Raw genomic sequence first — 57,671 nt, 5'->3', positions numbered from 1 at the left:
GGTTTCGTGTAGGAAGTGATGAGGCGCCTTTTGATTTGGATATGCTAAATGGGAAGAGATTTGCAATTGATTTTTTATCCGAAGATGAGCAGAAGAACTTAGATTTAGAGTTAACTGCATTTGACATTTATTTACTTGGACATGATGCGTCAGTCTTTCATAATATTAAGTTTACTAGATTAGAAGGGCAGACGTATCAAATTGAATGGAAAGGGAAATTGGCACTTGCGTATATTGGTGATTATGAATTTAAATATGATTTTCATACACTAATTTCCTCAACATCATTTAGTGGAATTAATATTCCTAATGAAATAACTGATCATGAGGCATACGTTTTGTTAAAAAGATTTGTTAGTAATCCAGTATTGTTTGAATTGCAACATGATAATGGGGATAGACGATTTGTATTTAAATAAAAATATATTGTTGTCGTTGCCTTTACAAAACTATAATGTTTTCAATTTATTTGATTGATTTTTAAGAGGAAGAGTAAGTGATATAAAAACCATACTTTTTAGGTGAGGGACGATATAGTCTGGCGATAAATAGGAGGGGGCTTTTCCACCGTATATGAGGTTTTGAACATGAGTAAAGGTCATACGGTGTTCGGCATAGTTAATAATTTCGGTGTCGAAAAATTTAAATGAAATGATAAATATTATGTTATTTATATTCAATTCTAAGTAGAAAAGAATTTTAACAATTATATGGAGAAGTGATTATGTTGATTAAAACAGTTCATTTTTTATTTGGAAAACCATGTAAAAAAGGTGATTCGTTCCAAACTAAATTTCCACGTTTTATTTATTGGAGTGCAGTTGTATTTTATTTTTTTGGAATGATATTCTTTGGGATTTTTTCTTTTATTGATACTGTATTTATTGGATCGTTGATATCCGGAGGTTTGTTTTTTCCTTTAATATTTAGATTCGTTTATTTTATGAACTTGAAAATGAGTGGTCTAGAAAAAGAAGTATAGACAGAAAAAAATATAAATAACAGGGTTATTAAGAAGAAGCGAAAGTGAACATTAATAAAATGAAAAAAGGAAGCAAAGAAATAAAATCTAGCTTCCTTTTTAAATTGGAACGATTATGGGATTAATAAAATCTTCCCAGTACTTTTTCGGCTCTCTAATAATTCATGAGCGCGGGCACCGTCTTGTAAAGAGAATGTAGTAGGACTTGCGATGTTTAATTTTCCGGTCGTAATCCATTCAAATAATTGAGAGGAACGTTTTTTTCGCTCTTCGTAAGATGTAAGTACATTCCAAAGGTCTCCACCAGTTAAAGTTTTTGAAGTATCCATAAGCATACGTGGATCAACTAGCGCAGGATTACCTCCAGCCATTCCGTAAAATACGACAGTACCACCAGTTTTAGTAGCCTTAAAGCTGTCTTCTAATGTAGAACCTACTGATTCATACACAACATTTACCCCGGCACCATTAGTCACTTCAAGTACATTCGTATGCCATGCCTCTGTATATAAAAATACGTGATCGGCACCAGCTAACGTTGCTATCTTTGCTTTTTCTTTTGATGACGTTAGACCGATCACTTTTCCACCTTGTAGTTTAATCATTTGAACGAGAAGTTGACCAACACCACCAGCTGCAGCGTGTACTAAAGCTGTATCACCTTGTTTTATTTGATAGCTATCTTTCGTTAAATAATGTGCAGTTAATCCTTGTAATAGTACAGAAGCGGCTGTTTCAAAAGAAATAGAATCTGGAAGTGGAATTGCTTTTTCTGAAGGAACGGCAACTAATTCTGCGTTTGCAAATGGGACATCAGCAAATGCAATGCGGTCTCCAGGATTGATTGTAGTAACGCCGGCTCCTACTTTTTCAACAATACCAGCCCCTTCATAACCTAATATATAAGGCGGGTTGCCAGCGAGATGATAATCGCCACGGCGTCTATAAATATCAGCGAAATTTAAGCCAATTGCTTTCGTACGAACAAGGATTTCATTTGGATTTATGATTGGATCAGGTATTTCTTTATATTGTAGTACATTAGCGTCTCCGAATGTTTCGAAACAAAGTGCTTTCATATGGAATACCTCCATTTATATTGTTTGTATATATTTTTTATCATACAATACAAATATCAATAGACAAAGAGGATTATTTCGATGGAATCAATCGGGAATTTCGATTGAAAAGAGGGATGATAAATGGAGATAAAACAATTAATTACATTTAAAGTAGCTGCAGAAAGCTTGAATTTTACCCAAACTGCGAAGAAATTAAACTTTGCCCAATCGAGCGTAACAGCACAAATTAAAACGTTAGAGACTGAGCTCGGTACGCCATTGTTTGAGAGATTAGGAAAACGTCTTTTCTTAACTGAAGCGGGGAGGAAGTTTCAATTATATGCGGATAAGATGATTGCGCTCAGTAACGAAGCGAAAATGGCTGTGAAAGATGATGAGGAAATAGCAGGTACGTTAATAATTGGTGCGCAAGAAAGTCAATGTACATACAGGCTTCCTTCCATATTAAAAAGGTTTAAAGCACAATTCCCTCAAATAAAGCTTATATTTAAACCTGCTCATTCCAATAAAGATGCGAAGGAACAACTGATGGAGGGGAAAGTAGATCTTGTATTTATTTTGGACGAATGTAAAACAGAAGATGTTTTACATGTGGAGCCACTTATGAAAGAAGAATTAAAAGTAGTAGCTGCTCCGGGGCATCGTTTACTTGAACAACCTTCCGTTTCTACAAAAGATTTAGAGAGTGAAACACTTTTATTAACAGAACTAGGTTGCTCGTATCGAACTTTATTTGAAGATCTATTTCGTGCTGAAGATGTATACCCAGCAAATAAGATTGAGTTTGTTAGTGTCGAGGCAATTAAACAATGTGTCATTGCCGATTTAGGTATAGCCGTTTTACCGGCAATAGTAGTAGAAAAGGATATACGAGAGGGGACGATAAAGGAGTTAGTTTTAAAGGATTCAATCTCTCCAATCTATACACAAATCGCTTGGCATAAAGATAAATGGATGACAGCTCCTTTACAACAATTTATTGATGTAACGAGGGAGTTTTTTACAACGAATTAAGTGGAGAAATATTTGTTTTATATGAAAGAAAAAATGGCACTTTTGTATAGAGAGAACCGATGCTTGAATGAAACAAGTATCGGTTCTTTTATGTTTTAAATAAAGAATGCTATAAAATGTGTATTTCTCAACTTTTTTTCTTACAAGGATAAGTAAAATTTTTCGTATATTCCAATAACCATAAGGGAATTTACAACGTTTATTCGTTTCTGTAAGATGCCTCTAGGAAGATTGAAAGGAGGGCTTACATAGCAGTATAGATTGTCTTTATGATACGTACTTATTTCGAGGGAGGAGATTTAAAATGATTAAAAAGCTAATGAAAGTATGCGTGTTAAGTGCAGCAAGTGTAGGTGTATTATTTAGTTTCCAAGGGAGTACATTTGCAGCTACTGATTTAAGTAGTTATTATGATGGGAAAAATCCAGCTACAACGAAAGTATACGGGGGAAGTACAACATGTGATGCAGATGGATTTAATGCAAAATCTACAGCGGTATATGAGGGTGGTAAAAAAGTAGGGACCGTTTATTTACGTTACAGTAATAACTGTCATGCAGCATGGTCTAAGCTTGTTTTAGATCAACCAGCACCTTCAGTTTCTGGAGGGATATATGCTTACGCTGTTATTAATAAATATAAAAACGGTGTATTTCAAAAATCAGTAGACTCTAATAGTGGTAATGGAGCAATTAAAACAGGCCAAACAAGCACTTATACAGGAATGGTGTTTGATTTAACTGCTGATTTTGGTTATACGGCTGATGCTGAAGCAGTTACAATTAATAACGGTTACGGGAAAACTGGACGTTATTAATAAAGGAGTGGAATTCTATGGGTCTTTATAATGCTACCGTTTCCGAAATTCGGAACTGTGCTGTGCAATTTTTCTAATGGGATTTCTTCTAAAAACGTAAATAGAGTTTCTCTTGTAGAACTAATAAGATTATATTGTTGTTTTAAAACATCTAGCATGCAATTACACTCCTCTTTTGTTTACTGAAATATTTGTGCAGTAAGTAATTCTATATTTACGAGGAGTGGACCTTTTTTATCGTATTGCCTTGGTGCGTTAAGCATATTAGGTGTATTTCTTAATTGTTTCTGGTAGATTTATAAATAAATTGTATATAAAAAAGGGGAATGATAGAGTGAATAGAATAGTTGGTTTAAAACAATTTGAAATAACTCGCGGGGCATTACTTAAATTTATGGAAACTTTAGATGATAAAACTGCGGATACGCAGCCGGAGGGTTTTAATAATACAATTCGTTGGCATATTGGTCACGTGTTATCTGCAGCAGAGTTGTTTATGTTTGGAAGAGAGTTTAAACATTTGCCAAGTGAATATCCAGGTTTGTTTGGATATGGAACAAGACCATCTAAATGGGAAACAGAAGGCCCTTCATTAGAAGTGTTAAAGTCTCAGTTACAAGAGCAAGCAAAGCGCATTAATGCAATTCCAGCAGAAGCGTTTGAAAATAAACTTCCAGAGCGATTTTTAGGATTGGAAACAGTAGGGGAGCTTTACGGTATGATGCTTTATCATGAAGCGGATCATATTGGTCAAATGAAAGCGATGGAACGAATTATTAAAGCTCTATAGATTTGAAGAAGTTAAAAAAACGAAATCCTAGATGGATTTCGTTTTTTTATTGAGTAAGTAGAGAAGCTTAGAAGTTTCTAATATGTATTTACATTATCCTCTTGATTCCTTCAAATGCTTGAGCTGCGTAACAATCATAATACTAATGACAACGAGTAAAAACCATGAGCTAATTTTACTAAGGTGAACGAGATTCCATGCCTCCCGTTGATTTGGATATTGCCACGCCCCGAAAAATGTTGCGATGTTTTCTGCAATCCAAATAAAGAATCCAATAAGGAAAAATGAGAGTACGAGCGGCATTTTATATGTAACTCCTTGTAACGAAAATTCTACAAATGTCCGAAAGAATACAATGAATAAAAGTAAGGTTAATACCCATCTAAAGTCATATAGAAAATGATGTGTGAAAAAATTGAAATAAATCATAGCTCCTAACGGTATTGCAAAAATAGCCCTCGGCCAATTATACATTTGTAAATGCAACCTTCTCCACGCTTGACATATATAACTTGCGACACTTGCATACATAAAACCACTGTAAAGCGGAACACCTAAAACTTTTGAATATGCCTCTTCAGGATAACTCCATGATCCAAAGTGCACTTTATATATTTCTAGTAAAAGTCCAATCAAATGAAAAACAGTAATTACTTTCAGCTCATCTTTCGTTTCAAGTCCGGTTTTATACATTATATATTGCATAAGAAGACATACGATGAGTATGAAATCATAACGATATAGCCCTGGGATAGAAATGAGTTTTGAAAGGGCGAGTGTTAAAAAAATAACGACAGGGAACAAACAGGATAATGCTTGTTCGTAAGTAAAGTGTAGTAGTTGTTTTACATAAAACATTTTTTCACCTTCGATATACGTATTTGGAAAATTGAAACAATAACTTAGTATACTATAAATTTGAAAATATAACACCGCGCTATTTTGCATGTATTTGTAAGTTTTAGAAGGGAATTGTAATAAGTATTTTAATATTTTAACAAAGTAAAAAAATAGTTTGCTATTTAAAAAAAGTGGGGATATAATATCTAAATGAAAATGATAATTATTATCAATAATGATTATAAATAAAAAATTATTATAAAAAACAACTGAATATAAAGGATGAAATGAAACATGTTACATAAGTCTACTGTACATGCTGGCAATAATCGCTGGATACATATTAAGTTCGTATGTTTTATGAGCTTAACAATTTTATGTTTAATTGGGTCTATATTTTTAGCTATTGCATTCGGTGCAAAGGATATTCATTTACAAACGGTGTGGGCAGCGGTTTTTGATTACAATCCAAAATTAACGCAGCATCAAATTATTTATGAATTAAGGCTCCCGAGGGTAATTGGCGCGGCAGTTGTAGGAGCTGCTTTTGCAGTCGCTGGGGCTGTTATGCAAGGGGTAACACGAAACCCTTTAGCTGATGCAGGTGTATTAGGAATAAATGCTGGTGCGACGTTTGTAGTAGCACTTAGTTTTGCTTTTTTCCCGCATATGCCGTATTCCTATTTAATGATTGTCTCCTTTATGGGAGCTGTTTTAAGTACAGTACTCATTTTTATTATCGGATCGGCAACATCAGGTGGGTTAACACCGATGAGGCTAACGATTGCAGGAGCAGTTATGGCAGCGCTTTTACATTCGTTAAGTTCAGGTATCGCGATTTATTATGATCTAAGCCAAGATTTAGCGTTTTGGTACGCTGGTGGAGTTGCAGGGGTAAAGTGGGATCACTTGAAATTTTTAGTGCCTATTATTCTCATAACGATTGTTTTTGCGACAGTGCTAGGGCGGTCTATTTCACTTATATCAATGGGGGATGATGTTGCTACGAATTTAGGAGTAAAAACGAACCGAACGAGAATACTTGGGATGATTATAGTAGTCATTCTTGCAGGTGTATCTGTTTCAGCTGTTGGTTCCATTGGGTTTGTAGGACTTGTCATTCCGCACATCGCTAGAAAATTAGTAGGTGTTAATTATCGGCTTATTATTCCTATGTCAGCATTATTAGGTGCTATGTTAGTAGTTTTAGCTGATTTAGGGGCAAGAACAGTAAATCCTCCTAAAGAACTTGCGATAGGAATTATGGTAGCTCTTGTTGGGGTTCCGTTCTTCCTCTATATAGCACGTAAAGTTGGGAGGGAGCTATAAGTGAAAGATCTTTTTAACACGGATAAAAAGAGGGCTATTACTGTAACTACAATTTTCGGATGTATAAGTATCGTTGTAATTTTGATTAGTCTAAATACGGGGACGCTGAGTATTGCACCGCTCAAAGTGATTCAAACGCTTTTTGGTTATGGTGATTTTGAGAGTGCAACCGTGCTATACGATTATCGTATGCCAAGAATTATAATCACAATGCTAGCTGGTATTGGCCTTGGGATTTCCGGTGCGATTTTGCAAGGGCTATCCCGTAATGCACTCGCAGATCCAGGTATTCTCGGATTACATTCGGGTGCATCTTTCGGGCTTATTGTCTTCGTTACTCTCTTTCATTCTATTAATGAGAGTGCATCGATTTTAATACCGTTATTTACATTTGGCGGGGGAGTGTTAGCTGCATTTCTTATTATTATACTTGCGAGTGACCGGTCAAAAGGTTTACTTCCCATTAGACTTATTCTCGTTGGTATTGCAGTTTCAGCTGGATTTAGTGCGATTTCGTTATTTTTCTCTCTTAAGTTAAATGATGAGACGTATACATTCGCTTCTAGATGGCTAGTTGGTAACGTGTGGGGAAGAGATTGGATTCATGTCCTTGCGCTATTACCTTGGATTTTTATACTAACTCCGTACGCGTGGCTAAAATCAAAAACGTTAAATGCACTGTCACTAGGTGATAGTGTAGCAGCAGGACTTGGTGTTTCTGTTCAAAAAGAACGTTTATTACTTTTAGCTACAGCGGTTGGATTATCTTGCGCGAGTGTATCGATGGCAGGAGGGATTGGTTTTATCGGCTTAGTTGCTCCGCATATTGCAAGAAAGTTAGTAGGTACTACATATCAACACTTTCTTCCGCTAGCGGGTATTATCGGAATGATTATTTTAGTACTCGCAGATACGATAGGACGCTCTTTATTTGAGCCAAATTCTATTCCAGCTGGTGTAGTAGTAGCGGCTTTAGGAGCACCGTATTTTCTTTATTTACTTACAAAAACAAAATAAACACTTCAAAGAGGAGAACATATGAAAAAGAAACTTACTATTTTATTTAGCATTATGTGTATTTTAGTATTATCAGCATGTGGTCAAACGAAATCTAGTGAAGAGGCAACTAAAAAAACTGAAAAAAGTAATGATCCAAAAATTGCTTCTATGTCTATTCATTTAACGAATGATTTACTTGCATTAGGAATTACACCAGTAGGTTCTGTTATTGGTGGAGATTTAAAAGATTTCTTACCACACGCAAAAGAGCAGTTGAAAGATACGAAGAAACTCGGTGTTGTAACAGATCCAAATATGGAAGCATTGCTTCAATTAAAGCCATCTGAAATTTATGTTGATGAAAAATATGCTGGCAAAGATTTAGCGAAATACGAAAAGATTGCAAAAACACATGCTTTCAATTTAGATGAAGGTACGTGGAGAGATCATTTAAAAGAAGTTGGTAAGCTTGTAAACCGTGAGAAAGAAGCAGAGAAATATATTCAAGACTATGAAGAGCAATCAAAACGAGTAAAAAGTTTAATAGATAAAGAGTTAGGTAATAACGAAAAAGTAATGGCAATTCGCGTTACTGCAAAAGAATTACGTGTATTTAGTACGAAAAGACCGATGGGACCAATTTTATTCCAAGACTTAGGATTACAACCCGCAAATGGTGTAGAGAAAATTGATGGAAACCGTCCTTTCGAAGTCATTTCACAAGAAGTATTACCTGACTTCGATGCGGATGCGATTTTCGTTGTCGTAAATAGAGACGATAAAGCAAAAGCCGCATTTAAACAACTACAAGAAATACCAATTTGGAAAGACTTAAAAGCTGTTAAAGGTAAGCACGTATACATTATTAATGACCAACCATGGCTTGACTATTCGGCTTTAGGAAACAAAATGGCAATGGATGAAGCAGAGAAAATGTTTACGAAGTAATATCGTCTTGTTGTTAGGAAGGCCCTCTAAATTTGGAGGGTCTTTTTATCATTGTTATTGTTAGAATAAACAAAAAATATACAATGAAGTCGATCTTTTTTATTTTGTGAATTTTTGAGAATAAGAGATTTTCGATTAGAATATGATATTAAAATCGAAGCGAGTGTAAAAAATTACAATTATGAAAGAGGTGTTTAAAGATGGAGCAAGATGAGATTTATTTACGAGCTAAAAAAAGGGTGGAGAATTTAAAAGCATTTTACGTTCATTTAACGCTCTATATACTAGTTAATCTGATGCTTTTTTTAATAAATGTAATCTCTGATTCAAGTAAATTATGGTTTTTATATCCACTTGGAGGTTGGGGAATAGGTATTGTTATACACGGTTTGACAACTCTTCCATTAGGGGTATTCGGAAAAGAATGGGAAGAACGAAAGATTAAAGAATATATGGAGAAAGATAAGTAAATCTTTTTATTTCATATCTTTCTTGCATGGGGCGTTTCCTCCAAAAAGATTTTTTAATGTAAATAATATTATATTCTTGTTTCAAGCACGTAAAAAGGTCGCAAAATGGCAATGGATGAAGCAGAGAAAATGTTTACAAAATAATATCGTTTCGTTGCTAGGAAAGGCCCTCTAAATTTGAGGGTCTTTTTATCGTTATTATTGTTAGAATAAATAAAAAACTATACAATAAAGTTAATTCAATGTAGAGGAGATGTGCCAATGTCAGCGCTTATTGTAAGTATCCTGTTCATACAACAGTTCAAAGGACAAGGGGATAAATAGGCTAGAATAATTATCCCCGCTATTTAAAAAAAGGGGAGTTTCAAATGACAATTAATCTTTTTCAAGATAAAACAATTAAATTATCAGCTATTAGAGTAACTGATGCTGAAGTAATGGCTGTGTGGCAAGAGGATAGTGAGTATTTAAGAAATGTAGATACAGACTTAGCGTTCCCGCAATCTTTACATGAAATATCAAATGATGAGCTATTAAAGGGGCGGAGATCAAATAGTATTTCTTTCATGTTAAGAACGGTTCAAGATGATCGTCTAATTGGTTTTGTTGCAATTCATGGTATAGAGTGGAATAACAGAACAGGTTTATTAGCAATTGGAATAGGAGATGCAAATGATAGGGGAAAAGGATATGGAAGAGAAGCAATACATCTTATTTTAAGGTATGCTTTCTATGAAATGAATTTACACCGGGTCGGCCTCGACGTTATTTCTTATAATAAAGCAGCCATTGCACTGTATAAACAGATGGGTTTTCAGATGGAAGGGTGTATGAGAGAAGCAGTTCAGCGAGATGGAAAGTGCTTTGATCGTATGATTATGGGGATGATGCGGGATGAATGGATAGAGCTGCAAGATTAAAAATACATTCCATATTACATATGTAGTATGCAGGAGATATAACAATAATTGGCGAATTTTTACAGTGTACTGATTGAACTTATAAGGAGTTATGTAAAATGAACTTAGAAAAAGCAAAACCAGTAAATGAAGAGGTCGCTGAATTAAAAGAACTAATTAAAGAATTGCACGGAAGTGTACACCAACTTCAAAGTGAAGTGCAGCAACTAAGGCACGAAAGACCAGTTGTTGAAGTGAGAAAAGGTGTTCAATTATCGCCAGCAATTATCGGACAAATTGGTGGGATTATTTTAGGTGGATTAGCAATTATAGGTATATTTTGGTGATGGAAAAAGGTATGCGGCGTAGTGCTGCATACCTTTTTGTATTGTTTGAAAGTTTTTCGTCATTTGTTGGTAAGTAAATAGCATGTCCTTTACATTAAGTAACGTAAATATATGTAAACATGTGATAATAATAATGCGATGATTGTTAGTGGTAAGCCGATTTTTAAGAAGTCCATATAAGAAAATCCATGTCCTTCACGTTTTGCAATACCAGCAACGACTACGTTTGCTGATGCTCCAATTAACGTTCCGTTTCCTCCTAAGCAAGCTCCAAGAGATAACGCCCACCATAGTACTTCGATTTGCGGAGAATCGACAGATAGTCCGAGTCCTGTAGCTAAATCTTGAATAAGAGGGATCATCGTTGCGACAAATGGGATATTGTCAATTGTCGCAGATGCGATGCCAGATACCCATAAGATAAGTATAGCAGCGAAACCGATATCACCATTTGTTACGTTAAGTACTTCTTTTGCGAGTGAAGAAATGAGTCCGATATCAATTAACCCGCCAACGAGAACGAATAGTCCAGCGAAGAAGAAAATTGTCACCCATTCAACGTGAGCAAATATATCTTCTATTTCATGTTCTTTCGCGCCGATTAACATAAGAAGTGTAGCACCTGTCATCGCAATAACTGCAGCGTCTACATGAATAATAGAATGAAGTACGAAGCCTAAAATGGTTAGTCCTAAAATCGTAATGGATTTTAAAAGGAGGCTTTGATCTTTAATGTAATCCTTTTCATTTAATGCCATTAGTTTTTCGATTTGCTCAGATGTTGTTTTTAGTTTGTTACGATACATGAAGTAAATAATTCCTAATGTAACGATAGAAATAATAAGTACGATTGGAGCTAAGTTTAATAAAAAGGCATTAAAGTCTAAATGCTTATTAGCCGATCCAATCATAATGTTCGGTGGATCACCGATTAGTGTTGCTGTGCCGCCTATATTTGAAAATAGTACTTCTGAAATCAAATAAGGCACAGGATTTACTTTTAAAATACGTGTAATGGATAGTGTAACAGGCACGATTAATAATACGGTCGTTACGTTGTCCAAAAATGCAGAACCGACTGCGGTTAATAGGGATAGTAATAATAAAATGCGGATCGGTTTTCCGCCAGCTGCTTTTGCTGCTTTAATGGCTACAAATTCAAATACGCCTGATTGACTCGTAATATGTACGAGAATCATCATCCCGATTAAAAGAGTGATTGTTTCCCATTGAATATGTGATGTGAAAGCAGTATGTAAATCTACGATTCCAAAAATAATCATAATAGCAGCACCGAATAGTGCGATTACAGCACGATTCAATTTCTCAGAAATAATAAAACCGTATGTGACTAAAAATACGGCAATTGCAAAATAATATTGCCAATTTGCTACTTCATGTACTGAGTGTTCCAAGCATGTCACCTTCTTTAAATTATGTATTCAATTGTCGAAATGTATCCCTCTACATAAAATATATTGTAGCAAATTCAAAAAAGAAAGAAAACTGTTTAACAAAGTGAAAGAAAAAATGATGATTTTACATATCATATAAAAAATAAAAAAAACACAGTGCAAATTATTAGGAAAAGTGAGCGTTGTCCTCTAATATAGAGATAGCAATTTACATTATTTTTGCGTAAAATGGTTTAAAGAGGTGAATTCCGATGGAAATAGTAAAAGATAGTTCTCTTATTCAAAATGAAATTGAACGTTTTGTAAATAAAGATGTATATATTCATTTAGAAACGACGAACGGAGCGTATGCATCACACATAAATGAAAAGATGATGACAGTTGGTGCTTTCATTCGAAATGCAATTATCCGCTTTGAACGCGGGAAGATAACTGGAACAAACCCATACCGAGTTGGTCTGAAAATGGATCACGGATGGGTATATGCTGAAGGTATTACGCATTGGGAAGTAGATGATCAAGAGCGTTTATTACTAGCTGGACATGATAATTTAGGTCGCCTAGCAGTTGCGCTTGAATTAAGCTTAACACCATTTAAGTAAGAAGGAGGGAAACTTATGGAGAGACATGTACTTGTTGTATTTCCGCATCCAGATGATGAAGCATTTGCTGCGGGAGGAACAATTCGCTTATTAACAGATCAAGGAGTACCTGTAACGTATGCATGTGGTACTCTTGGACAAATGGGACGTAACATGGGTAAGAATGTATTCGCTAACCGTGAAACGATTCCAAATATCCGTGAAAAAGAATTGAAAGATGCATGTGAAGCGATGGGGATTCAAGATTTAAGAATGCTCGGTTTCCATGATAAAACGTTAGAGTTTGAAGATGTTGATTTCGTTGCAGACAAAATTGAAGCAATCATTCAAGAAGTAAATCCATCTCGAATTATTACATTTTATCCTGAGCATGGCGTACACCCAGATCATGATGCATTTGGCCGTGCTGTAGTTCGCGCTGTATCACGTATGCCAAAAGAAGAGCGTCCAGTCATTCATGCAGTTGCAATTACAAAAAATCGTGAAGCTGTACTAGGTGAACCGGATGTTGTAAATAATATTAGTGAAGTATTTGAACATAAGTTAGCTGCACTAGGCGCGCACCGTTCACAAACAGAAGCAATGCTTGAAGACACGCATGCAAAAATAAAAAATAAAGATGCAGCAACATTAAAATGGCTGCAACTTGAACAATTTTGGACTTATAAATGGGAGTAGGCTAGAAGGATACCTTTTAGTAGCTCTTACATAGAAAAAGCGCCGTCACTTGTGATGGCGCTTTTTCTTGTTGAAGTGTGGTGTGTTATGTTTGTTGATTAGTCAATCCATAATCTTTAAGGTACGAATGTATGTATATCCCTGTATCTGGTGAATTATCATGATTGGCTCAAGAATTTCAAAGCTGCTTCTGCCTGTGCTATCATTTTTCAGATTAACCATGATTTTAGCTACAAGGGTGCTGTCTCATCCGTGAACTAGCCTACTTTCCGGACAACCTCTTTTTGTGTGCTATTTTTTCGTACTAGCCAAATACATTAGCATGTGGAATTTTTCGTCTATTACATGATAATCAAAATAAGGTCCTGGATCTGTACAGTAACCGATATTTTCACTTTGCATGATTTGGAATTCGTGGCCTGATAAATTTTCTTCTAAGTATTTTGGATATAAAATATGCTCGTGGGAATTTGGATATAAGGCTGAAATATTTTTCAAGGATTTGGCCGAGCTATCATAATACGAGTATCCGCCGACAATTGTTGAGCTGCTATGTAAATAGTTTTTTAGAACGTGAATTGGGAACTTCGGATTGAGCAGTGAAAAATCAGTTACTGAAAAACTATCCACAAAAACATCGATGCTAAGCGGTTTTAATGGCAGATTTAAATCAGAATTCAAAATATAAAGGACACGTGGTTTCGGTTTCATACGCTCAATTCTGTTTCTAACCTTCTTGAGCATCGCAAGAGAATAGCCACTGAATACATAGGACGCGCTCGTTTCAAGAACATCGATATATTTGGGTAGTGACACAAAAGCGTCAACGTTTGTTTCCACGATTAATTTGTTTTTCAAATCTATATTTTGTAGAACTTTTTGAAACTGAAAATTAATTTTTTCAAATAAGTTAATCATTTTGGGATTGATCTCTTTAATCGTTTCTTTATCGTAAAAATAAGATGGATAAGGGGACGTCTCGTACAAGTTTGCGGTAATGATAATACCATCCTCGATAGCTGCCTCATATCCACAGGAACAAGTTAAACTCCCCGTGTGAATGTAAACTTTTTTAATCGTTACATCTTTCATTTCAAGTGGAATGTGGCACTTCGGACAATAGAGCAGATCTACAAAGGAAAGTGGGATCCCTGTAAGATTCTCTTCTTCAGATGAAGGCGAGCTAGTTTGAACCGCTTTTTCAATTAATTGGATGGCTTTTGATATGTCTTCTTTTTTCTTGGCCAGCTCGTTCTTTTTATCAATGAGCAAGTTGTTGTAGTAGTCGATATCCTCATGATCCGAGAAGTTTGTGACACGCCGATACGATAAAATTCGTTGGATTTCTAGCAATGAAAAATGAAATTTTTTTAGCTCAGTAATAAAAGTCATGTCGTCGAAGCACAATTGGTTCATTTGATACTGAGTGTTTTTTTTGTCTGGTATTAATAATCCAAGTTCAATGTAATAACGAACGGTATCAGTCGTAACATGAAAAAGTTTTGCAAATGTACCAATCTTCATAGATGTCCCCCCGATGAAAAAAAGTGGAGTTACTCCATTTTTTTCGCAAAATGAATTCAAAAAACTCTAAAATGGCTATTGACTTGGAGGAAGCTCCAAGTCATATTATTAATTCAATAAGTGTGAATATTTCGAATATTTTTGAGTGTATTGTAACATACATGTCACGAAAGGAGAAGGATTAGCTATGGATAAGATGGATCGAATGGATACTCTCTCATTGTGGACGGCGACTGCAAACAGCTATGACAAAGGAAAACTTCTTGAAGGAAATGAAGAGGCGGATGTTGTCATTATTGGTGCAGGTTTCACAGGTCTTTCTTCTGCATATCATTTGCAAAAATTAGGGAAGAGTGTCATTGTCCTTGAGCAAGAAACAATCGGATATGGCGCAAGCGGTCGCAACGGCGGGATGGTATTGCCAGGCTATAAGCCGACGATGCAGGAGCTTGCCAAGAAGTATGGTGCCGAAGAGGCGAGACAACTTAACGATCTTTCGCTGCTTAGTGTTGAACTAGTTAAAAACATCATCGATGAGCATCAAATCAATTGTAACTTTAGAAAGACAGGCCACATTGTGGCGGCTTACAAAGCTAAGCATTTTGAAGGATTGAAACTTGAAAGCGAATATTTAAACAAAAATTTTGGATATGAATGTAGCGTGCTTAATCGAAGTCAGTTGCATCAAGAAATAGATTCCCCGCAATATTATGGTTGCCTAGTCGACGACTCGAGTTACTCGTTCCAACCACTGAATTATGCAATTGGTTTGGGAGAAGCAGCTAAATCGATCGGTGCAAAAATCTTTGAGCATTCGAAAGCACTATCTATTGAGTACGGCCGAAATAGTGTGAAAGTTGTTACAGAAAAAGGTGCTGTTACAGCGAAAGACATTATTGTTGCTACAGATGGTTACTCCGGAAAAATCATGACTGAATTGAATAAAGGCGTACTGCCAATTTCGGCACGTATTATTGCTACTGAACAGCTTCCAGAATCATTGGTGAATAGCGTCATTCCTAAAGATCGCATGGTTTTTGATACAAGCAGTTTCCTTTACTATTTCAGACGTACACCAGATAATCGGATCGTATTTGGCGGTGGTGACATTCGTCCAAACTTAGGTGATGCTGTTTATCAAAGTGTTTACGATGCCATGGTTAAAATAATGCCAAAACTAGAAGGAAGCAAGATTGATTACAGGTGGGGTGGATTTATCGGCGTGACAATTGATACGTTCCCGGTTATTGGCAGATCTAAAGAAGGCGCATATTTCGCAACGGGTTATACGGGCCATGGTGCGTCTCTCTCAACATTGTTTGGTAAGTTATTGGCACAATGGATCACAACGGGGAGTGCAGGTGGATATCGATTTGAAAAGGAACGCCTCAAATCATTCCCGTTCTATAATCAGAAAACGATGCTGGTCAATATAGCACATATTGGTTTCAAACTAGTAGATATTATTGCATAAAGGAGAGGTGTTTATGGAAATTAACATGTTCATTGACGGGAAATGGGTAGAAGCGTTATCCGGTGATAGACGAAACATTATTAACCCTGCAACCGGAGAGGTTATTGCAACGTCTGCTCATGGATCAGCGGATGATGCGAAGATAGCAATTAAGGCAGCTCGTAAAGCATTTGACAGCGGAATATGGTCGGGTTTATCGGCGGATGAAAGAGCTGACTATTTATATAAAATTGCAGACCGTCTTGGAGAGAAGATAGTTGAAATTGCCCGTTTGGAAACGGCAAATAATGGTAAGGTTATTCGTGCCACAACCTATGTGGATATTCCTGTATCAATTCAATGCTTCCGCTATTATGCTGACTTAATTAAAGGCATGAAAAAAGAATCTTACACTCGCGAGGATGCCTCGGAAACGATTATTATTCATGAACCGATTGGTGTTTGCGGACTTATTGTACCTTGGAATTTCCCGCTTATGTTAGCTGTTTGGCAAATTGCTCCGGCACTTGCCGCAGGGAATACAATTGTAATTAAACCTGCTGATGTCACTCCTGTAAGCGTATACAAATTGTTTGAAATTATCGAAGAAGTTGGGCTTCCTGACGGAGTGGCAAACTTAGTATTGGGACCTGGCTCAAAAGTTGGGAATGAGCTTGCAGAGAGCCATGATGTTGATAAAGTTGCCTTTACCGGTGGAACAACAACAGGCCAAAGTATTATGCGCGCAGCTGCTGGCAATATGAAAAAAATCACACTTGAACTAGGTGGTAAATCTCCACTTATTGTGTTTGACGATGTGGATTTTGAAACCGCAGTTGATAATGCGATGTTTGGTATTTTCCACAATGCTGGGCAAGTTTGTTCAGCGGCATCTCGTTTGCTTGTGCAAGAGACCATTTACGATAAGTTTGTTGAAAGATTGGCCGAGCGTGCGAACAAAATTGTAGTTGGCAACGGAGAAAATGAGAACATTGAAATGGGAGCTCTCACAAACGAATCTCATATGAATGAAGTGTTACATTATATCCAGAGAGGAATCGAAGAAGGTGCAAAATTAGTTTGCGGTGGTCAGCGCTTAACAGAAAATGGGCTTGATCGAGGATTTTTCATCGCACCAACAATATTTGCTGATGTAAATGAGAATATGTGTATTGTTAAGGAAGAGATTTTTGGTCCAGTCCTTGTTGTACAGAAATTTAAAGATGAGGAAGATGCTATCCAAAAAGCGAATGATTCCATTTATGGATTAGCTGGTGCTGTATTTACGGAAGATATGGACCGAGCGAAACGTGTTATTAGTAAATTGCGTGCGGGAATTACTTGGATTAATAGTTATCATCTTGCTTATGTGGAAGGTCCTTGGGGCGGGTATAAGCAAAGTGGAATCGGCAGGGCGTTAGGTACTGTTGGGCTGGAGCATTTTATGGAAACGAAGCAAATCAATATCCACCAGCATGCTAAGCCTGTAGGTTGGTATGCAAATTAATTGAGCTTAACTTGCTATATAAATTATTTGTAAGGGGATATGCTCATGAAAATAGTGGACAACCGTCCGTCATCGAAAATAGAGAAACGAGAAGTAAAGAATAAACCGGTGGATGATTCAGTGCTTGGAACCAAAAGTATTCCGTTACTATATTTACGGTTTGCATTGGCAGGGATTATGGCTAACGTAATTCTAGGAGTTGTATCGGTTATCGATGGCTTTTTCGTCAGTGGCTTTCAGGAGCTAGAAATCGAAGGGATCGGAATTGGATTTACGGTCATGGTTATTACCCGTATGATTGGTGTTCTTTTGGGTGTAGGAGCCGGAGCGGTCATTTCACTTCGACTGGGGAAAGGGAAGATAGAAGAAGCTAGAGGTATTATGGGGCAAACTTTATGGTTTACTCTTTTCCTTTCTTCTTTGTTAGCTATACTTGGGTTGGTCTTTGAAAAGGATATTATGATTTTATTCGGAGCAAGTGATGAAGCGCTTCCGTATGCGGTGCAATATAGCCGACTGCTATGGATTTCGTTGCCATTAACGATATTAGCTGTTGTATTAAGTATTTTAACTAATATCGATGAAAAACCTATATTATCAATGAACAGTTGGTTAGTCGCAGCAGTTGTTGCTGGGATTGCAGAATGGATTATGGTAACGAAGTATGACATGGGGATGATGGGTTCTTCATGGGCTAATACGATTTCGCAATCAATTCCTGTTCTCTTAATCTTTTATTTCTGGTTTGGTAAAACAAAACTTAAGCCAAAAATGAAAGATATGATGATTAATCTCAAAAAGATTGGTGAAGTAGTTTGGACTGGATTTGCATCTTTTTCGAGTCAGTTCATGATGTTTATTGCAATTATTTTCACCAACAACTTACTGCAAAGTTACGGTGGTGGTCTACATGTTGCAGCTTTCACGATTCAAAACGGTTACATTACCAATCTACTTGCCTTAGCAGCGCTCGGCGGGATGACAGGACTCCAACCGATTATTAGTTATAATTACGGTGCAGGAAACCTTGATCGTGTGAAACAAGCAATTAAGATGGGACTCATTTTTACAGTTTCCTTCTTTGTAGTTGTGACAGCTATACTAATCATTTTTGCAGATCCAATTGTGTCATTTTTTTCTGGTGGTAATGCTGAATTGCAGAAACTGGGTATTTGGACGACAGTTGTATTTAATTGTCTGTTTACACTTAGTGCAGTCAGCTTACTTATCTCTGGTTATTTCGAATCACAAGAGAGAAACTGGTCGGCAACGTTTATTAGTGTAAGCAAAATATTGTTGTTCATGTTACCATTTCTATTTATTTTCCCGAAATACTGGGGTGTAGAAGGGGTATGGTACGCTGCTCCTGCTGCAGAAATCCCAGGTGTTCTCATTGCCATATATTTTATGAAAAAAGAGTTTAAACGTTTAAAAGATCCAAATGTTAAGCCGGTAGATTTATAGGAACGTATTCTGTCAAAATTACCAATTAGAAAGAGAGGGAATTATCATGTTTTTTGCGAAAAAACTTACAGCAGAAGAAGCTGAGCAACTAGGTGCCTACACATGGGAACCATGGGTAGGCGAACCGAATAAAGGAACGTGGCATGTAGAAGAACAGGAAGTTTTCTATGTGACAGACGGTGAAGTGTTTATAACTGTTGATGGGAAAAAATATCATATCACAAAAGATTGGGTTGTTTCCTTGGCTAAGGATCTTGTTTGTGAATGGGATTGCCCAGTATTTTTGAAAAAGAATTATAAGATGAACCACGAGATTATTCTGAAATAATGTGAACTGGGGATTGGACAAATGCTAAGCAGATGACTGCTCCTGCGTGTGAAATGGATAAGAAATTTAGATTAGTAATGTTGAAGAAATATATGTAAATAAGTTTACATACCGTCTAATGAATGCGCTTTCTTTTTTCGGGCGTAATAACATAGGATGGTTATCTGAAAATAGGAGGTTTCACCATGGTAGTAACGAAAAATGTACAAACGTTGAAAAATTATATTGGCGGACAATGGATAGAATCCACAAGTAAGCATGTTGAAGATGTACCAAATCCAGCAACAGGAGAGATTATTGCTCGTGTACCTCTTTCGACTAAAGAAGATTTAGATAGAGCTGTAGCAACTGCGAAAGAAGCATTCAAAACATGGAGAAAGATAGCTGTGCCTAGGCGTGCTCGGATTTTATTTCGCTATCAACAGCTATTGATTGAAAACTGGGAAGAGTTAGCTAAACTCGTTACCTTGGAAAATGGAAAAAGTTATCAAGAAGCATACGGTGAAGTGCAGCGGGGGATTGAATGTGTTGAATTTGCCGCAGGCGCTCCAACTTTAATGATGGGAGAGCAACTTCCTGATATTGCTACTGGTGTTGAATCAGGGATGTATCGTTACCCGATCGGAGTAATCGCAGGAATAACGCCATTTAACTTTCCGATGATGGTGCCGTGCTGGATGTTTCCACTCGCGATTGCATGTGGAAATACGTTTGTCTTAAAACCATCTGAAAGAACACCGTTGCTTGCTAATCGCATAGCTGAACTGTTTAAAGAAGCAGGTCTTCCAGATGGAGTACTAAATATTGTGCATGGTGCACATGATGTCGTTAACGGTATTCTCGACAATGAGGATGTGAAGGCTGTATCTTTCGTTGGTTCTCAACCTGTGGCGGAGTATATATATAAAACAGCGGCAGCTAACGGAAAACGTGTACAAGCTCTTGCGGGGGCAAAAAATCATTCGATTGTATTAAAAGATGCGGACCTTAGTTCTACAGTGAAAGAAATTACAAATGCTGCCTTTGGTTCGGCTGGTGAACGATGCATGGCAGCGGCAGTTGTTGTCGTGGAAGAAGACGTTGCAGATGAGCTCGTTAATAGACTGCTTCAAGAGGCTAATGCTATTACGATTGGTAATGGTCTGGAAGAAGGTGTGTTCCTTGGTCCTGTTATTCGCGAAGGACATAAAGAGCGAACACTTGGATACATTCAATCCGGTGTAGAGCAGGGAGCGACACTTATTCGTGACGGACGTGAAGATGATGCAGCAAACGACCGAGGTTATTTTGTTGGCCCAACGATCTTTGACAATGTGACACAGGAAATGAAAATCTGGAAAGATGAAATTTTCGCACCGGTTCTTTCTGTTGTACGCGTAAAAAACTTAATGGAAGCGATTCATGTTGCTAATGCATCACCATTCGCAAATGGTGCATGCCTGTACACGAATAGCGCGAAAGCTATTCGTGAATTCCGTGAAGAAATTGATGCAGGTATGCTTGGGGTTAATCTTGGAGTTCCTGCTCCAATGGCATTCTTCCCATTCTCTGGTTATAAGAAATCTTTCTATGGTGATCTCCATGCAAATGGAAAAGATGGTGTAGAATTCTATACTCGCAAGAAAATGCTTACGGCTCGTTATTAAAAAATTTATGTGAAATCATAAAAAGATAGAATGGAGTTGGTGATTGTGCAAGCGACAGAACAAACACAAAGTTTGAAACAAGCAGATGAAAAGTACCTTTGGCATGCGATGAGAGGAGCGGCCCCTAGTCCAACGAATTTAATTATCACAAAAGCAGAAGGAGCATGGGTGACGGACATTGATGGAAACCGTTATTTAGACGGTATGTCTGGTCTTTGGTGCGTGAATGTTGGGTATGGCAGAAAAGAGCTTGCAAGAGCGGCGTTTGAACAGCTCGAAGAAATGCCGTATTTCCCTTTGACACAAAGTCATGTTCCTGCCATCAAATTAGCAGAAAAATTGAATGAATGGCTTGGTGATGAATACGTTATTTTCTTTTCTAACAGTGGATCGGAAGCAAATGAAACAGCGTTTAAAATTGCTCGTCAATATCATCAACAAAAAGGTGATCATGGACGCTATAAATTTATTTCACGCTATCGTGCTTATCACGGTAACTCAATGGGAGCTCTTGCAGCAACAGGGCAAGCACAACGAAAGTATAAATATGAACCATTGGGGCAAGGATTCCTGCATGTAGCACCGCCTGATACGTATCGCAATCCAGAAGATGTTCATACACTGGCAAGTGCTGAAGAAATCGACCGTGTCATGACATGGGAGTTAAGCCAAACGGTAGCCGGTGTGATTATGGAGCCGATTATTACCGGAGGCGGCATATTAATGCCTCCTGATGGATATATGAAAAAAGTAAAAGAAATTTGCGAGAAGCACGGTGCGTTGCTCATTTGTGATGAAGTTATATGTGGATTTGGCCGAACAGGGAAGCCGTTTGGATTTATGAATTATGGCGTCAAACCAGATATCATTACAATGGCAAAAGGTATTACAAGTGCGTATCTTCCTTTGTCAGCAACAGCAGTTAGACGAGAAGTGTATGAGGCATACGTAGGTAGTGAAGATTATGATCGCTTCCGCCATGTAAATACTTTCGGAGGAAATCCTGCTGCTTGCGCCTTAGCTTTGAAGAATTTAGAAATTATGGAGAATGAGAAACTCATTGACCGTTCCAAAGAATTGGGTGAACGACTGTTATATGAATTAGAGGATGTAAAAGAGCATCCAAACGTAGGAGATGTTCGCGGAAAGGGCCTTCTTTTAGGTATTGAACTAGTGGAAGATAAGCAAACAAAAGAACCAGCTGCCATTGAAAAGATGAACAAGGTCATCAATGCTTGTAAAGAAAAAGGCTTAATTATTGGTAAAAATGGTGACACTGTTGCAGGTTACAATAATATTTTACAACTTGCACCTCCATTAAGCATTACAGAGGAAGATTTTACTTTTATCGTTAAAACAATAAAAGAATGTTTAGCTCAACTTTAATTAATCATTGGTAAACTCGATAAAAAGTAAGGTGGCATATTGAGAGATATAGCTTTAAATACTGAATGAATTACTCGAAAAGGGTAATTCCGAAAGGGTTGAGTTTATGAAAGCTGATGTTGTCTTGATAAATGGAGAAGTTATTACAGTCGACCAAAAGAATGCAGTAGTCGAAGCTGTAGCAATAAAAGATAATCGCATCGCAGTTGTTGGTTCGAATCAGGAGGTTAAGAGTTTTATAGGAGAAAAAACGGATGTAATTGACCTGCAAGGAAAAACGCTTCTTCCTGGATTCATTGATTCCCATCTTCATCTCATTTCTTATGGACTAAATCAGTTGGCTGTCAGTTGTAAAGCTGAACATATTGATTCTATCGAGGCTTTGTTAGATGATCTGAAAAAGAAGGCATCAGAGACGCCAAAAGGTGAATGGATACGTGCTTGGGGCTTTAATGAAACAGCTGTGAAGGAAAAGCGATATCCAACAATTACTGAGCTGGATGAAATTTCAGTTGAACACCCTATTATTATAACTCGTACTTGCCACCACATAAGCGTGGTGAACAGCAAAGCATTAGAAATTGCGCAAATTAACGAGAACACACCGGATCCGAGTGGGGGAGTTATTGAAAAAAATCAGGCAGGAAGGCTTACAGGAAAGTTAATTGAAGCAGCAAATATGAGAATGAGCGAGGTTGCAAGTTATACAGAAAGTGAAATGATGAAGGCTGTGAAAATCGCATCAGATCATTTCGTTGCAGCTGGCATAACAAGTATACATGACGCAGGTGGAGATGGACCTGAGAGTTTTCGTTTACTACAACGAGCTGTGAAGAGTAGGGATATTCGTGTCCGAATATATGCAATGATATGTCAAATAAATAACTCTCATGAATTTGTTAATAAAATGATCGAAGCTGGTGTGATAACTGGTACCGGAGATGAGAGATTCAAAGTTGGACCGGCTAAATTATTTACAGATGGGAGTAGTACTGGTCCTACAATTGCAACCCGTAAGTCATATTCAAGTGACCCTAACAATTACGGTATTCTTTATTATAGTGAGGAAGAAATCTATAAGGTTTTAGGTGAAGCGCATAAAAAAGGTTATCAAATCACTGTACATGCACAAGGTGATAAAGCTATTGAAATGTATTTAAATTGTGTAGAAAGGGCGCTAGAGGAATCACCAAGAAAAAATCATCGTCATCGAATCGAGCACGCGGGAATTTCTTCACCGGATTTACAAGAGAGAATGAAAAAACTAGAGATGGTTCCAATTCCAAACCCTCCATTTCCATATGAATTTGGAGAGATATATGTCCGGCATTATGGTGATCGTGTTAATCACATGTACGCTGCTCGTGATTTTATTGATCGTGGCATCATTGCAGCAGGTAGTTCGGATGCACCAGTTACTGACTATAATCCTTTATTAGGAATTCATGTTGCTGTCAATAGAAAAACCAAGTCTGGAATAGAGGTTGGTGCTAATCAATCTATAAGCGTAATGGAAGCTATTAAACTATACACATGGAATGGCGCTTATGCTAGTTTTGAAGAAGAGATAAAAGGAAGCATAGAGGTCGGAAAGTTGGCGGATTTAGTTATATTAAGTGACAGCATTTTAAGTGTCAATCCAAATCAAATTAAAGATTTAAAAGTAGAAACAACAATTATTGATGGTGAAATTATCTATCAAGAAGAACAATCAGTGAAAATTTAATATATCATAGTTTGCATACCACGTAACTCTTGTAATGTTACGTGGTGTTTTATTTAGCTATTATGCGGAAGCGTCGTTTATCTTTATTGAATACTTTCAGTTATCGCCTAGTATGTACGGATTTCTTGGAATTGTAGTTGCGTCTGCTTCTATTATTGGAGCGAAAGTTTCAAAACGGATACTGCCTATTTATAAACCGGAGAAAATCATATATAGGTTATATTGTAATGACAGGGGGAGCAGTCATTTTATCTGTTATTACTTCTGTTGGATCAAATCCAAACATACTATATATGATTGGATTTTTAGTAGCGATGTTTATATTGCTACTAGGAATTGGGGTAGCGTTACCTAACTGTCTAAGCTTAGCGTTAGTAGATTTTCAAGATGTCATTGGTACAGCCGGTGCATTGTTTAGCCTAGGCTATTATATAATAGTGACGATGACGATTTGGGGAATGAGCCAGCTTCATACAGGTTCATTAGTAGTCATGCCCCTATATTTTTTAGTTATTGTAGGAATTATGGTAGTTTTCACTCGAGTATTTATTTGGAATGATAGAGCTGAAAATTCTATTTAAATATATATAAAGTAAAGAGAGTCTCATTGAAAAATGAGACTCTCTTTTTTATAAAAGTTATCATTCGTGTTAATGATTTTTAGTACTACAGTTTTATAAAATTTATTTATTAAACAAGAGATTTCTTTAGCAACTGTTTTTTTTCATCTCCAATAAATTGTGAATATAGTCGTCATGTGGGAGTGTAATTAAATGTTTGCTGTATAAAAATAGGTCGAGTAGATTGTAAATAAAATACTAAATTCATATTTTAAAACAGATTTGTAGATGGAGGAGGTTTGAAATAAGGTTTTATCCAAAAAAACTGATAGTTGGTTTATATTTGGTTTGTATTTGGTTTATGTTTGGTTTATGTATACTTTGCGTTTGTCTTATGTTTGGTTTCATTAATTACAAAATCAGTTACAAAAGTTACAAAAACTATTTTTGTTGTCTAAATAGTCTTATATTACGGAGGAGAGCATGAAAAAAATGTCTTTAGGAGGGGACAAAAAAATTCGGTGAATAAAAATTGTGAATCATTAAAAATGTGTTATTAAACTTGGACATACTCATGTTATGAATCTAATAATGAAGGGGAAAAGTATGAGTAAACCGCTAGCTTTTTAATGAGAACATTATTAACCAGATATTTATGCTCATTTTAAGATGGCAGGTATGATGCAACATAAGATTTTGAGATTTGATAGGGATGATGAAACGGTATAACGTTTTAGATTACAACGCTATCAGTAATTGCTTAGTTTGTAAATGTTGATACCATCAGCTAAGTATTATGTTGTAAACGGTAAGCGACTTAGTAAGGATAATAGGGAAATATCGATTGTTTTTTGTTTGTACGATGATTATAAACTAGGTTTATCAGTACGATTTAGAATTAAATAGTTTATATAAAAGTAAGAGGATAATAAGTTTACTTATAGCGTGCCGTTGATTTAGAAAGAAATACAATTGATTTTTATTTAGGTGAAACAAGAAAGTATAAGGCCACGGAGCGTTTTTTAAGAAAGCTTTGCGGTCTTTTTATATTTTATTACTCTATACAAGTACGCGGTTGATCCTATGGTATTTCAGAACAAGAGCATCATTGTAATAGGTAATTGTTTATTGCTTCTAGTTGGAAAATTTATATGGGGAGTCTTAAAGATATAGTAAATATAAAGGAGATGGGTTAAATAGTGAAATACACACTTAAAGATCTTATAAATATAAATGAGTTTAAGAATATAACAGAGCAATTTTATAATTTAACTAAAGTTCCATTCTGTCTCCTTGATAATAATCAAAATGTTATATTTTCCAAAGGTGACCCTTTTTTTCATAATCAGAAAATCCAATTGCCCCAAGAAATGCATATTCCCATCATTATTGAGCAGGAGCATATAGCAACCTTTGTTATAGGAACAAGTATTAATAAAGAGGTTATTGCGGATTCTCATATAGCACATTTTAAATGCATTGCAAATCTAATTGAAGAGATGGCAACACAACAATTACACCTTAAAAAATTTCATGAAAAAGATTCACAAATAAATACGATAACAAATCATGAAGAAAATTGTTTAGGCAGTGTATTACAAAATATGCCGATTATGATTAATGCTATTGATGAAAAAGGAAATATTATTATGTGGAATCGGGAATGTGAATTAGTAACTGGATATAATGCAGATGAAATAATTAACAATCCAAAAATGATGGAATTGCTACATCCTCATAAACCTTATAGAAATCAGTTATGTAACGAGTTGTTGCATAATGGTCACGAATCTAGAGATTGGGAGGTGAATATAACATGTAAAAGTGGAGAGATAAAAACTATTATGTGGTCCAACATTTTACATAGTATTCCAAATTTAGGATGGAGTATTGGAGCAATTGGAATTGATATAACTAAGCGTAAGAGGATGGAAGAAAAACTTAAACAAACCTCGACTGAACTAGAATTAATTTTTAAAGCAATTCCTGATTTGTATTTTTTGTCGGAACTTGATGGGACCATTAAGGATTGTAAAGTTAATGCTATATCCAAATTTTATGTTCCAATTGAAGAATTTATAGGGAAGAAATTCCAAGAGATATTACCAGTTTCTATCATAAAGCAATTTGAGAAGGCTATTAATCAAATAAAAACTTCATCCGCTCCTGTATTAATAGATTATTCTCTACAACTAGATGATGAAATTTATTATTTTGAAGCAAGACTTTTACCGCTTTTTGAGGATAAAATTATGATTATTGTACGTGATATTACAGAGCGTACAATAACTACGGAATTATTAAAGAAATCAGATACCCTTAATGCAGTAGGGCAATTGGCAGCTGGGATCGCTCATAAAGTTCGTAACCCATTAACAGTAATTAAAGGGTTCATGCAATTATTGCAACAGGAAGTAGGGAAGGATAAAGAATATTTAAGCCTAATACTTTCTGAAATCAGTAGTATAGAAAAAGTTATTCAAGAATTTTTATCTATTGCAAAACCGAATGCTGCAGTATTTGAACCCAAAAACCTTTGTACTATATTAGATAATGTAGTCGACTTAATAAGTACACAAGCAATTATGAAGAATATTCGTATTGCATTAAATATGGATGTTGAAAACTTATTGGTTGAGTGTTGCGAAATTCAATTAAAACAAGTTTTCTATAGTATTTTACAAAATTCTATTGAGGCTATACAAAATGGTCAAGAAATCATCATTAGCGTGAAAAAACATAATAGTACCGAGGTTAAGATTTGTATTTTAGATAAAGGAGTAGGTATTCCTTCAGAAAGAATTAAAAGACTAGGTGAACCTTTTTATAGTACAAAAGAAAAGGGGACGGGTGTTGGGCTCATGATGAGTTACCGAATTATTGAAAGTCATGGTGGAAAAATAAGTATAAAAAGCCAAGTTGGGAAAGGAACTACTGTTACTCTGTTTTTCCCAATTTATAATGGTGACTCAGTTGGTGATGTTAGTGCAAATAGCATGTAATCATAACTAGCAAATAAATCTCTGAAAATGAAAGATCAAGCTATTATCTTGTAGAAACATAGGTGGTCTGAAGTAATTTGATCAGGCAAAGAAAAATGGATTTAATAGAGGGATAATGTAACTTGAATTTGAAGTACAACTCCTAGTTTCAGTAGACGTTATATTTTATGCATAGAAGTAAGAGGCTCCTTTCAAAATTCACTTAAAAAGTTAGATTGATAATTCATAATGTAACGGAAGGTAAAAAATTAATTTAGGGAAAAGAAGGTTGCTCTAAATACCATTTAGGTTAAGTTACATGTATATCTAAAAAGTGAAAAGTTTCTTTTTCTCAGCTATTGAAAAAGAAACTTTTTTACTTGAGTGATAATTTTTTATGATATTTGTGAAAGGGTTTTGTTATATTTTTGAAAGGAAAATGCAATGTATATAAACTAATATGAACTTACGCATATTGATTTTATATCAATCGCCATTGATGAAGGAACCGAGGAGACTTAATGTATGAAAACAAGAATTGCAATTATAGAAGATGAAGATAGTATACGAGAGATATGTAAACGGTACTTAGAAAGAGAAGGGTATGAAGTATACACTGCTGTGAACGGAACAGAAGGATGGAATGTATTTCAACAATACCAACCAGATCTAATTATTTTAGATTTGATGATGCCGGGAAAAGATGGATGGGAACTATGTGAGGAAATTCGCCAACATTCTAATGTACCTATTATTATGTTAACCGCGAGAGGAGAAGAAAGAGAGCGGATTTTAGGATTAACAATGGGAGCGGATGATTATGTAACAAAACCCTTTTCACCTCGTGAATTAGTATTAAGGGTACAAATTATATTAAGAAGAGGAAGTCAAGTAACAATTCAAGGAATAGAGTCTGCATCAGGAATGATAGAGTTTCTAGATTTGAAAATTGATCCAACAAAAAGACGTGTATTTGTTTGTCAATATGAAATAGAGCTAACGGTGAAAGAGTTTGAGGTGCTTTATCTCATGGCAAAGCATCCTAAACAGGTGTTTTCACGGTCCCAGCTTCTTGAACAAATTTGGGGATTTGAGTATGAGGGCTGCACAAATGCAGTAACTGTATTAATGAGTCGTTTACGTGAGAAGTTGGAGAAGCATACAACAAAGAACCGTTGGGTTCATACGGTTTGGGGCATCGGTTATTGTTTCGAACCAGATGGAGGAAACGATAAATGAAGTTACGATATCAACTTTTATTGATGAATCTATTAAGCACGGGTATCATGGTAATTTCTATATGGTACAGTGAAAGGCAAATGTTACTTAGACCAGAACAGACACGATTATTAATAGTAATAGTAATTGTAGCCATGATTATTTCTACGATTATTTATTGGTTAATGACACGTCCTATTATGAGATCTATTCAAAATTTAATTGCCTTAACCAAACAATTTAGTGATAGACAATTTGGAACGATGTACATAATAGGGAAAGAACCGGAAGAGTTTAAAGAATTAGCGGAAGCTTTTCAAGAAATGGCCAAAAAGTTAGACGAAAGCTTTGCTAAATTAGAAAAAGGAGAAAAAGCACGTACAGAGCTGATTGCGAATATTTCCCACGACTTACGAACACCCATGGCTAGCATACAATTGATGATAGAAGCGTTACAAGATGGATTAATTGAAGACCCTGATATGAAACAACAATATTTAAAGACAATCCTAAATGATATACAACGATTAAGTGGATTAATTAATGATTTATTTGACCTTTCTAAGTTAGAACTTGGACAAGAAGTTTTTCATCCAAGTTTAATACATGTAGATAGCATTCTATTAAAAGTAATAGATTCACATGATATCTTATTGCAAGATAAAGAGATTGATTTGCAATTGCACGTTTCTGAGACATTACCACGAATTTGGATTATGCCATGTAAAATAGCTCGAGTTATTAATAATTTGTTGCATAACGCGATTCGGCATTCTCCTATAGGTGGAGCAATCGAATTAATTGTAGAGGAAAATAAACAGAAGCAGCAAGTTCAATTCACTTTGTGTGATGAAGGAGAAGGGATTTCTCCAGATGATCAATTGCGTATATTTGACCGTTTCTTTAGAACGGATCCATCAAGAAGTTCACAATCTGGAGGCTCTGGGCTTGGTTTAGCTATTGCAAAATCGCTAGTTGAACTGCATAAAGGACAAATTGGTGTTCGAGATCGCCAAGACGGGAAACAGGGATGTGAATTTTGGTTTACTCTTCCTGTTACATCTGAGAAGAAATGAGACGGTTGAAGGTCTTTTGTAACATTTACGAAAGTGAATTGAAAGATATACATAATAAGATGACTGTATTGAAGGTAATTATATTTTAATTTCTTTATTTTTGGAGGAACAGCGGAACTGGGACAATTCTTAAGCAGAATCGTATGTGTAATTATAGGGATTTTATCTTTTATAATTAAATCGTTTATCAATAAAAGGAACACAACTTTAAAAAAAGTAGTGTTCCTTTTATTTTTGTCACCTATCAGATTTAAAAATTAGTAAATAGCAAAGTAAAACAGGGAGGAAGCATAGAAAATTTCTTCTTCCTTTTTGTTTGGTTAGGATATGATTATAAAATTCGTTTCTGCAATTTTCTCATCTTTCTATGTGTTAAGAAATTCTGCAACGGAACTCGTTATATCGATAAAGTAAAAAAAGATTTGTGAAAGACTTTTGTAACATTTGCGAAAGAGAAATGAAAGACTTGTTAGATATTATGAAATCAATCTTACTAGTAGATGTTCAAACACGTATAGGAAATATGGAGGAAAACTAAGATGAAAAAATTAAAGCCAATACTTGGTGCAGTAAGTAGTTTAACTATGGCATTGACGATAACAGCTCCTGCTTTAGCTGAAACAAAGCCTGAACAAGACGGAAAAGTAGAAACCTTTAAAGAAGATACAAATTTAAAGGAAGGACAGAATATTATCTATGGCGATTCTGGAAAAAAGGGAGTCATGATTATGGAAGAGCCTCAGGAAAATAATGATTGGGACGAAGATGGTATTCCTAATGATGTGGAAGAAAAAGGATTTAAAATTGTATTTAATGAAAAGACAGGGAAAAATGAAGCCCAGTTATATGACCTAGTGCAAGACTTTGGAAAAAAGAGATTTATAACAAATCCCAAGAGTGCAAACTCAGATGGAGACCCTTTTACAGATAGCTATGAAGTGGAGCATTATGATAGTGATTCTGATATAGATTTTAACCCTATGATCGCGAATGTACCAAATCTACAAATTGCTGTAAAACGTATTGATATTACTCCTGTTGCTAGTATTACAGATTCAAATGGTGAGTCACGTACTAAGACTTGGGAAAAAAGCTTATCTGTACAACATTCTTTTAATGTTGGCTTAGCTGGTGAAGGTGGCGCTGAAGGATCAGCAGCGGGCCCTGTACCATCGGGTAAAGGATCGATAAACGTGGGGTATGGTTATTCAAATACAAAAACGGAAACAGAAAGCATCTCTAATAGTTTTGACTGGTCGACAGCAACCACTGTTGATTCATCAAAAGCAGCAAATGTGAGGCTTCATCTAGAATATAAAAATACGGGTACTGCATCTGCTGGAGATGTTTCACCGCACTTTAACATTCGATTAGGAAATAAAATTATTAATACTGTAAAGGCAACACAAGATCGTTATAAAGCCAACTTGTTAACTACAGCAAAAGGTGGAAATAATAAAACTGAAATTCTAATGGATAGTATAGAAGGCCAAGCGGATGTGAAAATTTCCCTAACACTGGATGAATTAAAAGCGGTAGAACAAGGGGCACCACTTTCTATTGAAGTCTTGCCTACTAGTACGATGAATGTGTATACAATGAAAGACGGACAATTTGTAAATTTAGGAGATTGGTCGCATTTTGCATCAAATGTAAATGCTTCTACTACATTGGTAGAAACAAACTACGGTTCTATACCGAAATATAGAATCTATACACCAAGAACGGGCAAGGAAAAGCCTGCTAACATTAATCATAATCTTTCACTAGACGAATTCTTTGCTCATACTGGGATAGCTGATAAAGGTTGGGTAGCGAATTATATAGTAAATGGTCGCCCAAACGAAGAACGAGTTCGTTATGGTCCAAGTCGGACTCTTTTAGAACGAGGTAAGAACCTTGGTTTCTTTGATAATCGTGCACTACGACCAACTCTATCATATAGCAGTTATGATTATAGCAAGAAAAAGATTTATGCATCGGTTATACCAGGGATATTTAATTTGGGTGAAGAAATATTTGTTACGGTTCGAAATAAAAAAGGTGAGAGCCAAAAGGTAACATTAGTTCGAAATCAGAATTCAAATGTATATGAATCTAAAGAAAATGAGCCTGTAGACATAGCAGTAAACCGTGCATCTCTTGGAGAATATCAGGCAAAGTTTGAACTCATTGATGCAAAAGACAATAAAACTGAAGTCTTCACGCCTCTTGTTTCAAATAAAAGCTATCTAGAAGCTATCGATAAATTAGTAGTAGATAATTCTGGAGAACCTATAGTAGAAGGTAAAAAGTACTATTTGAAGTCATCTGCTCGCTTTTATGAAGGTGTACAGGAATCTTGGTCTGCCGGTACTTTAAATCAATCAATTAATGGGAGATATGTACACTTTTCACTTAAGGGGAATAATTGGGACGGATTGAGACTCGGTCCTATCCAACAAGCAATACATGGACCAGACATTCAAGCAACACCAGTATTGATTGAAAGAAAAGGAAAATCTAAACCTGAAGAACCATTCAAAAAAGATGAAGAAGTATTTCTTAAGTTTACGAATAGTAGCCATAGTAATTACCAGTATTTAAACTTTGGAAACGGTTATGATTATAGCTGGTTAGATACTGAACAGAATAGATCTGCTATTAAATTAGACAAAATTCCTAATCAGAAGAGCTTCTATATAAAATCTGATTCTACTTATATAACATCTAGAGAAAATCAGTGGACTAGTTCTGTTGCAGATAATGGTATTGCCCCGCTTGTAGGTGGTGGTGAGCGTGTTTTAAAATCCGAGCATACAACTTCACCGGGTAATTATCACCAATGGGAATTAGAAAGTATTAAGTAAAGAATGATGCTATATATGTACCCCCTGTCCATATGGATGGGGGGATATATATGAGGTTATAAAGATATCAAATCTTTCTGTTGGAGATGTCAATCTTCTCGTTTCGGGTTATTTGAATTTATTAGCCTGATGGATATGTAGCGAAACCTAGGACGGTAATACTTAAAATAATATAAGTAGTATTACAATTTAAAATGAATGCATAAAAAAAAGACACTCATAAGAGTGTCTTTTTTTAGCAGCTGAATCCACCGCAACCACCACCATATCCCATAATAATTCCTCCTTTACGTAAAAGGGGGAATTATTGTTTCACTCTTTTGTTTTAACGGTTTTACATTACTTTATGTTTTTATAATGAATGAGCAGGTCCTTTGAGAAATAATTAAAGAAAAACAACGTGCAGGGATAAAGTTAGCGAAGCGAAAAGGAGTTTACAGAGGAGAGATAATTAAGGTTTTGTTGAATAAAAATGCGTTACAATAGTTTATTATTTAATAGAGAGTTTTTGGAAAAAAACCTTTATTTTTCAATAATATTGAATTTATGTTTTTAGTTACTAATATAGTAATGGATTGTATTCGATTTGTATATAACAATCTACCAGAAAAAGTAATTGTATTTTTCAGATAAATGAATTATTATAAAATAAGCAATTTTACAATTGTACAAAGGGAGGAAAATGAAGAGGCTTTTACGACTTAATAAAAAGTAAAGAATAACTTTTAAGTGCGCTAAAAATGATACTCGCCTCATCATTTTCAGACCAAAGAGGAATTCGGGGTACAGCATCTTGCTTTAAAATGCGGCTATGAATCATCTAAGAGGGGGAAGTGAAGTGGCAAACAAAGAATTGAAACGAGGTTTAGAAGCACGTCATATTCAAATGATTGCGTTAGGTGGAACGATTGGTGTTGGTTTGTTTATGGGGTCAGCCAGCACGATTAAATGGACAGGTCCGTCAGTAATGCTTGCATATGCAATTGCAGGTATTTTTATATTCTTCATCATGCGTGCCATGGGAGAAATGTTGTATATGGAGCCAAGTACAGGTTCATTTGCAACGTTCGGTCATAAGTATATACACCCGTTAGCAGGTTATATGACAGCGTGGAGTAACTGGTTCCAGTGGGTTATCGTTGGGATGTCAGAGATTATCGCGGTTGGAGCGTATATGCAATATTGGTTCCCGGATTTACCAGCTTGGATACCAGGTGTTATCGCAATGGTTATTCTTGGGGCTGCTAACTTAATTTCGGTTAAGTCATTCGGTGAATTTGAATTTTGGTTTGCAATGATTAAAATTGTTACGATTTTATTAATGATTATTGCAGGATTCGGTCTCATTTTCTTCGGAATTGGGAACGGAGGAGAAGCAATCGGTATATCTAATCTATGGAAAAATGGCGGTTTCTTTACAGGTGGTTTTTCAGGGTTCTTCTTTGCATTATCACTTGTAGTTGGGGCATATCAAGGTGTGGAATTAATCGGGATCACTGCTGGTGAAGCGAAAGATCCGAAGAAGACACTTACAAGAGCTATTCAAAGTACAATTTGGCGTATTTTAATTTTCTATATTGGTGCTATTTTCGTGATTGTAACGGTGTATCCTTGGGATCAATTAAGTTCAATTGGTAGTCCATTCGTCGCAACCTTTGCGAAGGTTGGTATTACGGCAGCAGCTGGACTTATTAACTTCGTTGTTATTACAGCGGCAATGTCTGGTTGTAATAGTGGTATTTATAGTGCTGGACGTATGCTTTATACGTTAGGTGTAAATGGACAAGCACCGAAATACTTTACGAAGGTTTCTAGTAACGGTGTACCTTTATTCGGTACAGTTGGTGTGATTATCGGTTTAGCGGTTGGTGTTGTTTTAAGTTATATTGCACCAAAAAACTTATTCGTATATGTATATAGTGCAAGTGTCCTTCCTGGTATGGTACCATGGTTTGTTATTTTAATTAGTCAAATTCGTTTTAGAAAAGAAAAGGGAGCAGCGATGAAAGATCATCCATTCAAAATGCCATTTGCTCCTGTTACAAACTATTTAACGATTGCCTTTTTAATTATGGTGTTAATCGGTATGTGGTTTAACGATGATACTCGCATTTCACTAATTGTAGGTATTGTTTTCTTAGCTATCGTAACAATTAGTTTCTATGCTTTCGGAATAGGGAAGCGTGTTCCGTTAGATGTTCAAAATGATCAAGAGGTTTCAAGTAAATAGAGAGAATGAAAAAGATGCTGTCCAAAAAAAATTGGTACAGCATCTTTTTATTATAAGAATATTAAAATTGTCAGTTTTTGTCGGTAAATCGATATATACTGAAAATCACCTATATAATTTTAATTACTGTTGTACTGTTTAAAAATGTGTTACATAATTAAAATTCCTCTAATACAATTTTCCCAATTGTACGGCCACTCTCAAGCAATGCATGTGCCTTTTTAAGGTTTTCTGCATTGATCGGTGTTAGCGTAGCGTTTAAAGTTGTTTGAAGAATACCTTCATCTAATAGCTCACTTACTTTATTTAAAAGTTCGTGCTGCGTAATCATATCACCAGTTTCATACATCGCTTTTGTAAACATAAACTCCCAAACGAATGTAGCACTTTTACTTTTTAAAATCCCCATCTCAAGAGGGTGTTCATTTTCTACGATAGAGCAAATTTTTCCTTGTGGTTTAATGATATCACCGATCGCGTGCCAATGTTGATCTGTATTGTTTAAGCAGAAGATATAATCTACATCTTTTAGCCCAAATTCTAATATTTGATCTTTTAAAGGTTGGTGATGGTTAACTATATAATCGGCACCGAATTTTTCAACCCAGTGTATCGTTTCACTGCGAGATGCGGTTGTGATTACATTCAGTCCAGCCCATTTAGCTAATTGAATAGCAATTGAGCCAACACCACCAGCTCCGCCGATAATTAAAATATTTTTAAATGAATTCTCATCTTTCTTATTATAATCAATCCCTAAACGTTCAAACAAACCTTCCCACGCTGTAATAGCTGTTAAAGGAAGTGCTGCAGATTCAGCGTCAGTTAAAGTTTTTGGTTTTTTACCAACAATTCTTTCATCAACTAAATGGTATTCACTATATGTACCTTGTCTCGTAATACTTCCAGCGTAAAATACTTCATCGCCTTCTTTAAATAATGTACAATCTTCGCCAGTTTGTACGACAATACCACTAGCATCCCAGCCGAGTATTTTCGGTATGTCTTCTTTTTTATCTTTCGGTGAGCGAACTTTTGTATCAACTGGATTAACGGAAATCGCGTTAACTTTAACGAGCATATCTCTTCCTGTAGCAACAGGTTTTTCAACTTCAACATCAATCAAACTGTTTTCTTCTTCAATAGGTAAGTATTCATGTAAACCAATTGCTTTCATTTCTATTCCCTCCATTAAAGTAAGAGTCTATTCTTTTTTATTATAGTGGGTAATGTGTCGTTATGTAAAAAAGTAGACTCCATTTTGTTACAGTGGAAGATTTTTAAGGGTATCATGGTGAGATTGCGTTTTATATAGTTATTTTCATAAAGATGGTTTTAGTGTTAGTTTTATAGGAATTTTCTTATGTTACATCACAGCTGTTTTATTGTTCTCGACTATTCGGAGATTCAAGAATAGAAAGTAACAATGGAAGTTGAGAAGGAGTTTATTTCTTATAGGTGGAATTTTTTACTGTATCGTTTTATCTTAAATTATTTGTAAAGGTGGATACATAATGACAGTAAAGAAGCTTTATTTCGTCCGAGCAGGTCGTTGTATGTTGGACCATTCTTCCGTTAATAGTACACTTACACCGGGAAAATTATTAAATTTGCCTGTATGGTGTTATCTTTTGGAGACAGAAGAGGGGCCTATTTTAGTAGATACAGGTATGCCAGAAAGTGCGGTTAACAATGAAGACCTTTTTAAAGGGACATTTGTTGAAGGACAGATTTTGCCGAAAATGACGGAAGAGGATAGAATCATAAACATCTTAAAACGTGCAGGATATGTGCCAGAAGATCTTCTGTATATTATTAGTTCACATTTACATTTTGATCATGCGGGAGGAAATGGCGCTTTTACGAATACACCTATTATTGTACAGCGTGCTGAATATGAGGCGGCGCAGCATAGAGAAGAATATTTGAAAGAATGTATATTACCGAATTTAAACTACAAAATTATTGAAGGGGATTATGAAGTAGTACCAGGTGTTCAATTATTGTATACACCAGGACATTCGCCAGGGCATCAGTCACTATTACTTGAGACGGAAAAATCAGGTCCAGTGTTACTAACGATTGATGCATCATATACGAAAGAAAACTTTGAAGATGAAGTGCCGTTTGCTGGATTTGATCCGGATTTAGCTTTATCTTCAATAAAACGTTTAAAAGAAGTAGTTATGAAAGAGAATCCGATTATTTTCTTTGGACATGATATAGAGCAGGAAAAAGGCTGTAAAGTGTTCCCGGAGTATTTGTAGTATTGTATATAAAAAAGTCATGGGCTCGTTAGCTCATGACTTTTTTACATGCATTATTAAATGATTTTCTTGAATAAGTTATATACTTTTTGCGAATTGCTTTCATTTAATTGATAATAAGTAAGATTCAAGTCATCAGGAGTGTTTTGATGGGCAATCATAACTTCACTACTGTTGTTATCTACTATCCAAATTAAATATTGTTTATAAGTTCCATCCTGAAAAGTAATCCACATGTTACAATCTACTAAATCAGACCCTTCTTCATCTAGCGTTAAATCGCCTTTTTTTGCTGTATCCATACTGTTAATGAAAGTTTTTAATTCATCTGTTTTTGTAAGGAAGATAGATTTTTTCGTCTTAATTGACTCTACATGAATATCTTTTATTTCTTGTTTTCCTAAAAAAACAGGCGGCGCATTTGGGTCTCTTTGCGTTGAAATAATAGTAGCTTTCTTTTTTTGTTTGCTAGATGTATATAGATCTTGAATAGATTTTCCAGAGTTTAAAAACCATACGATTCCAAAAATAATCAATACGCTACTGAGTAGTAAAATTATTTTTTTAATAGGATTGTCTCCTCTCTATGAATTCGAACTAAATAGGCTCTATATTAATATATATGATAAGAGAATGTGTATATTCTACTAATAGTGAAGAAACTATCATGACCTAATAGGGCTATAATTGAACATGGTTATTCTTCACGGTTTTAATTGGACGATCAACAAGTAAATTGTAAGTAAGACCAAGTAATACTAAAATTCCACCAACAATTTTGCCAATTGAGAGTTCGTTTGATAGTAAGAAATCTATAACAGTCCCCATAAATAATTGTCCGATAAAGATGAGTAACGTTAAGTAAAATGCTGATATTTTTGGAGTAATATAGTTTGATAATACAATGACGATAACACCTACTAAGCCACCTAAATATACAGCGAAAGGAATGGATTGCAATGTGTGACTAGATATATACAAAGAGTCTGTACTGAAAATCAAAAATAATGCAGAGAAAAATAACCCGGTAATATAATTGAAGAAAGTGCCTTCCCAAATTCCTATTTTTGTTGCTAAATTCGCATTAATAATTCTGGCAACAACGATAGAAACCCCAACTAAAATAGCGATACAAATATATAACATTTTTTTACCCCCATTAAAAAATAGTCATGACAACAATTCCAGAAGAAATGAACAATAATCCAATCAACTTTTTCTTTTCAAACTTCGCAACCTTCATTCCTAATAGCCCATAATGATCTATAACAATAGAAGCAATGGACTGTCCGAGTAAGCTTAATGCAATCGTAATGGAAGCACCAAGGGCGGAGAAGCTTATATTACTAAAAAGAACAGTGAAAACCCCAATGGCCCCAGCGCTGTATAAATAAAGCGGAATACCTTTCTCAAAAAGAATTTTATTTTTGTTAATGATTAAAACGATAACAACTGCTACTAAGCCAACGAGGTGAATGACAACGCTTGCTGTATAATTCCCTATAGTTTCGGATAAGATTCCGTTTAAAGGAATCATAATTGCGATAAGTGCACCTATAAAGACAGAAAGAAAGTTATACAATGTGATGTCCCCTTTATATTTCATATTTGTAATGACTGTATCATGCTGAAATTGTGTATTACTATGACATATGTCATAGTGAAAGAAGAAAATTTTAATTACAATGGGGATGAGTGGTAAAGGCGGGGGATTATGAAAAAGGTATGTAATTCTAGTAAGCTAGCAGATTATATGAAACAAAATAAAATTGATTCATTTTTTAGTAACGATATGAAGCCTTACATGGAGCTATTATTTTTTAGAAAGAATGAATTCATATGTAGGGAAAATGAGGATATAGATTATTTGTATTTTTTTGTTGAGGGAAAAGCGAAAGCGTTTAACACATTAAGTAATGGGAAATCTGTATTGCTATGTTTTTATGATAGTTTGCAGTTGCTAGGGGATGTAGAATTAATTCACTCTCAAAAGATTACTTCAAACGTACAAGTAATGGCAGATTCGTATTGTGTTGGCTTGCCTTTAGGGAAAGTTAGAAACCAATTATTTCATGATGCGAAATTTTTAAGATGTATTTGTGGATCATTAGCTCACAAATTAAACAGACTTTCAAAAAATAGTACAATTAATTTACTATATCCGCTTGAAAATCGACTTGCTAGTTACATGTTAGCGGCGGGGGAAAGAGCGGTTCAGCATGGAAATAGAATTGTATTTAATGGGAATTTAACGGAAACAGCTGAATTGTTAGGAACGAGTTATCGGCATTTATTGCGCACATTAAATACCCTTTGTGATAAAGAGATTATAAAAAGAAATAATGGTTGCTTTGAAGTGATGAATGTAGAGGTTTTGAGGGAATTGGCTGCGGATGTTTATAAATAATATATTAAAGTGGGGATTTAGATGAAAATAGCTATCATTTCAGATGTTCATGGAAATAGTCACGCTTTAAAATCGGTATTAAAAGATATTGCACGTCACAAGGTCGAAATGATAATAAATTTAGGTGATAGTGTGTATGGGCCATTAGATCCGTTAGGGACAATTGAAATTTTAATGAGTAGCGAGATGATACATATTAAGGGCAATTGTGATCGTATGCTTTGGGAACCTATACAAGAGCAATCTACTACACTAACTTTTGTTCAAAATCAATTAACAAATAATCATATAAATTGGTTAAAACAACATCCTTCACAATTTATTGTAGACGATATTTTATTTTGTCATGGTACACCGACTTCAGATGAGGTGTATTTGCTAGAAGAGATGGACGAAAATGGCGCAGTATTAAAGAATGAAAAAGTTATAATGGATCAACTTCAAAATATTGAGCAAAAAATAATAGTATGTGGACATACGCATATTCCTAGAGTAGTTTATTTATCAGACGGAAAGATAATTATAAATCCAGGGAGTGTAGGACTTCCGGCATACAAAGATGAGCTACCTGTTTTGCATAAAATGGAATCGGGAACACCACATGCAAAGTATGTAATAATGGAAAAAAATGCGCAAGATTGGTTAATTGAACAAATATCTGTTTCGTATAATTGGGAAGAAGCGGCTCAACTAGCTGAAAATAGTGATCGACATGATTGGGCCATTGCGTTAAGGACTGGGAGAATAGAATGAAGGGTAGTTTACTTATTAGTAAACTGCCCTTTTTTTGTTTTGGAAAAATATTGAATTAAACAAAAATAAAATGATATGATTAGGTATAATATGAACATGTGAACAATTATTCATATATTATAAAGGAGGAAAAATGATGCTAGATGCAATTATTGTAGGAGCCGGTCAAGCTGGATTAGCAATGGGATACTATTTAAAGCAGGAACGTTATAACTTTTTGTTACTCGAGGCAGGGAACAGAATTGGTGATTCGTGGAGAAAACGCTATGAATCACTACAACTTTTTACACCAAGGGCATATAGTAGCTTGCCAGGTATGGCATTAATAGGAGAGAAAAATGGATTTCCATATAAAGATGAGGTTGCCAGTTATTTAGAAGGATATGCACAACATTTTCAATTACCAGTACAATTACAAACTGAGGTTTTAAAAATAAGGAAACAAAAAGACATCTTCGAATTACACACTCCTACAGAAATTTTACAATCGAAAAACGTCATTATTGCATCAGGTGGTTTTCAACAACCATTCATCCCCTCATTTTCACAAAATCTTTCATCACAAATTTTTCAAATACATTCATCACAATACAAGTCACCATCGCAAGTTCCAATGGGAAAGGCGCTTGTAGTAGGTGGTGGGAATTCAGGAATGCAAATAGCAGTAGAACTTGCAAAAACTCATGAAGTTACAATGGCTATAAGTCACCCTTTAACGTTTTTACCGTTACATCTATTAGGAAAAAGTATTTTTTATTGGCTAGAAAAAACTTGTTTATTGTATGCCGAAATAAATACAAAGAGAGGAAGGTGGTTTCAGAGGAAAAAGGATCCCATTTTTGGTTTTGAAGGTAAGGAACTCATTCGTAATGGTGCAATAAAACTACAGAAAAAAGTCGTAAGTGCATCAGGAAATAATATTATGTTTCAAAATGGTGGCACGTATAGTGCACAAAGTATTATATGGTCAACTGGTTTTGTCCAAGATTATAAATGGATTGAAATAGAAAAGGCAGTGAATATGAATGGATTTCCTAATCATACAAAAGGAATGAGTCCAGTAAGAGGATTATATTATATCGGGTTGCCGTGGCAATCTCAAAGGGGTTCTGCGCTTATTTGTGGTGTAGGAAAGGATGCAGTACATTTGCTTTCTGAAATCAAAAAAATAGACCAGTAGCAAATACTACTGATCATCCATATGTACATGAATTAGGAGAGGTCAATCATTTATTAGCCTTATTATAATAGATTTTCAGAGACGAAAAAACTAAAAAATCGTATTTCTATGTTGAGAAAGTTTTTTGTATCGAAATATAAAAAAATCGGGATTTTTATTGAAAGAAAATATGATATTTATATTTTAGTAAATTATGATATAGTCTATTTAGGAATAATTTCCTTAAATTAGATTTTTTGTATAGTAATTACATTTGTAGGTAGGAAGGGGAAAAGATTGTGAAGTTTGATGATCAACGTCTACTAGGAGTGCAATTAGGTTCTTTACTCGTAACAGAAGAAAATCAATATTTAGTAATTAAGAAAAAAGATCATTATGCACTATTAAACATACATAATTTAGAATGCACACATGTCGAAGTGCAGTTAGAACATATTGAAGAACTATTGCATGAAGATTTTCAAGAAAGTATAACGGAAATTATCGCACCGGAACATATTAAAATTGTGGCGAAAAATGTTATATAAAGAAAGAGGCTGGGAGAATCAGCTTCTTTCTTTGTTGTTGCTTAGTTAATCATAAGGATAATATTTTTAAAACCTCACCAATAATTCCTTCCATTTGATGAACACCTAAATCCGAGTTTGTCATAATAATAGCGCTATTCCCTCGGGGTGGATAACAAACCATCATACATTGGAATCCAACGCCCCAGCCAAGTGAATAAATTTGTAAGTCTTCATTAGAATCATCTAGAAAAACACCTAAGCCAGTCCATTTTGAGCAGCCTTGAGGAGAAATCATATCTTGTACTGTTTTTGGAGAAAGCGCTAGCTTGCTATTTCCTTGTAAGGAATGAATAAGTTCGATTACTAAAGTTGATAAGTCTGTTGGTGTTGTCCAAATGCCTGAAGCAGCGGCGAATGGATAAAATGGATACTTTTCAGCTGTTACAGCTCCATTTTTATTATGTCCGCAAGCAAAGGTATCCATTTTATTTATATCTTCAGGAGAGAATACCGTACTATTTGTAAGCTGAAGTGGCTGAAAGATATACTCTTCAAGTAAAAGATTGAATGGTTTTCCAGTTATATCTTCAAGCAGTAGCTCGATAATACAAAAGTTTGCATCAGAGTAGTGAAATTCGCTTTCTGGTTCATAAGTTACTTCAATAGGTACTGGGCAATATAATGTTTTACCGGAAAGGAGTTCATGTATTTTAGGTAGTCCTTTTTCAAGTGTATAATGTTCAAAACTATTTGGAGGGTCAATTATTCCAGATTGGTGACTTAATAAGTTGCGCAACGTGATTTTTTTCTGTGAAGTAAATAGATTGGTAGGGATGTTCCAAGATGTGAGTCTATCATTTACGTCTTCGTCTAAATTGAGAGTTCCTTTATCGGCTAACGTTAAAACGAGTATTGCGGTGATGAATTTGCTAATAGAACAAGAATTAAAGATGGAATTTGTAGTAATATTGTTAGTTGTTCCAGATTCCAGTGTTCCGTAGGTTTTCGCTTCGTCTAGTTTGCCATCACGTATAACAGCGAGACTTAAACCGGCAACGGAATGTCGTTTCATTTGCTCGTATATATTTCTACTTAATAAGTTCATAGTATCTCCCTTCTAATAAAACGGAATATTAACTTTATTATACATTAGTAAATAAAGAGAAGTATTGTGAATGGAATTAAAAGGTGAGTTTTAATAGAAGGAGAAAATAAAAGAAAATGGAAAATAGTTGCTTTAAAAAGAACTTGGTCTTGTAAGCCGAGTTCTTTTTAGAATAGTATGAGTTTAGTGTATACAAAGGAGAGATACAGATGAAAAAGAAGCTTATAATAGGAGGATTTCTTACCTTAATTAGTGTAATGGGGATAGTTGTTTACTTGATTTTTCAAGGGATATTCATTCCAAATCAATTAAAAGCGGATAAGTTTTTAATAAAAGGTGTAGATGTCGCATCTTATCAAGGAGAGATAGATTGGAGAGAGTTAGAAAAACAGAATATGAAGTTTGCGTTTATAAAGGCTACTGAAGGGAGCTCGTTTGTGGATGAGTACTTTTCGGAAAATTGGACTAATGCTGATAAGACAAATATGCGTATAGGAGCGTATCATTTTTTTAGTTTTGATAGTAAGGGTGAAACGCAAGCAGAGCAATACATAAGAACTGTTCCAAAACATGAACGAGCATTGCCACCAGTTATAGATGTTGAGTTTTACGGTGATAAAAAAGACAATCCCCCTAAGCGTGAAGATGTTACGAAAGAGTTGACGGTAATGATAAAAATGTTAGAAAAACATTATGATAAGAACGTGATATTGTATGCAACTCAAGAGGCGTATGACTTGTACATAAAAGATGCATATCCTGAATGTGATATATGGATTCGTAGTGTTCTTACAAAGCCGAGTTTATCCGATGAGAGAAAATGGACGTTTTGGCAATACACGAACCGTGGAAGATTAAGCGGTTATAATGGAAAAGAAAAATATATTGACTTGAATGTGTTTTATGGGAATGAGGAAGAGTTTGAGAATTATGGAATGAAAGATTAAGTTTTGAAGCGTACAAAATTTTGTACGCTTTTTTATTAATCGCATGAAAAATATGTAAGAAAAGATGGAACAAACATTTGAGATAAATTGTCTATTATAGGTAATAACTATTTAGTTTGAAAGAAAGGGGGGATGAAAATGAAAAAGAATACGTTATTAAAAATAGGGTTATGTGTTAGTTTACTAGGAGCAAGTCAATTTGCTACTGCAATATCTCCTGTACAAGCAGAACAAGAGGTAGAACAGAAAGTAATAAAAAATGAGAAAGGAACAATTTCAATTTCTCAGCTAAACAAGAATGTATGGGTACATACTGAGTTAGGTTATTTTAACGGAGTTGCAGTTCCTTCAAATGGTTTAGTCTTAAATACTTCTAAAGGTTTAGTACTTGTAGACTCTTCTTGGGATGATAAGTTAACGAAAGAATTAATAGAGATGGTAGAAAAGAAGTTTCAGAAGCGAGTAACTGATGTCATTATTACACATGCACATGAGGATCGAATTGGCGGAATTAAAACGTTGAAAGAAAGAGGTATTAAAGCGCATAGTACAGCATTAACTGCGGAAATAGCAAAGAAAAATGGATATGAGGAGCCGCTTGGAGACTTACAAACGATTACGAATATGAAGTATGGAAATATGAAAGTAGAAACGTTCTATCCAGGTAAAGGACATACAGAAGATAATATTGTCGTATGGCTGCCACAATATAATATTTTAGCTGGAGGCTGGTTAGTGAAATCTACGGAAGCTAAAGATTTAGGGAATGTTGCTGATGCGTACGTAAATGAATGGTCCGGATCAATTGAAAATGTGTTGAACCGATATGGAAATATGATTTCAGTAGTACCTGGTCATGGTGATGTAGGTGACAAAGAATTGCTTTTACATACACTAGATTTGTTGAAATAAGAAACGAGAAATAAAATAATGATGAAGCTTATTGTAGATTTAAGAAACTTTTGGAATACAAAAGAGAGAAGAAAAGAATTTCCTTCTCTGTTTATTCTAGCTATATTTAAATGCTGAAGCTATCGATTACGCCTGAATACGTCACTGAGATTTTAATTCTAAGTATACAAATACTAGTACCGTCATAATTGCTATAACAACGTAGGTAGCATCAAGCATTATAAGTGTTTTTAAAGTTTCAGTCATCAAAGTTCACCCCTGTTATAAAAATATAACATGATTTCTTTATCAATTAGATAAGAGATCATAAAGATAAAAATGTACATGAAATTCCTTAAGTAGTTGTTATATCAACATATCATAAAGTAATGTAAATAATGTTAAGGCAGTGTAAAAATATTGTAAATAAAGAGATTTCTCATAAAGTCTTTAAAACGTTTTTAACAAAAAAATGATTGTTCCTCAAAATGAAAAAAACGCCATTCTTCTGTTGAATGATAGAAAAGGATGGCGTTTTTCTAAGTTTATTTCTGTAACTGATGAATTACAACTATTTGCTTAAGAGATTCAAAACTCTTTATTGCCAAATATATTACGAAATCTTGGTTTTGTACAATGAACTAGTAAGTAAAAGATTTAGTTGCTTTACATATATTGATGAATCAAAATGTCGCTAGCATTTCTTTAAAATAATTATCTAGATGTTTGGAACCATCAATAGAAGTGTCCATGCTTATGTATGAATTTTAAAGTGTCAATAAAAATATTATGTCAACAATATGAACTGTCACAAACTTTTACATATTATTGTGATTGATATCACATCCCTTTTTCTCAATGGGTATTATGCTTAGTTTGTAAGGAATGATTGGGAGAGGGTGGGATGATATGTTTTGTTATCAATGTGAACAAACGCCAACAGGTGGATGTAAAGTAATAGGTGTTTGCGGAAAGAATGAAACCATTGCAAGTTTACAAGATACGATTGTGTTTGGGTTAAAAGGAATTGCAGCTTATCGTACCCATGCTGCTCAGCTAGGGTATACAGATGCATTTGTAGATGCTACAACGCAAGAAGCGTTATATATGACATTAACAAATTCTAACTTTAATGAACAAGAACATATTGATATGGCTATGAAAGTAGGGAAATCAGCTTTACGAGTGATGGAGTTATTAGATGAGGCACATACGAATCACTTTGGTGTTCCAGAGCCTGTTCAAATTACACAAAATCATGTAGAAGGTAAGGCAATTGTAGTTACTGGTCATAATTTATTTGCATTAGAGGAATTATTAAAGCAAACAGAAGGAAAAGAAATTAATATTTATACGCATTCTGAAATGCTGCCAGCACACGGATATCCAAGGCTGAAAAAATATAAACATTTAAAAGGAAACATTGGTAAGGCATGGTATGATCAGCGACGTCTTTTTGAAAAATTTACGGGTGCAATATTGGCTACAACGAACTGTGTTATGCCAATTAAAGGATCATACTCTGATCGATTCTTTTCATATGATATTGCAGGCTTAGAGGGTGTACAAAAAATTGAAAATGATGATTTTACACCATTGATTCAAAAAGCGCTAGAGCTTCCAGAAGTACATATGGAGTCGGATGAACAGTTAGTAACAGGTTTTCATCATAATACAGTATTATCATTAGCTCCAGAAATCATTGAGGCAGTAAAAGAAGGGAAAATTAAGCGTTTCTTTGTTATCGCAGGTTGTGATGCCCCAGGAAAAGGTGGAGAATATTATCGTGAATTAGCAACGTCACTTCCACCAGCAACGGTTATTTTAACAACTTCTTGCGGGAAATTCCGTTTTAATGATGTGAATTACGGTGTTGTACCTGGTACGGAGATCCCGCGTTACATTGACTTAGGACAATGTAATAATTCAATTTCTACAGTGAAAATAGCGGCCGCTTTAGCAGATGCTTTTCAATGTGAAGTAAATGAATTACCAGTGAGTATTGTCCTATCATGGTTTGAACAAAAAGCGGTTGCCATCTTACTAGGGCTATTTAGTCTTGGGATTCAAGATATTCGTATCGGTCCAAAGGCTCCTGAATTTATTTCGTCTGGTGTGCTTGATGTATTACAAGAAACATTTGGTTTAAAACTAATTACAACTGCAGCAGAAGATATGGATATGATGTTATCGTAACAAAAAAATGATCCGTCTTATTAATAAGAAGAGTTAGCCATATTCATTAACTTCTGTATAGTATAGCGCCCCAACACAAAAAGGTAGAATTTTTGTGTTGGGGTATTTTCTTTTCTTAGTAGGATAAGTATGTGGCGAAATTTTTTCAAAAAGAAAATCGGCTGTATCTAATAGGTAATAGTTGATTTTAGAAAAAATATAAAAATCGAGTTGACATCTATCGCTACTTAGTCATACAATGTACTTGTAATAAGCGATACTGAATAGTGTTGTTTCTCAAAATATATTCAGTAAACAATAGGTAATAGCGGATTTTAGAAAAAATTTGAAAATCAGTTGACATCTATCGCTACTTAGTCATACAATGTACTTGAAATAAGTAATACTGAATAGTGCGGTTTCTCAAAAGCTATTCGGTAAAAAATTCGCCTTAGTACTCTGTGATACTGAATATAAGTCAGACAGAATAGGGGGTAGAGGAGGATCATAACATGGAAAATTTAACTGAAATGCTGAAAGGTTCACTGGAAGGGTGTGTACTGGAAATCATCAGTCGCCGTGAAACGTATGGCTATGAGATTACCCGTCACCTGAATGATCTTGGGTTTACCGAAGTCGTGGAAGGAACGGTATATACCATTCTTGTACGATTAGAGAAGAAAAAGCTTGTGAATATTGAAAAGAAACCGTCAGATATGGGGCCACCTCGTAAGTTTTATTCACTAAATGAAGCTGGCCGTAAGGAGCTTGAATTATTTTGGAGAAAATGGGATTTTGTATCGTCAAAAATTAACGTCTTGAAGTCAAACTAGCTTCATAAGATAAGTTATTGCGTCTAATGTTTTTGGAGTTTCTTGTTCTGTTTTATAAAAAAGGAGGAAAATAAGATGTTGGAAATGTTCAAAAAATTAATTGGTGATAAAAAAGAGTACAAAATGATGATGGCAAGAGTTGAGGCTCTGCCAGAGGACTACCAGTTTGTGTTTAAGAAAATTCAAAACTACATGTGGAATTTCTCAGCAGGCAACGGGATGGATATGCTACACATACAGTATGAATTAATCGATTTGTTCGAAGCCGGTGCGGCGGAAGGGAGACAAGTGCTTGAAATCACTGGGGAAGACGTGGCGTCCTTTGCTGACGAACTAGTAGCAAATGCTAAAACCTATGTCTCCAAGTATCGTGAAGATTTGAATCAGAGTATCATGAATCGATTGAGAAAAAAATAAATGCAATAGATAATACCGACTGATTAGCTGGTTACAAATGTGAATTGCCACCATCGCTATTCACATTTGTAACCCGGTACTAAGTAATACAGATTATCAGTAACACTAAATAGAGGAGTGTAGGCAGTCTAGCTTTGCAAAACATTTTTTATAAGGAGGAAAAAAGTATGAGCAATGCAGCGATTTCTGTAAAAGGGTTAAAAAAATCTTTTAAAGACAAGGAGGTCTTAAAGGGGGTGGATTTTGAGGTGCAGCGTGGCGAAATTTTCGCACTGCTGGGCTCAAATGGAGCGGGCAAGACGACGACGGTCAACATCCTCTCGACGCTGATGAAGCCCGATGGCGGCGAAGTAGGTATTTGCGGCTTTGACGTCCAGCGTCAACCGGATTATGTTCGTCAAAGCATCAGTCTGACAGGGCAGTTCGCAGCTTTAGACGGCATGCTCACGGGGAGAGAAAACCTGATAATGATCGCCAAGTTGCGTGGAGTTTCCAATCCCGCTCAAGTCGCCGACAATCTGCTTACAAGATTTAGCCTGACCGATGCGGCCAACCGCCGGGCAGACCAATATTCAGGCGGGATGAAGCGCCGGCTTGACATCGCCATGAGCCTGATCGGGACGCCAGCAGTCATTTTTCTCGACGAACCGACGACAGGGCTTGACCCCGAAGCGCGGATTGAAGTCTGGGATACCGTCAAGGAGCTTGCCGGTGGCGGCACAACCATCTTGCTGACGACCCAGTACCTGGAGGAAGCCGAACAACTGGCGGACCGTATCGCCATCCTGCATGGCGGAAAAATCATCACGACCGGTACTCTTACTGAACTTAAAGAGATGTTCCCACCAGCGAAAGTGGAGTACATCGAGAAGCAGCCGACATTGGAGGAAATTTTCCTCGCGATCATCGGTAAAAAGGAGGAGATGTAAATGAAAAGCAAAACAGGGGTGTTATTAGGACGGTTAATACGAAACATCATGCGCAGTCCAGATACGATTATTACGGTAGCAATTACACCAATTATGATGATGCTGTTGTTTGTTTACGTATTTGGTGGTGCCATAGAGACAGGAACAGATAACTACGTCAATTATTTATTACCGGGAATCTTGTTGATGGCTATCGCATCCGGTGTCGCTTACACTTCCGTGCGGTTGTTTACGGATGTAAAGAGCGGGCTGATGGCGCGTTTCATTACTATGCCCATCAAGCGTTCGTCTGTATTGTGGGCTCACGTATTAACTTCACTTGTTGCTAATGTGCTTACTATCGTGGTGGTTATCCTCGTTGCACTCTTAATGGGCTTCCGTTCCAGCGCTAATATTCTAGATTGGCTCGCGGTAGCTGGGATACTCGGGATGTTTACGCTGGCGCTGACATGGCTCGCTGTCATTCCCGGATTGACAGCGAAGTCTATGGAAGGGGCGACAGCCTACTCGTACCCGCTAATTTTCCTGCCGTTTATTAGTTCGGCCTTTGTTCCTACCGAAACTATGCCTAAAATTGTTCGTGCGTTCGCTGAGAACCAGCCCGTGACTTCAATCGTGAATGCGATTCGTGCCCTCTTGTATGAAGGGTCTGTTAGCAACGATATCTGGATCGCGCTTGCTTGGTGCGTCGGCATCATGGTCATCGCTTACTTCTTCGCCAATAAAGCATTTAAACGTCAGTTAGGGTAAGTACACTATCGGTTCGGTGTCTCGTGACAACTAAATTTTCCGAAATAAAATATATATTTGAAAAAGTGGATTAAAATCACATTAATCTTAGTTATTGCTATAGTTGTTGGTATTTTTACTGGTTACACAGTTGGTACGTATGTAGGTTCAGACGTTGAAAAAAAGCAGACTGAGAGAGTTGAAGGGGAAGAAATAATATTTTGAACTCAATTCTAATCGTCATATAATTAATGCAATTTTTATATGTGAAAAGCCCACCTATTTCCGTAGGTGGGCTTTATCTTTATTACACAATACAAAAGTATACTCTCTTTTTTTCATAAACTTTATGTAATTATGCATATTTAGATAAAACTACACTTAATAAATATTACATATTGTAAAAGATATCCTGTGGAGTTATTCTTTTAAAAGGCGTAACATGTCAATCATTATAGAAGTTGTGGTGGCTCCTTTGGGGGAGAAGTTCCTTTTTTCTGAAAAATGAATATAAATTCATTATATATAATAAATATTCGTAAAAATATTTTTATGTTTTCTTAATTTATTTCTTTACATCTGCATTGATCATTTAGTATAACAGTTTTCACGTCTAAAATAAGGTGCTTCAACAAAGGAGAATATAAGTATCTTTATAACGAGTTCCTAATATAATCAATGTGTTAACAAAAAGAAATCTGTATTATTTTTGCTTTTCTACCGACTAATACAGCTTCAAACGATGGACACAATTGCTACATACCACTTGGAATTAATTATCTATTCATAATTCTGATTATTCAATCTTTCTAAAAATAAAAAAACATTAGACTCGTAAATATTAACGTTATAATGAGGGCGTCGAGAGGTAATCTATTACCGACGGAGAAAATATCAAACATTTTAAAATTGGACAGACTGACACGATTACTTTAAGAAAGGTGTGTGCTTAGAAGGGGGATTTATTCAAAATAGTTCAGCAACAGTGGACATCGCATTAGCTAGCGTAAATAATATCAAAGCTACTGGCGAAGTTATTGAAGCGATGTATAGGGTTGGTTGGAGGATAAATGCCTCGCAAATTAAGAGAGACAGACAGGTTTAGGTGGAATCGATTACAATGTAGAAAATTTTGTAAGCGATTCATTTTTCAAAAATGTTCTATATTCCTAAGCCTAAAAAGAGACGTAAGAATAGGATACAAGGGGGAATAATTATATGAATGGGAATACTGCAAAAAATATAGAATTTCAAGCTGAAAATACTGCAGTAAAAAATGAGGAATATCTAGATCCTAAAAAGTGGCATAAACAAGATACTACCTGGGCATTGAGCCTTTTTGGAACAGCAATTGGAGCAGGAGTACTCTTTTTACCTATTAATGCAGGTTCAGGTGGTTTATTATCATTACTGTTAATTACCATACTTGCATATCCTGTTATGTATTATTCACATAGGGCGCTTGCTAAAATGATATACGCTTCAAATTCTGCTGATGAGGGGATTACAGGCACGATAAGAGAGTATTTCGGAAATAAGGCAAGTATCATTTTTAACATAGTATATTTCGTCTCAATTTATACGATCGTGTTGATGTATTCGGTTGCACTTACAAATACTGCGAGTAGTTTTATCGTGCATCAATTGCACATGCCGGAGCCTCCAAGGGCCATTTTATCGCTTGTATTAGTACTCGGTCTTATCGCTATACTAAATTTTGGTCAAGATATCACTGTAAAGATAATGAGCATGCTAGTATATCCTTTCATAGCTTCTCTACTTTTTATCGCAATATCTTTAATTCCACAGTGGAATACGTCAATGCTTAGTTTTTCAAGTGTTTCTACTGCTTCAACAGGAACAGGATATTTTGGAACGATATGGATGATACTACCAATCATAGTGTTCTCGTTTAATCATTCTCCTATGATTTCGTCATTCGTTATGAAACAGAGAGCTACCTATGGAATAGACGCTACTGATGCCAAGTGTGCTCAAATACAAAAAGTTTGTTATATCATGACATTCGTTGTTGTTATGTTCTTTGTTTGGAGCAGTACTTTAAGTTTGACTCCAGATGATCTTAAGATGGCAAAAGAACAGAACTTGTCAATCCTATCCTATCTTGCTAATGAGCTTAATTCGCCTGTAATCACTATTGCAGCTCCTATCATTGCGTTTGTGGCTATTACAAAGTCTTTCCTTGGCCACTATATAGGAGCGTATGAGGTAATGCGTGACATGATTATCAAGTCCGGTAAAAAACGTGGGAAAGATATAGGAGAAAAAACAGTTAAGACAATGATTCTTACTTTTGTCGTATTAACATGCTGGTATGTTGCTTATGCAAATCCAAGTATTCTTGGAATCATTGATGCCCTTAGCGGTCCGTTAGTTGCTGCTATTTTATGTATATTACCAATGTATGCGATCCGTAAAGTACCAGTACTAGCTAAATACAGAGGGAAAATGAGCAATGTATTTGTCATTGTTATAGGTATCCTTACTGTCCTAGCAAGTATTAAGTCATTATTCTAATTCACTATTGTTGGTTCTAGTCCAAAAATAGTGGGATATGAAAAAAGAACGAAAGAGATTATGGATAAGATAAATCCACATTCGAAACTTAAACAAGCTATTTAATGAGGGTTAAACTCTAATATAAAAAGACATGAACTAAGATTAGTTCATGTCTTTTTTGTGTTGGTGTTATTACTAGAAGAGCGTTTAAAGCAGCGGTAGCGAATAAAATGTTTTTATTAAGTATTTGGATTGAAGTAACTGGAAACTAGGTGAACTCAATATTATTTTTGGTTTAACTGGTCACTGCTTATGGACAGTATAAACATAATCTCTCTTGTAAACCTTCTAACACTTCTTTAGGCACTTCCTTGATTTTGATATCTTTACCTAGGAAAAGTAGCCAATTTGTTATTTCCGTTAATTCATCGAGATCGTTAACGTTGATAAACGTCTTTAGAATGGCTGTGGATTGATAAGGGTTTGTATAAGAAATAGAAACTTTTAAAGGATGATACTTTTTGAACTGGGCAATCGCTTTTGGACCAAGTTCAAGTACAAGGTTGATTGCTTCGTCTTTCTTACTTAATTTTTCTAAAATCTTTTTCTTACTTAATCTCTTTTTCGTCGTATAGGGTACGACATTGATGAGATGATCGACAGGGAGCATCTTCTTTTTTTCTTCCTTTAAATCAAAGCCTTCAATTATCCAATGGCTTTTTTCTTGATAAAGGTGTAGTAGATAAATTGGATAAGACTTGATCAGATTCTCTTCTTTTATGGTAATCAATAAATGGCTATCCAAAAGAAGGATTTGGATGAGTTTTTCTAACATAGGATGAGGGAGGTCAGAAAGCTCAAGTAGGTCGGGATTGTGGGGATTAGTCCCTTCAAAAAGCAAGATTTGATTTAAAAGAACAAGGTCATCCTGCTGGATTTCTGAGATGAGTCCCAGGAGTTTTTCGGCTAAAGATTGACGACTCTTTAGATAGGGGAGTTGTTGATTTCTTGTAGCCATAAAGGCAATAAAAAGAGCTTTAACCTCATTATCAGTAAAGCGAACAACGGGCAAGATAGAGTTATGCATAACAAAATATCCCCCAGCCCTTCCAACTTCAGCGACAAGAGGCATCCCCATGGCTTCAATTTCTCTAATGTCTCTAATAGCTGTCGATCGTGAGATGTTAAATTCTTGTATAATTTCAGAAATAGTAAAGTGGGAGCGGTTATTAATATACCGCATGATCGTATTAATCCGTTCAACTTTTTTCATTTTGGTCTCCTAAACAGTATCATTTTTTGACATGATTTAAGGATATTATAAACTTATCAGATGAAAAGAGAAATCGTTTGATTAATTAAAAAAGAGGAAGGTTTTGAATATGAAAAATTATACTTTAGAAGAAAAAGATAGCTTTATCGTGTTAGGTATTGGAACTGAACTTAAGAGCCACTACACAGACTTTGCAGGCATAAACAAGGAAAAGGCAGACTTTTGGTTGGTCGTCGAACAAGATGGAAGGTTGGACACTTTAAAAGCTTTAGCCACAAATGATTACATTTTTGCTGTTAGTGAAGCGGTGAATAACAAGATGATGTATTACGCTGGTGTCATGACAGAGGAAACGATACAAGAAGAATCTAGAGTTATCCAGTTTCCTAGGGGAGAATACTTAGTAGTGAAAGGGGAAGGCAAGACAGCTGAGGAGCTAAGTGATAAGCTTACTGGTATTGCATTTGGTCAAGTTTTACGAGAAGTAAAGGATTTTGCCTATGTTGGTGGGCCAAATGCAACAGTTGAGATGGGGCAGCGAAATGGCTTAGTATTTGGTGAAATGTGGATTCCGGTTGTTAGGAAGTAAAGAGTTAAAAGGAGAGATAGAATTGTCCAACGTCGTTGATTTTAAAAATGTAACTACAGCTGGCTTAGAGTCTTCACCTGTAGCAGAAGCGCTTGCTGGTTTACGTGCCCATGAGGCCCGTTACTTTATGAACAAATACAAGCATGAATTTATGGTTGTCCCAGCTAGTGAAAGCGAGGAGAATCTTGATTATGTGAACCGCATTTTGAAAGAAGAGCGTAATATTGAGTTTGCGGCGAAACCTATAGAAACATCTTGTTTTCAAGTGGAAAATATTAAATTTACCTACGTCTTTTATGAGGATGGTCTTGCAGTCAACGTCATGTATACACTGGATAACCCGAAGAAGCGGGCTGTTGGATTTAAGCTTTCTGAAGGAATGGAGATACCGAAGGAGTTAGAAGAGAAGTTTAAGTTTGCTAGGCAGAAGTCTAAATTAGCTGGAACAATTCGGGGTTCGTTTTTTGTAATAAAAGGAGAATATATTGTAAGTTGAAGAACCTAGTCGTTTGTTTTATTTTAACAGGCGCGATTATGGAAGGTGGGGCTAACGATCTTGAATTGTTAGCCTTTTTTATACTGTAACAATTAAAAAGCTAAAACCCATATGAGGATAAATAATGTGAAAAAATGAATAAAGTAATAGAGAAAGGCTGATTTCTTGTAAGAGTAGGGATCCGCCTTTTCTTTGTTACCGATAATAGTACGTTATGTTAATCTTTTCTTTCGTCAATCATGATAAAATGAACGATAAGAAATTTATGTAATAGTTTACCTTCAGTTTCTATAATATAACCTAATAAATGGTAATATATGTTATGTATAATAGATATTTTCTTTATAAAATAAGGGGGAATATTATGACTGAAACAAACGAATCTTCAGGAGTCAATCTAGAAAAAGATGTGAAGTTTTCTATTATAATCCCTGCACACAATGAAGAAAAGTACATTAGAAAATGTTTAGATTCAATTGCAAAGGCATCAGAGGCATATAAAGATCAAACTGAAGTCATAGTTGTTTTAAATCGTTGCACAGATAAAACAGAGGAAATAGCAAAATCTTATAACTGTATTACATTAAAAAATAACGATAAAAACTTATCTAAAATCCGAAATGCAGGGGCTAAAATAGCTAGTGGAGAAATAATTATTACTATAGATGCTGATACCCAAATGACAGAGTCTATGTTGTCTAATGTAGATAAATATTTAGCTTCAGGTAAATACATTGGTGGTGGGGTAACTGGGAAGTTTGAAAGAATATCTTTAGGAATATTCCTTTCCGCAATGTTAATAATAATCCCCTTACTTTTTAAATATGGAGCTATATCTGTAGGGATTTTTTGGTGCTATAAAAAAGACTTTATGGCAATCAACGGATTTAATGAAAATATGCTTATGGCAGAAGATGCAGATTTCGCTAAACGGTTAAAAGAATTGGGAAAGCAAAATAATAAGAAATTCGGTACAATTAAAAATGGAATGATAACTTCATGCAGAAGATTTGATAAATATGGAGACTGGGCTTTACTTAAAAATCCAAAAGTAATCTTAGCCTATCTAAAAGGAAATGATAAAAAATATGCAGATAAAACCTATTATGATAACCAAGAAAGATAAAAATGGAGAAAATCGGCAGGGAATAGTGAGAACAGCTGATACTATTTTAGATACATTGAGAAACTAACTTGTACGGTTTTAGTGGATGGGTGGCCGATAAAATCTTGTATCATGTTTGCAATAGAAGTAACAGAAAAAAGGATAACTACAATTAAAGGCTTATATGATTAACCTTAGTTATAAAAAGATAAATATAACAAGAAAACCATCAATTTGATTAATCTTTTTTCAAATTGATGGTTTTTATTTTTGAAATAAATAGCTATTTTATAAAAAATGTTTTTTTGACCCCCATAAATTTTTTTGTTCCTTCGAATATATATATAGTAAAGAAAGAAAATGGAAGAAAAATGATTATGAAAAAACATGATTAAAAAGCAATTTTACACAAGAAACATTAGAAAAAAGCGACAGAAGACTTAGGAAAGTAAGATAAGCTTTTGGCAAAGAAGAAAAAGAAGCACTGAAAGTAAAAGTACACATCGAAAGAAGCATTAATAAAATTGCTAGATCAAACGGGGAATCCGAAATCAATGGATGAAATTACCAAAAATATAGAGAAGAGTTATTCAAAGATTGCAGCTAAAATAGAAAAAGAGCAAGCAAAACAAGCGGACGCTATTGCGAAAGAGAATAAGAAGGTAGATCAAAATGCAGACTTAAATCTAGCACAAACAGAAAAGAATAATCATTAAGAAAACGGTGAAAAAAGTCGGCCTCGAAAAATATGAGCAACAGCAAGAAGACAAGCCCCAAAAAAGTACTAAGAAAATGTGGTTAAATGGTCACTTGTTTAGTGACCATTTTGCTATTTGAAGCAGAAGGAGGCAGGGAGATTACTAGTGTTGAGTTTAGTAATGAAGATCTTAAAAAAAACGAAAATAGAAGATATCGTATATAACATACAAAACAACGGAGGAGATAAGGAAGCTTTTATCGTACAGTATCAGCCTTTTATTAGAAAATCAATTTCGTCTGTCTGCCGCCGATATATTACAGAACAGGATGATGAATATAGCATTGGATTGTTTGCGTTTAACCAAGCAATTGAACAGTATTCATATAAAAAAGGAAAATCTTTTCTAGCGTTTGCTGATCTTCTTATAAAAAGAGACGTAATTGACTATATACGCAAGGAGTCTAAGCATAATCTTGTCTTTTTAAAAGAAGATGAGCAAGAGGAAATGTTAGAAATACAAGTATCGCTTACGGAGTATATGAAAGAGATGGAAAATAGTAACCGTAAGGAGGAAATTCTTCATTTTCAAAGTGTACTAGCTGAGTTTAAAATCACATTTTCAGAGCTTGCTAAGGAATCTCCTAAGCATCGTGATACGCGTGAGCACTTAATAGAAATTGTAAAGA

53 protein-coding genes and 6 pseudogenes (1 of these 59 running past the window's edge) are annotated in these 57,671 nt (G+C 35.4%); 48 read left to right on the top strand and 11 right to left on the bottom strand.

Annotated features, from left to right (window positions below):
* Both MR109_RS00290 and MR109_RS00285 read left to right on the top strand, forming a co-directional pair.
* Nucleotides 1-419, top strand: the 3' portion of a protein-coding gene (locus MR109_RS00290; protein WP_242270431.1) for a hypothetical protein. It extends 268 nt beyond the left edge of the window; the window shows 419 of its 687 coding nt (coding positions 269-687); its start codon lies off the left edge, out of view; its stop codon occupies nucleotides 417-419.
* A gap of 305 nt (nucleotides 420-724) precedes the next feature.
* Nucleotides 725-982 carry a hypothetical protein gene (locus tag MR109_RS00285; RefSeq protein WP_242270429.1) on the top strand — a complete coding sequence of 86 codons (258 nt, stop codon included), beginning with the start codon at nucleotides 725-727 and terminating at the stop codon, nucleotides 980-982.
* 113 nt (nucleotides 983-1,095) lie between these two features.
* On the opposite strand, the gene MR109_RS00280 is transcribed toward MR109_RS00285, so the two are convergent.
* A complete protein-coding gene (locus tag MR109_RS00280) occupies nucleotides 1,096-2,061 on the bottom strand; it encodes a quinone oxidoreductase family protein (protein ID WP_242270426.1) in 966 nt (321 codons plus the stop codon).
* Between the two features lie 123 nt (nucleotides 2,062-2,184).
* Here MR109_RS00280 and MR109_RS00275 point away from each other — a divergent pair, with 123 nt between their 5' ends.
* A complete protein-coding gene (locus tag MR109_RS00275) occupies nucleotides 2,185-3,078 on the top strand; it encodes a LysR family transcriptional regulator (RefSeq protein ID WP_071718007.1) in 894 nt (297 codons plus the stop codon).
* Nucleotides 3,079-3,382: 304 nt separating this feature from the next.
* Nucleotides 3,383-3,895, top strand: a complete 513-nt coding sequence (locus tag MR109_RS00270) for a DUF2690 domain-containing protein (protein WP_098308285.1) — start codon at nucleotides 3,383-3,385, stop codon at nucleotides 3,893-3,895.
* A 17-nt stretch (nucleotides 3,896-3,912) separates the two neighbouring features.
* Here the strand turns inward: MR109_RS00270 and MR109_RS00265 are convergent.
* A pseudogene (locus tag MR109_RS00265) lies at nucleotides 3,913-4,053 on the bottom strand (DinB family protein); the annotation flags it as partial.
* 176 nt (nucleotides 4,054-4,229) lie between these two features.
* On the opposite strand from MR109_RS00265, the gene MR109_RS00260 reads away from it, so the two are divergent.
* A complete protein-coding gene (locus tag MR109_RS00260; protein ID WP_242270424.1) occupies nucleotides 4,230-4,685 on the top strand; it encodes a DinB family protein in 456 nt (151 codons plus the stop codon).
* A 93-nt stretch (nucleotides 4,686-4,778) separates the two neighbouring features.
* Here the strand turns inward: MR109_RS00260 and MR109_RS00255 are convergent, their stop codons facing one another.
* On the bottom strand, nucleotides 4,779-5,543 hold the full coding sequence (locus tag MR109_RS00255; RefSeq protein ID WP_098474033.1) for a DUF817 domain-containing protein: 765 nt from the start codon (nucleotides 5,541-5,543) through the stop codon (nucleotides 4,779-4,781).
* A 276-nt stretch (nucleotides 5,544-5,819) separates the two neighbouring features.
* Between MR109_RS00255 and MR109_RS00250 the strand changes: the two genes are divergently transcribed.
* The 6 genes from MR109_RS00250 (at nucleotide 5,820) to MR109_RS00225 (ending at nucleotide 10,517) form a co-directional block, all read left to right on the top strand.
* Nucleotides 5,820-6,854, top strand: a complete 1,035-nt coding sequence (locus MR109_RS00250; protein WP_242270417.1) for a FecCD family ABC transporter permease — start codon at nucleotides 5,820-5,822, stop codon at nucleotides 6,852-6,854.
* Entirely contained in the window at nucleotides 6,855-7,871 is a 1,017-nt protein-coding gene (locus tag MR109_RS00245; protein ID WP_242270416.1) for a FecCD family ABC transporter permease, read from the top strand.
* Nucleotides 7,872-7,892: 21 nt separating this feature from the next.
* Nucleotides 7,893-8,801, top strand: a complete 909-nt coding sequence (locus MR109_RS00240; RefSeq protein WP_242270415.1) for an iron-hydroxamate ABC transporter substrate-binding protein — start codon at nucleotides 7,893-7,895, stop codon at nucleotides 8,799-8,801.
* 200 nt (nucleotides 8,802-9,001) lie between these two features.
* A complete protein-coding gene (locus tag MR109_RS00235; RefSeq protein WP_242270414.1) occupies nucleotides 9,002-9,271 on the top strand; it encodes a 2TM domain-containing protein in 270 nt (89 codons plus the stop codon).
* 368 nt (nucleotides 9,272-9,639) lie between these two features.
* Nucleotides 9,640-10,191: a GNAT family N-acetyltransferase gene (locus MR109_RS00230; RefSeq protein ID WP_242270413.1), complete on the top strand. Its 552-nt coding sequence runs from the start codon at nucleotides 9,640-9,642 to the stop codon at nucleotides 10,189-10,191.
* Nucleotides 10,192-10,289: 98 nt separating this feature from the next.
* Nucleotides 10,290-10,517: a hypothetical protein gene (locus tag MR109_RS00225; protein WP_002172778.1), complete on the top strand. Its 228-nt coding sequence runs from the start codon at nucleotides 10,290-10,292 to the stop codon at nucleotides 10,515-10,517.
* An 89-nt stretch (nucleotides 10,518-10,606) separates the two neighbouring features.
* On the opposite strand, the gene MR109_RS00220 is transcribed toward MR109_RS00225, so the two are convergent.
* Entirely contained in the window at nucleotides 10,607-11,932 is a 1,326-nt protein-coding gene (locus MR109_RS00220) for an ArsB/NhaD family transporter (protein WP_242270412.1), read from the bottom strand.
* A gap of 251 nt (nucleotides 11,933-12,183) precedes the next feature.
* On the opposite strand from MR109_RS00220, the gene MR109_RS00215 reads away from it, so the two are divergent.
* Nucleotides 12,184-12,534, top strand: coding sequence for a YojF family protein (locus MR109_RS00215; protein ID WP_000407045.1), 351 nt, complete (start codon nucleotides 12,184-12,186; stop codon nucleotides 12,532-12,534).
* A 15-nt stretch (nucleotides 12,535-12,549) separates the two neighbouring features.
* Complete coding sequence (gene bshB2, locus MR109_RS00210; protein ID WP_025150465.1) at nucleotides 12,550-13,212, top strand: bacillithiol biosynthesis deacetylase BshB2; 663 nt, start codon at nucleotides 12,550-12,552, stop codon at nucleotides 13,210-13,212.
* A 291-nt stretch (nucleotides 13,213-13,503) separates the two neighbouring features.
* Here the strand turns inward: bshB2 and MR109_RS00205 are convergent, their stop codons facing one another.
* Nucleotides 13,504-14,736 (bottom strand): MerR family transcriptional regulator, encoded by a 1,233-nt coding sequence (locus tag MR109_RS00205; protein WP_242270411.1) that lies wholly within the window; start codon nucleotides 14,734-14,736, stop codon nucleotides 13,504-13,506.
* 187 nt (nucleotides 14,737-14,923) lie between these two features.
* Between MR109_RS00205 and MR109_RS00200 the strand changes: the two genes are divergently transcribed.
* The 15 genes and pseudogenes from MR109_RS00200 to MR109_RS00140 all read left to right on the top strand — a co-directional run bounded on the left by MR109_RS00200 (nucleotide 14,924) and on the right by MR109_RS00140 (nucleotide 35,160).
* Complete coding sequence (locus tag MR109_RS00200; protein WP_025150467.1) at nucleotides 14,924-16,210, top strand: NAD(P)/FAD-dependent oxidoreductase; 1,287 nt, start codon at nucleotides 14,924-14,926, stop codon at nucleotides 16,208-16,210.
* Nucleotides 16,211-16,223: 13 nt separating this feature from the next.
* A complete protein-coding gene (locus tag MR109_RS00195) occupies nucleotides 16,224-17,696 on the top strand; it encodes an aldehyde dehydrogenase family protein (protein ID WP_242270410.1) in 1,473 nt (490 codons plus the stop codon).
* 45 nt (nucleotides 17,697-17,741) lie between these two features.
* Nucleotides 17,742-19,160: an MATE family efflux transporter gene (locus MR109_RS00190; protein ID WP_098308300.1), complete on the top strand. Its 1,419-nt coding sequence runs from the start codon at nucleotides 17,742-17,744 to the stop codon at nucleotides 19,158-19,160.
* A gap of 46 nt (nucleotides 19,161-19,206) precedes the next feature.
* A complete protein-coding gene (locus MR109_RS00185; protein ID WP_025150470.1) occupies nucleotides 19,207-19,488 on the top strand; it encodes a cupin domain-containing protein in 282 nt (93 codons plus the stop codon).
* Nucleotides 19,489-19,673: 185 nt separating this feature from the next.
* Nucleotides 19,674-21,134, top strand: a complete 1,461-nt coding sequence (locus MR109_RS00180; protein WP_098790123.1) for a CoA-acylating methylmalonate-semialdehyde dehydrogenase — start codon at nucleotides 19,674-19,676, stop codon at nucleotides 21,132-21,134.
* Nucleotides 21,135-21,164: 30 nt separating this feature from the next.
* Nucleotides 21,165-22,520 (top strand): aspartate aminotransferase family protein, encoded by a 1,356-nt coding sequence (locus MR109_RS00175; protein ID WP_242270409.1) that lies wholly within the window; start codon nucleotides 21,165-21,167, stop codon nucleotides 22,518-22,520.
* Between the two features lie 106 nt (nucleotides 22,521-22,626).
* On the top strand, nucleotides 22,627-24,246 hold the full coding sequence (locus MR109_RS00170; RefSeq protein WP_242270407.1) for an amidohydrolase: 1,620 nt from the start codon (nucleotides 22,627-22,629) through the stop codon (nucleotides 24,244-24,246).
* A 43-nt stretch (nucleotides 24,247-24,289) separates the two neighbouring features.
* Nucleotides 24,290-24,827: pseudogene (locus MR109_RS00165) on the top strand (MFS transporter); the annotation flags it as partial.
* Between the two features lie 923 nt (nucleotides 24,828-25,750).
* Nucleotides 25,751-25,857, top strand: a pseudogene (locus MR109_RS30355) (IS6 family transposase); the annotation flags it as partial.
* Nucleotides 25,858-26,005: 148 nt separating this feature from the next.
* Nucleotides 26,006-27,808 carry an ATP-binding protein gene (locus MR109_RS00160; protein WP_242270405.1) on the top strand — a complete coding sequence of 601 codons (1,803 nt, stop codon included), beginning with the start codon at nucleotides 26,006-26,008 and terminating at the stop codon, nucleotides 27,806-27,808.
* A 504-nt stretch (nucleotides 27,809-28,312) separates the two neighbouring features.
* Nucleotides 28,313-29,026 carry a response regulator transcription factor gene (locus tag MR109_RS00155; RefSeq protein ID WP_242270403.1) on the top strand — a complete coding sequence of 238 codons (714 nt, stop codon included), beginning with the start codon at nucleotides 28,313-28,315 and terminating at the stop codon, nucleotides 29,024-29,026.
* Nucleotides 29,023-30,081: a sensor histidine kinase gene (locus tag MR109_RS00150; protein WP_242270401.1), complete on the top strand. Its 1,059-nt coding sequence runs from the start codon at nucleotides 29,023-29,025 to the stop codon at nucleotides 30,079-30,081. The genes MR109_RS00155 and MR109_RS00150 overlap by 4 nt, the downstream gene beginning before the upstream one ends.
* Before the next feature lie 539 nt (nucleotides 30,082-30,620).
* On the top strand, nucleotides 30,621-32,930 hold the full coding sequence (locus MR109_RS00145) for a binary toxin-like calcium binding domain-containing protein (protein ID WP_242270399.1): 2,310 nt from the start codon (nucleotides 30,621-30,623) through the stop codon (nucleotides 32,928-32,930).
* A 378-nt stretch (nucleotides 32,931-33,308) separates the two neighbouring features.
* A pseudogene (locus tag MR109_RS30350) lies at nucleotides 33,309-33,386 on the top strand (recombinase family protein); the annotation flags it as partial.
* A 382-nt stretch (nucleotides 33,387-33,768) separates the two neighbouring features.
* A complete protein-coding gene (locus tag MR109_RS00140) occupies nucleotides 33,769-35,160 on the top strand; it encodes an amino acid permease (protein ID WP_025150478.1) in 1,392 nt (463 codons plus the stop codon).
* A 157-nt stretch (nucleotides 35,161-35,317) separates the two neighbouring features.
* Here the strand turns inward: MR109_RS00140 and MR109_RS00135 are convergent, their stop codons facing one another.
* Nucleotides 35,318-36,337, bottom strand: a complete 1,020-nt coding sequence (locus MR109_RS00135) for a zinc-binding alcohol dehydrogenase family protein (RefSeq protein WP_242270397.1) — start codon at nucleotides 36,335-36,337, stop codon at nucleotides 35,318-35,320.
* 337 nt (nucleotides 36,338-36,674) lie between these two features.
* Between MR109_RS00135 and aiiA the strand changes: the two genes are divergently transcribed.
* Nucleotides 36,675-37,427, top strand: a complete 753-nt coding sequence (gene aiiA, locus MR109_RS00130) for a quorum-quenching N-acyl homoserine lactonase AiiA (protein WP_242270387.1) — start codon at nucleotides 36,675-36,677, stop codon at nucleotides 37,425-37,427.
* Nucleotides 37,428-37,483: 56 nt separating this feature from the next.
* Here the strand turns inward: aiiA and MR109_RS00125 are convergent, their stop codons facing one another.
* The 3 genes from MR109_RS00125 to MR109_RS00115 form a co-directional block, all read right to left on the bottom strand.
* Entirely contained in the window at nucleotides 37,484-37,963 is a 480-nt protein-coding gene (locus MR109_RS00125; RefSeq protein WP_242270385.1) for a hypothetical protein, read from the bottom strand.
* A gap of 145 nt (nucleotides 37,964-38,108) precedes the next feature.
* Nucleotides 38,109-38,573, bottom strand: coding sequence for a DMT family transporter (locus tag MR109_RS00120; protein WP_025150482.1), 465 nt, complete (start codon nucleotides 38,571-38,573; stop codon nucleotides 38,109-38,111).
* Between the two features lie 13 nt (nucleotides 38,574-38,586).
* Nucleotides 38,587-39,033: a DMT family transporter gene (locus MR109_RS00115; RefSeq protein WP_242270383.1), complete on the bottom strand. Its 447-nt coding sequence runs from the start codon at nucleotides 39,031-39,033 to the stop codon at nucleotides 38,587-38,589.
* 108 nt (nucleotides 39,034-39,141) lie between these two features.
* Between MR109_RS00115 and MR109_RS00110 the strand changes: the two genes are divergently transcribed.
* The 4 genes from MR109_RS00110 (at nucleotide 39,142) to MR109_RS00095 (ending at nucleotide 42,294) form a co-directional block, all read left to right on the top strand.
* Nucleotides 39,142-39,834: a cyclic nucleotide-binding domain-containing protein gene (locus tag MR109_RS00110; protein WP_098308134.1), complete on the top strand. Its 693-nt coding sequence runs from the start codon at nucleotides 39,142-39,144 to the stop codon at nucleotides 39,832-39,834.
* 21 nt (nucleotides 39,835-39,855) lie between these two features.
* The gene (locus MR109_RS00105; RefSeq protein WP_002172754.1) at nucleotides 39,856-40,587 is read left to right on the top strand and encodes a metallophosphoesterase family protein; all 732 of its coding nucleotides are present in this window, start codon (nucleotides 39,856-39,858) and stop codon (nucleotides 40,585-40,587) included.
* A 136-nt stretch (nucleotides 40,588-40,723) separates the two neighbouring features.
* A complete protein-coding gene (locus MR109_RS00100) occupies nucleotides 40,724-41,767 on the top strand; it encodes a flavin-containing monooxygenase (RefSeq protein WP_242270381.1) in 1,044 nt (347 codons plus the stop codon).
* Nucleotides 41,768-42,045: 278 nt separating this feature from the next.
* Nucleotides 42,046-42,294, top strand: coding sequence for a hypothetical protein (locus MR109_RS00095; protein WP_098474011.1), 249 nt, complete (start codon nucleotides 42,046-42,048; stop codon nucleotides 42,292-42,294).
* A gap of 49 nt (nucleotides 42,295-42,343) precedes the next feature.
* Here the strand turns inward: MR109_RS00095 and MR109_RS00090 are convergent, their stop codons facing one another.
* Complete coding sequence (locus MR109_RS00090; protein WP_242270379.1) at nucleotides 42,344-43,381, bottom strand: serine hydrolase domain-containing protein; 1,038 nt, start codon at nucleotides 43,379-43,381, stop codon at nucleotides 42,344-42,346.
* 209 nt (nucleotides 43,382-43,590) lie between these two features.
* Here MR109_RS00090 and MR109_RS00085 point away from each other — a divergent pair, with 209 nt between their 5' ends.
* From MR109_RS00085 to MR109_RS00040, 10 genes and pseudogenes are all read left to right on the top strand, one after another.
* Nucleotides 43,591-44,328 (top strand): glycoside hydrolase family 25 protein, encoded by a 738-nt coding sequence (locus MR109_RS00085; protein ID WP_025150489.1) that lies wholly within the window; start codon nucleotides 43,591-43,593, stop codon nucleotides 44,326-44,328.
* Between the two features lie 138 nt (nucleotides 44,329-44,466).
* The gene (gene bla2 / locus MR109_RS00080; protein WP_242270377.1) at nucleotides 44,467-45,240 is read left to right on the top strand and encodes a BcII family subclass B1 metallo-beta-lactamase; all 774 of its coding nucleotides are present in this window, start codon (nucleotides 44,467-44,469) and stop codon (nucleotides 45,238-45,240) included.
* Between the two features lie 888 nt (nucleotides 45,241-46,128).
* The gene (gene hcp, locus MR109_RS00075; protein ID WP_242270375.1) at nucleotides 46,129-47,415 is read left to right on the top strand and encodes a hydroxylamine reductase; all 1,287 of its coding nucleotides are present in this window, start codon (nucleotides 46,129-46,131) and stop codon (nucleotides 47,413-47,415) included.
* Nucleotides 47,416-47,906: 491 nt separating this feature from the next.
* The gene (locus tag MR109_RS00070; protein ID WP_098308761.1) at nucleotides 47,907-48,227 is read left to right on the top strand and encodes a PadR family transcriptional regulator; all 321 of its coding nucleotides are present in this window, start codon (nucleotides 47,907-47,909) and stop codon (nucleotides 48,225-48,227) included.
* A gap of 75 nt (nucleotides 48,228-48,302) precedes the next feature.
* Nucleotides 48,303-48,644, top strand: coding sequence for a DUF1048 domain-containing protein (locus tag MR109_RS00065; protein ID WP_242270366.1), 342 nt, complete (start codon nucleotides 48,303-48,305; stop codon nucleotides 48,642-48,644).
* Between the two features lie 167 nt (nucleotides 48,645-48,811).
* The gene (locus MR109_RS00060; protein ID WP_242270364.1) at nucleotides 48,812-49,573 is read left to right on the top strand and encodes an ABC transporter ATP-binding protein; all 762 of its coding nucleotides are present in this window, start codon (nucleotides 48,812-48,814) and stop codon (nucleotides 49,571-49,573) included.
* Nucleotides 49,574-50,323, top strand: a complete 750-nt coding sequence (locus MR109_RS00055; protein WP_242270360.1) for an ABC transporter permease — start codon at nucleotides 49,574-49,576, stop codon at nucleotides 50,321-50,323.
* Between the two features lie 57 nt (nucleotides 50,324-50,380).
* Nucleotides 50,381-50,561 (top strand): annotated as a pseudogene (locus tag MR109_RS00050) (PRK06770 family protein); the annotation flags it as partial.
* 711 nt (nucleotides 50,562-51,272) lie between these two features.
* Nucleotides 51,273-51,396 (top strand): annotated as a pseudogene (locus MR109_RS30345) (L-serine ammonia-lyase, iron-sulfur-dependent, subunit alpha); the annotation flags it as partial.
* Between the two features lie 124 nt (nucleotides 51,397-51,520).
* Nucleotides 51,521-52,840 carry an aromatic amino acid transport family protein gene (locus MR109_RS00040; RefSeq protein WP_098784277.1) on the top strand — a complete coding sequence of 440 codons (1,320 nt, stop codon included), beginning with the start codon at nucleotides 51,521-51,523 and terminating at the stop codon, nucleotides 52,838-52,840.
* Between the two features lie 292 nt (nucleotides 52,841-53,132).
* Here MR109_RS00040 and MR109_RS00035 read toward each other — a convergent pair whose 3' ends face one another.
* On the bottom strand, nucleotides 53,133-54,095 hold the full coding sequence (locus tag MR109_RS00035; RefSeq protein WP_242270358.1) for a helix-turn-helix transcriptional regulator: 963 nt from the start codon (nucleotides 54,093-54,095) through the stop codon (nucleotides 53,133-53,135).
* 109 nt (nucleotides 54,096-54,204) lie between these two features.
* Here MR109_RS00035 and MR109_RS00030 point away from each other — a divergent pair, with 109 nt between their 5' ends.
* From MR109_RS00030 to sigI, 5 genes are all read left to right on the top strand, one after another.
* Entirely contained in the window at nucleotides 54,205-54,684 is a 480-nt protein-coding gene (locus tag MR109_RS00030; RefSeq protein WP_242270355.1) for a GyrI-like domain-containing protein, read from the top strand.
* Complete coding sequence (locus MR109_RS00025) at nucleotides 54,671-55,180, top strand: phage tail protein (protein ID WP_242270353.1); 510 nt, start codon at nucleotides 54,671-54,673, stop codon at nucleotides 55,178-55,180. The genes MR109_RS00030 and MR109_RS00025 overlap by 14 nt, the downstream gene beginning before the upstream one ends.
* A gap of 364 nt (nucleotides 55,181-55,544) precedes the next feature.
* Nucleotides 55,545-56,306, top strand: coding sequence for a glycosyltransferase (locus tag MR109_RS00020; RefSeq protein ID WP_242270351.1), 762 nt, complete (start codon nucleotides 55,545-55,547; stop codon nucleotides 56,304-56,306).
* Nucleotides 56,307-56,809: 503 nt separating this feature from the next.
* The gene (locus MR109_RS00010) at nucleotides 56,810-57,001 is read left to right on the top strand and encodes a hypothetical protein (protein ID WP_242270349.1); all 192 of its coding nucleotides are present in this window, start codon (nucleotides 56,810-56,812) and stop codon (nucleotides 56,999-57,001) included.
* 147 nt (nucleotides 57,002-57,148) lie between these two features.
* Nucleotides 57,149-57,671: RNA polymerase sigma-I factor (gene sigI / locus MR109_RS00005; protein ID WP_242270347.1), on the top strand; the 523-nt coding region annotated here is incomplete at its 3' end.

Source organism: Bacillus cereus group sp. BfR-BA-01310 (assembly GCF_022664325.1).
Classification (GTDB): Bacteria; Bacillota; Bacilli; order Bacillales; family Bacillaceae_G; genus Bacillus_A; species Bacillus_A paramycoides.
Note: the sequence above shows the minus strand (reverse complement) of the source record. Positions and strands in the feature narration are given on the sequence as shown.

Bases quoted from the DNA above. Each gene is read 5' to 3' on its own strand.
- MR109_RS00250 (WP_242270417.1), top strand. From the start codon at position 5,820: ATGTTACATAAGTCTACTGTACATGCTGGCAATAATCGCTGGATACAT.
- MR109_RS00105 (WP_002172754.1), top strand. From the start codon at position 39,856: ATGAAAATAGCTATCATTTCAGATGTTCATGGAAATAGTCACGCTTTA.
- MR109_RS00170 (WP_242270407.1), top strand. From the start codon at position 22,627: ATGAAAGCTGATGTTGTCTTGATAAATGGAGAAGTTATTACAGTCGAC.
- MR109_RS00240 (WP_242270415.1), top strand. From the start codon at position 7,893: ATGAAAAAGAAACTTACTATTTTATTTAGCATTATGTGTATTTTAGTA.
- MR109_RS00145 (WP_242270399.1), top strand. From the start codon at position 30,621: ATGAAAAAATTAAAGCCAATACTTGGTGCAGTAAGTAGTTTAACTATG.
- MR109_RS00085 (WP_025150489.1), top strand. From the start codon at position 43,591: ATGAAAAAGAAGCTTATAATAGGAGGATTTCTTACCTTAATTAGTGTA.
- MR109_RS00120 (WP_025150482.1), bottom strand. From the start codon at position 38,573: ATGTTATATATTTGTATCGCTATTTTAGTTGGGGTTTCTATCGTTGTT.
- MR109_RS00200 (WP_025150467.1), top strand. From the start codon at position 14,924: ATGGATAAGATGGATCGAATGGATACTCTCTCATTGTGGACGGCGACT.
- MR109_RS00225 (WP_002172778.1), top strand. From the start codon at position 10,290: ATGAACTTAGAAAAAGCAAAACCAGTAAATGAAGAGGTCGCTGAATTA.
- MR109_RS00205 (WP_242270411.1), bottom strand. From the start codon at position 14,736: ATGAAGATTGGTACATTTGCAAAACTTTTTCATGTTACGACTGATACC.
- MR109_RS00055 (WP_242270360.1), top strand. From the start codon at position 49,574: ATGAAAAGCAAAACAGGGGTGTTATTAGGACGGTTAATACGAAACATC.
- MR109_RS00030 (WP_242270355.1), top strand. From the start codon at position 54,205: ATGAAAAATTATACTTTAGAAGAAAAAGATAGCTTTATCGTGTTAGGT.
- MR109_RS00190 (WP_098308300.1), top strand. From the start codon at position 17,742: ATGAAAATAGTGGACAACCGTCCGTCATCGAAAATAGAGAAACGAGAA.
- MR109_RS00155 (WP_242270403.1), top strand. From the start codon at position 28,313: ATGAAAACAAGAATTGCAATTATAGAAGATGAAGATAGTATACGAGAG.
- MR109_RS00230 (WP_242270413.1), top strand. From the start codon at position 9,640: ATGACAATTAATCTTTTTCAAGATAAAACAATTAAATTATCAGCTATT.
- aiiA (WP_242270387.1), top strand. From the start codon at position 36,675: ATGACAGTAAAGAAGCTTTATTTCGTCCGAGCAGGTCGTTGTATGTTG.
- MR109_RS00280 (WP_242270426.1), bottom strand. From the start codon at position 2,061: ATGAAAGCACTTTGTTTCGAAACATTCGGAGACGCTAATGTACTACAA.
- MR109_RS00100 (WP_242270381.1), top strand. From the start codon at position 40,724: ATGCTAGATGCAATTATTGTAGGAGCCGGTCAAGCTGGATTAGCAATG.
- MR109_RS00070 (WP_098308761.1), top strand. From the start codon at position 47,907: ATGGAAAATTTAACTGAAATGCTGAAAGGTTCACTGGAAGGGTGTGTA.
- MR109_RS00150 (WP_242270401.1), top strand. From the start codon at position 29,023: ATGAAGTTACGATATCAACTTTTATTGATGAATCTATTAAGCACGGGT.
- MR109_RS00090 (WP_242270379.1), bottom strand. From the start codon at position 43,381: ATGAACTTATTAAGTAGAAATATATACGAGCAAATGAAACGACATTCC.
- MR109_RS00020 (WP_242270351.1), top strand. From the start codon at position 55,545: ATGACTGAAACAAACGAATCTTCAGGAGTCAATCTAGAAAAAGATGTG.
- MR109_RS00180 (WP_098790123.1), top strand. From the start codon at position 19,674: ATGGTAGTAACGAAAAATGTACAAACGTTGAAAAATTATATTGGCGGA.
- MR109_RS00060 (WP_242270364.1), top strand. From the start codon at position 48,812: ATGAGCAATGCAGCGATTTCTGTAAAAGGGTTAAAAAAATCTTTTAAA.
- MR109_RS00285 (WP_242270429.1), top strand. From the start codon at position 725: ATGTTGATTAAAACAGTTCATTTTTTATTTGGAAAACCATGTAAAAAA.
- MR109_RS00035 (WP_242270358.1), bottom strand. From the start codon at position 54,095: ATGAAAAAAGTTGAACGGATTAATACGATCATGCGGTATATTAATAAC.
- MR109_RS00270 (WP_098308285.1), top strand. From the start codon at position 3,383: ATGATTAAAAAGCTAATGAAAGTATGCGTGTTAAGTGCAGCAAGTGTA.
- MR109_RS00135 (WP_242270397.1), bottom strand. From the start codon at position 36,337: ATGAAAGCAATTGGTTTACATGAATACTTACCTATTGAAGAAGAAAAC.
- bla2 (WP_242270377.1), top strand. From the start codon at position 44,467: ATGAAAAAGAATACGTTATTAAAAATAGGGTTATGTGTTAGTTTACTA.
- hcp (WP_242270375.1), top strand. From the start codon at position 46,129: ATGTTTTGTTATCAATGTGAACAAACGCCAACAGGTGGATGTAAAGTA.
- bshB2 (WP_025150465.1), top strand. From the start codon at position 12,550: ATGGAGAGACATGTACTTGTTGTATTTCCGCATCCAGATGATGAAGCA.
- MR109_RS00175 (WP_242270409.1), top strand. From the start codon at position 21,165: ATGGAGTTGGTGATTGTGCAAGCGACAGAACAAACACAAAGTTTGAAA.
- MR109_RS00195 (WP_242270410.1), top strand. From the start codon at position 16,224: ATGGAAATTAACATGTTCATTGACGGGAAATGGGTAGAAGCGTTATCC.
- MR109_RS00065 (WP_242270366.1), top strand. From the start codon at position 48,303: ATGTTGGAAATGTTCAAAAAATTAATTGGTGATAAAAAAGAGTACAAA.
- MR109_RS00215 (WP_000407045.1), top strand. From the start codon at position 12,184: ATGGAAATAGTAAAAGATAGTTCTCTTATTCAAAATGAAATTGAACGT.
- MR109_RS00040 (WP_098784277.1), top strand. From the start codon at position 51,521: ATGAATGGGAATACTGCAAAAAATATAGAATTTCAAGCTGAAAATACT.
- MR109_RS00185 (WP_025150470.1), top strand. From the start codon at position 19,207: ATGTTTTTTGCGAAAAAACTTACAGCAGAAGAAGCTGAGCAACTAGGT.
- MR109_RS00110 (WP_098308134.1), top strand. From the start codon at position 39,142: ATGAAAAAGGTATGTAATTCTAGTAAGCTAGCAGATTATATGAAACAA.
- MR109_RS00115 (WP_242270383.1), bottom strand. From the start codon at position 39,033: ATGAAATATAAAGGGGACATCACATTGTATAACTTTCTTTCTGTCTTT.
- MR109_RS00275 (WP_071718007.1), top strand. From the start codon at position 2,185: ATGGAGATAAAACAATTAATTACATTTAAAGTAGCTGCAGAAAGCTTG.
- MR109_RS00235 (WP_242270414.1), top strand. From the start codon at position 9,002: ATGGAGCAAGATGAGATTTATTTACGAGCTAAAAAAAGGGTGGAGAAT.
- MR109_RS00255 (WP_098474033.1), bottom strand. From the start codon at position 5,543: ATGTTTTATGTAAAACAACTACTACACTTTACTTACGAACAAGCATTA.